The 57,671-nt window shown below is 37.3% G+C and carries 62 protein-coding genes (2 of these 62 cut by a window edge); all 62 read right to left on the bottom strand.

What is annotated here, in order from left to right; all coding sequences use genetic code 11:
- Window positions 1-204, bottom strand: the 5' portion of a protein-coding gene (locus ACERJO_RS04700; RefSeq protein WP_247104010.1) for a YlxQ family RNA-binding protein. It extends 96 nt beyond the left edge of the window; only the first 204 of its 300 coding nucleotides appear in the window; the start codon lies at window positions 202-204; the stop codon falls past the left edge of the window.
- Window positions 204-476: an RNase P modulator RnpM gene (rnpM, locus tag ACERJO_RS04705; RefSeq protein WP_247104009.1), complete on the bottom strand. Its 273-nt coding sequence runs from the start codon at window positions 474-476 to the stop codon at window positions 204-206. Before rnpM ends, ACERJO_RS04700 begins: the two co-directional genes overlap by 1 nt.
- 18 nt (window positions 477-494) lie before the next feature.
- A complete protein-coding gene (nusA, locus tag ACERJO_RS04710) occupies window positions 495-1,607 on the bottom strand; it encodes a transcription termination factor NusA (protein WP_247104007.1) in 1,113 nt (370 codons plus the stop codon).
- Window positions 1,608-1,639: 32 nt separating this feature from the next.
- Window positions 1,640-2,110: a ribosome maturation factor RimP gene (gene rimP, locus ACERJO_RS04715; RefSeq protein WP_247104006.1), complete on the bottom strand. Its 471-nt coding sequence runs from the start codon at window positions 2,108-2,110 to the stop codon at window positions 1,640-1,642.
- Between the two features lie 240 nt (window positions 2,111-2,350).
- Complete coding sequence (locus tag ACERJO_RS04720; protein ID WP_373646717.1) at window positions 2,351-6,649, bottom strand: PolC-type DNA polymerase III; 4,299 nt, start codon at window positions 6,647-6,649, stop codon at window positions 2,351-2,353.
- Between the two features lie 109 nt (window positions 6,650-6,758).
- Window positions 6,759-8,465, bottom strand: coding sequence for a proline--tRNA ligase (locus ACERJO_RS04725; protein WP_247104004.1), 1,707 nt, complete (start codon window positions 8,463-8,465; stop codon window positions 6,759-6,761).
- Window positions 8,466-8,502: 37 nt separating this feature from the next.
- Window positions 8,503-9,759 carry an RIP metalloprotease RseP gene (gene rseP / locus ACERJO_RS04730; RefSeq protein ID WP_373646848.1) on the bottom strand — a complete coding sequence of 419 codons (1,257 nt, stop codon included), beginning with the start codon at window positions 9,757-9,759 and terminating at the stop codon, window positions 8,503-8,505.
- A 28-nt stretch (window positions 9,760-9,787) separates the two neighbouring features.
- Window positions 9,788-10,936 carry a 1-deoxy-D-xylulose-5-phosphate reductoisomerase gene (locus ACERJO_RS04735; protein ID WP_373646849.1) on the bottom strand — a complete coding sequence of 383 codons (1,149 nt, stop codon included), beginning with the start codon at window positions 10,934-10,936 and terminating at the stop codon, window positions 9,788-9,790.
- A 54-nt stretch (window positions 10,937-10,990) separates the two neighbouring features.
- Window positions 10,991-11,788 carry a phosphatidate cytidylyltransferase gene (locus ACERJO_RS04740; protein WP_247104003.1) on the bottom strand — a complete coding sequence of 266 codons (798 nt, stop codon included), beginning with the start codon at window positions 11,786-11,788 and terminating at the stop codon, window positions 10,991-10,993.
- Window positions 11,789-11,802: 14 nt separating this feature from the next.
- The gene (locus ACERJO_RS04745; protein WP_260505860.1) at window positions 11,803-12,567 is read right to left on the bottom strand and encodes an undecaprenyl pyrophosphate synthase; all 765 of its coding nucleotides are present in this window, start codon (window positions 12,565-12,567) and stop codon (window positions 11,803-11,805) included.
- A gap of 138 nt (window positions 12,568-12,705) precedes the next feature.
- Window positions 12,706-13,263, bottom strand: coding sequence for a ribosome recycling factor (gene frr, locus ACERJO_RS04750; RefSeq protein WP_247104002.1), 558 nt, complete (start codon window positions 13,261-13,263; stop codon window positions 12,706-12,708).
- A complete protein-coding gene (gene pyrH / locus ACERJO_RS04755; RefSeq protein WP_247104001.1) occupies window positions 13,263-13,982 on the bottom strand; it encodes a UMP kinase in 720 nt (239 codons plus the stop codon). Before pyrH ends, frr begins: the two co-directional genes overlap by 1 nt.
- Window positions 13,983-14,056: 74 nt before the next feature.
- Window positions 14,057-14,938, bottom strand: coding sequence for a translation elongation factor Ts (tsf, locus tag ACERJO_RS04760; protein WP_373646722.1), 882 nt, complete (start codon window positions 14,936-14,938; stop codon window positions 14,057-14,059).
- A gap of 150 nt (window positions 14,939-15,088) precedes the next feature.
- Window positions 15,089-15,814: a 30S ribosomal protein S2 gene (rpsB, locus tag ACERJO_RS04765; protein ID WP_247103998.1), complete on the bottom strand. Its 726-nt coding sequence runs from the start codon at window positions 15,812-15,814 to the stop codon at window positions 15,089-15,091.
- Between the two features lie 154 nt (window positions 15,815-15,968).
- Entirely contained in the window at window positions 15,969-16,454 is a 486-nt protein-coding gene (locus tag ACERJO_RS04770; RefSeq protein ID WP_373646725.1) for a DUF6115 domain-containing protein, read from the bottom strand.
- An 11-nt stretch (window positions 16,455-16,465) separates the two neighbouring features.
- Window positions 16,466-16,774 (bottom strand): hypothetical protein, encoded by a 309-nt coding sequence (locus ACERJO_RS04775; protein WP_247103994.1) that lies wholly within the window; start codon window positions 16,772-16,774, stop codon window positions 16,466-16,468.
- Window positions 16,775-16,809: 35 nt separating this feature from the next.
- Complete coding sequence (locus ACERJO_RS04780) at window positions 16,810-18,192, bottom strand: flagellar assembly protein A (RefSeq protein WP_260505859.1); 1,383 nt, start codon at window positions 18,190-18,192, stop codon at window positions 16,810-16,812.
- An 18-nt stretch (window positions 18,193-18,210) separates the two neighbouring features.
- Window positions 18,211-18,969, bottom strand: coding sequence for a FliA/WhiG family RNA polymerase sigma factor (locus ACERJO_RS04785; protein ID WP_373646727.1), 759 nt, complete (start codon window positions 18,967-18,969; stop codon window positions 18,211-18,213).
- A gap of 17 nt (window positions 18,970-18,986) precedes the next feature.
- Window positions 18,987-19,475 (bottom strand): chemotaxis protein CheD, encoded by a 489-nt coding sequence (locus tag ACERJO_RS04790; protein ID WP_247103991.1) that lies wholly within the window; start codon window positions 19,473-19,475, stop codon window positions 18,987-18,989.
- Window positions 19,468-20,106: a chemotaxis protein CheC gene (locus tag ACERJO_RS04795; RefSeq protein ID WP_247103990.1), complete on the bottom strand. Its 639-nt coding sequence runs from the start codon at window positions 20,104-20,106 to the stop codon at window positions 19,468-19,470. The genes ACERJO_RS04790 and ACERJO_RS04795 overlap by 8 nt, the downstream gene beginning before the upstream one ends.
- Window positions 20,107-20,115: 9 nt before the next feature.
- Window positions 20,116-21,186: a protein-glutamate methylesterase/protein-glutamine glutaminase gene (locus ACERJO_RS04800; protein WP_373646730.1), complete on the bottom strand. Its 1,071-nt coding sequence runs from the start codon at window positions 21,184-21,186 to the stop codon at window positions 20,116-20,118.
- 29 nt (window positions 21,187-21,215) lie between these two features.
- A complete protein-coding gene (locus tag ACERJO_RS04805; protein ID WP_373646731.1) occupies window positions 21,216-22,070 on the bottom strand; it encodes a MinD/ParA family protein in 855 nt (284 codons plus the stop codon).
- Window positions 22,063-23,199 carry a flagellar biosynthesis GTPase FlhF gene (gene flhF / locus ACERJO_RS04810; RefSeq protein ID WP_247103987.1) on the bottom strand — a complete coding sequence of 379 codons (1,137 nt, stop codon included), beginning with the start codon at window positions 23,197-23,199 and terminating at the stop codon, window positions 22,063-22,065. The genes ACERJO_RS04805 and flhF overlap by 8 nt, the downstream gene beginning before the upstream one ends.
- Window positions 23,196-25,232 carry a flagellar biosynthesis protein FlhA gene (gene flhA / locus ACERJO_RS04815; protein ID WP_373646732.1) on the bottom strand — a complete coding sequence of 679 codons (2,037 nt, stop codon included), beginning with the start codon at window positions 25,230-25,232 and terminating at the stop codon, window positions 23,196-23,198. Before flhA ends, flhF begins: the two co-directional genes overlap by 4 nt.
- Before the next feature lie 26 nt (window positions 25,233-25,258).
- Window positions 25,259-26,353 (bottom strand): flagellar biosynthesis protein FlhB, encoded by a 1,095-nt coding sequence (flhB, locus tag ACERJO_RS04820; protein WP_247103983.1) that lies wholly within the window; start codon window positions 26,351-26,353, stop codon window positions 25,259-25,261.
- Between the two features lies 1 nt (window position 26,354).
- On the bottom strand, window positions 26,355-27,131 hold the full coding sequence (fliR, locus tag ACERJO_RS04825) for a flagellar biosynthetic protein FliR (protein WP_373646733.1): 777 nt from the start codon (window positions 27,129-27,131) through the stop codon (window positions 26,355-26,357).
- Entirely contained in the window at window positions 27,131-27,400 is a 270-nt protein-coding gene (gene fliQ / locus ACERJO_RS04830) for a flagellar biosynthesis protein FliQ (protein WP_035340614.1), read from the bottom strand. Before fliQ ends, fliR begins: the two co-directional genes overlap by 1 nt.
- Before the next feature lie 15 nt (window positions 27,401-27,415).
- The gene (gene fliP, locus ACERJO_RS04835) at window positions 27,416-28,120 is read right to left on the bottom strand and encodes a flagellar type III secretion system pore protein FliP (RefSeq protein WP_373646734.1); all 705 of its coding nucleotides are present in this window, start codon (window positions 28,118-28,120) and stop codon (window positions 27,416-27,418) included.
- Complete coding sequence (locus tag ACERJO_RS04840; protein WP_373646850.1) at window positions 28,117-28,791, bottom strand: flagellar biosynthetic protein FliO; 675 nt, start codon at window positions 28,789-28,791, stop codon at window positions 28,117-28,119. Before ACERJO_RS04840 ends, fliP begins: the two co-directional genes overlap by 4 nt.
- Before the next feature lie 30 nt (window positions 28,792-28,821).
- Window positions 28,822-29,184, bottom strand: coding sequence for a response regulator (locus ACERJO_RS04845; RefSeq protein WP_035340608.1), 363 nt, complete (start codon window positions 29,182-29,184; stop codon window positions 28,822-28,824).
- A gap of 15 nt (window positions 29,185-29,199) precedes the next feature.
- On the bottom strand, window positions 29,200-30,420 hold the full coding sequence (gene fliY, locus ACERJO_RS04850; protein ID WP_247103978.1) for a flagellar motor switch phosphatase FliY: 1,221 nt from the start codon (window positions 30,418-30,420) through the stop codon (window positions 29,200-29,202).
- Window positions 30,410-31,402, bottom strand: a complete 993-nt coding sequence (gene fliM / locus ACERJO_RS04855) for a flagellar motor switch protein FliM (protein WP_247103976.1) — start codon at window positions 31,400-31,402, stop codon at window positions 30,410-30,412. Before fliM ends, fliY begins: the two co-directional genes overlap by 11 nt.
- Before the next feature lie 47 nt (window positions 31,403-31,449).
- The gene (fliL, locus tag ACERJO_RS04860) at window positions 31,450-31,881 is read right to left on the bottom strand and encodes a flagellar basal body-associated protein FliL (RefSeq protein ID WP_247103974.1); all 432 of its coding nucleotides are present in this window, start codon (window positions 31,879-31,881) and stop codon (window positions 31,450-31,452) included.
- A complete protein-coding gene (locus tag ACERJO_RS04865) occupies window positions 31,882-32,094 on the bottom strand; it encodes a flagellar FlbD family protein (protein ID WP_247103973.1) in 213 nt (70 codons plus the stop codon). It abuts the gene before it with no gap.
- Window positions 32,095-32,169: 75 nt separating this feature from the next.
- Window positions 32,170-32,961 carry a flagellar basal body rod protein FlgG gene (gene flgG, locus ACERJO_RS04870; protein ID WP_247103972.1) on the bottom strand — a complete coding sequence of 264 codons (792 nt, stop codon included), beginning with the start codon at window positions 32,959-32,961 and terminating at the stop codon, window positions 32,170-32,172.
- A 70-nt stretch (window positions 32,962-33,031) separates the two neighbouring features.
- A complete protein-coding gene (locus tag ACERJO_RS04875; RefSeq protein WP_373646736.1) occupies window positions 33,032-33,415 on the bottom strand; it encodes a TIGR02530 family flagellar biosynthesis protein in 384 nt (127 codons plus the stop codon).
- A 14-nt stretch (window positions 33,416-33,429) separates the two neighbouring features.
- Window positions 33,430-33,891, bottom strand: coding sequence for a flagellar hook assembly protein FlgD (gene flgD / locus ACERJO_RS04880; protein WP_247103970.1), 462 nt, complete (start codon window positions 33,889-33,891; stop codon window positions 33,430-33,432).
- A 12-nt stretch (window positions 33,892-33,903) separates the two neighbouring features.
- Window positions 33,904-35,205 (bottom strand): flagellar hook-length control protein FliK, encoded by a 1,302-nt coding sequence (locus tag ACERJO_RS04885; protein WP_373646737.1) that lies wholly within the window; start codon window positions 35,203-35,205, stop codon window positions 33,904-33,906.
- A 34-nt stretch (window positions 35,206-35,239) separates the two neighbouring features.
- Entirely contained in the window at window positions 35,240-35,812 is a 573-nt protein-coding gene (locus ACERJO_RS04890; RefSeq protein ID WP_247103968.1) for a MotE family protein, read from the bottom strand.
- A 14-nt stretch (window positions 35,813-35,826) separates the two neighbouring features.
- On the bottom strand, window positions 35,827-36,264 hold the full coding sequence (fliJ, locus tag ACERJO_RS04895; RefSeq protein ID WP_373646738.1) for a flagellar export protein FliJ: 438 nt from the start codon (window positions 36,262-36,264) through the stop codon (window positions 35,827-35,829).
- Window positions 36,261-37,583 (bottom strand): flagellar protein export ATPase FliI, encoded by a 1,323-nt coding sequence (gene fliI, locus ACERJO_RS04900; RefSeq protein ID WP_373646740.1) that lies wholly within the window; start codon window positions 37,581-37,583, stop codon window positions 36,261-36,263. The genes fliJ and fliI overlap by 4 nt, the downstream gene beginning before the upstream one ends.
- A complete protein-coding gene (gene fliH / locus ACERJO_RS04905) occupies window positions 37,580-38,395 on the bottom strand; it encodes a flagellar assembly protein FliH (RefSeq protein ID WP_373646741.1) in 816 nt (271 codons plus the stop codon). The genes fliI and fliH overlap by 4 nt, the downstream gene beginning before the upstream one ends.
- Window positions 38,388-39,401 (bottom strand): flagellar motor switch protein FliG, encoded by a 1,014-nt coding sequence (gene fliG, locus ACERJO_RS04910; protein ID WP_035340578.1) that lies wholly within the window; start codon window positions 39,399-39,401, stop codon window positions 38,388-38,390. The genes fliH and fliG overlap by 8 nt, the downstream gene beginning before the upstream one ends.
- Before the next feature lie 11 nt (window positions 39,402-39,412).
- The gene (gene fliF, locus ACERJO_RS04915; RefSeq protein ID WP_247103963.1) at window positions 39,413-41,002 is read right to left on the bottom strand and encodes a flagellar basal-body MS-ring/collar protein FliF; all 1,590 of its coding nucleotides are present in this window, start codon (window positions 41,000-41,002) and stop codon (window positions 39,413-39,415) included.
- A gap of 52 nt (window positions 41,003-41,054) precedes the next feature.
- Window positions 41,055-41,354: a flagellar hook-basal body complex protein FliE gene (fliE, locus tag ACERJO_RS04920; protein ID WP_247103962.1), complete on the bottom strand. Its 300-nt coding sequence runs from the start codon at window positions 41,352-41,354 to the stop codon at window positions 41,055-41,057.
- Between the two features lie 13 nt (window positions 41,355-41,367).
- On the bottom strand, window positions 41,368-41,826 hold the full coding sequence (gene flgC, locus ACERJO_RS04925) for a flagellar basal body rod protein FlgC (RefSeq protein ID WP_247103961.1): 459 nt from the start codon (window positions 41,824-41,826) through the stop codon (window positions 41,368-41,370).
- Between the two features lie 2 nt (window positions 41,827-41,828).
- Entirely contained in the window at window positions 41,829-42,230 is a 402-nt protein-coding gene (flgB, locus tag ACERJO_RS04930) for a flagellar basal body rod protein FlgB (protein WP_247103960.1), read from the bottom strand.
- Window positions 42,231-42,659: 429 nt separating this feature from the next.
- Window positions 42,660-43,439 (bottom strand): GTP-sensing pleiotropic transcriptional regulator CodY, encoded by a 780-nt coding sequence (codY, locus tag ACERJO_RS04935; RefSeq protein WP_247103958.1) that lies wholly within the window; start codon window positions 43,437-43,439, stop codon window positions 42,660-42,662.
- A gap of 79 nt (window positions 43,440-43,518) precedes the next feature.
- Window positions 43,519-44,907, bottom strand: coding sequence for an ATP-dependent protease ATPase subunit HslU (gene hslU, locus ACERJO_RS04940; protein WP_247103956.1), 1,389 nt, complete (start codon window positions 44,905-44,907; stop codon window positions 43,519-43,521).
- A gap of 19 nt (window positions 44,908-44,926) precedes the next feature.
- Window positions 44,927-45,469 carry an ATP-dependent protease subunit HslV gene (hslV, locus tag ACERJO_RS04945; RefSeq protein WP_247103955.1) on the bottom strand — a complete coding sequence of 181 codons (543 nt, stop codon included), beginning with the start codon at window positions 45,467-45,469 and terminating at the stop codon, window positions 44,927-44,929.
- A 24-nt stretch (window positions 45,470-45,493) separates the two neighbouring features.
- Window positions 45,494-46,393, bottom strand: coding sequence for a tyrosine recombinase XerC (gene xerC, locus ACERJO_RS04950; protein ID WP_373646852.1), 900 nt, complete (start codon window positions 46,391-46,393; stop codon window positions 45,494-45,496).
- Between the two features lie 163 nt (window positions 46,394-46,556).
- Window positions 46,557-47,864 carry an FADH(2)-oxidizing methylenetetrahydrofolate--tRNA-(uracil(54)-C(5))-methyltransferase TrmFO gene (trmFO, locus tag ACERJO_RS04955; RefSeq protein ID WP_373646743.1) on the bottom strand — a complete coding sequence of 436 codons (1,308 nt, stop codon included), beginning with the start codon at window positions 47,862-47,864 and terminating at the stop codon, window positions 46,557-46,559.
- 114 nt (window positions 47,865-47,978) lie between these two features.
- A complete protein-coding gene (gene topA / locus ACERJO_RS04960) occupies window positions 47,979-50,051 on the bottom strand; it encodes a type I DNA topoisomerase (protein ID WP_247103952.1) in 2,073 nt (690 codons plus the stop codon).
- Window positions 50,052-50,187: 136 nt separating this feature from the next.
- Window positions 50,188-51,072 (bottom strand): DNA-processing protein DprA, encoded by an 885-nt coding sequence (gene dprA, locus ACERJO_RS04965; protein WP_373646745.1) that lies wholly within the window; start codon window positions 51,070-51,072, stop codon window positions 50,188-50,190.
- A 202-nt stretch (window positions 51,073-51,274) separates the two neighbouring features.
- Window positions 51,275-52,189, bottom strand: coding sequence for a succinate--CoA ligase subunit alpha (gene sucD / locus ACERJO_RS04970; RefSeq protein WP_247103949.1), 915 nt, complete (start codon window positions 52,187-52,189; stop codon window positions 51,275-51,277).
- Between the two features lie 18 nt (window positions 52,190-52,207).
- Complete coding sequence (sucC, locus tag ACERJO_RS04975; RefSeq protein ID WP_247103948.1) at window positions 52,208-53,368, bottom strand: ADP-forming succinate--CoA ligase subunit beta; 1,161 nt, start codon at window positions 53,366-53,368, stop codon at window positions 52,208-52,210.
- A gap of 214 nt (window positions 53,369-53,582) precedes the next feature.
- Window positions 53,583-53,741 carry a hypothetical protein gene (locus ACERJO_RS04980; protein WP_373646747.1) on the bottom strand — a complete coding sequence of 53 codons (159 nt, stop codon included), beginning with the start codon at window positions 53,739-53,741 and terminating at the stop codon, window positions 53,583-53,585.
- Between the two features lie 55 nt (window positions 53,742-53,796).
- The gene (locus ACERJO_RS04985) at window positions 53,797-54,084 is read right to left on the bottom strand and encodes an EscU/YscU/HrcU family type III secretion system export apparatus switch protein (protein ID WP_373646749.1); all 288 of its coding nucleotides are present in this window, start codon (window positions 54,082-54,084) and stop codon (window positions 53,797-53,799) included.
- On the bottom strand, window positions 54,081-55,739 hold the full coding sequence (locus tag ACERJO_RS04990; protein WP_373646751.1) for a hypothetical protein: 1,659 nt from the start codon (window positions 55,737-55,739) through the stop codon (window positions 54,081-54,083). Before ACERJO_RS04990 ends, ACERJO_RS04985 begins: the two co-directional genes overlap by 4 nt.
- A gap of 60 nt (window positions 55,740-55,799) precedes the next feature.
- Window positions 55,800-56,567, bottom strand: a complete 768-nt coding sequence (locus ACERJO_RS04995) for a ribonuclease HII (protein ID WP_373646752.1) — start codon at window positions 56,565-56,567, stop codon at window positions 55,800-55,802.
- A gap of 188 nt (window positions 56,568-56,755) precedes the next feature.
- A complete protein-coding gene (gene ylqF / locus ACERJO_RS05000; protein ID WP_247103942.1) occupies window positions 56,756-57,604 on the bottom strand; it encodes a ribosome biogenesis GTPase YlqF in 849 nt (282 codons plus the stop codon).
- Window positions 57,605-57,612: 8 nt separating this feature from the next.
- A protein-coding gene (gene lepB / locus ACERJO_RS05005) for a signal peptidase I (protein WP_247103940.1) crosses the window boundary here: on the bottom strand, window positions 57,613-57,671 show its 3' end. It continues 502 nt past the right edge of the window; the window shows 59 of its 561 coding nt (coding positions 503-561); its start codon lies beyond the right edge, outside the window — the gene reads right to left on this strand; its stop codon occupies window positions 57,613-57,615.

Genomic DNA, 57,671 nt, shown 5'->3' on the forward strand with positions numbered 1-57,671 from the left:
AACTCGATTTGATACGAGTCGGATGGGGATATTGTAATATTCACATTTATTTATGATTCGTTTTTTTGTCAGGTCTGAACCATCTTGTGCAACTAATACTAGCTTCGCAGTCGACCTTCTAACCTCACTTAGAACAAGTTCTTCACCGGTTACAAGTTTTCGGGCTCTTGCAGCTAAGCCTAAAAGCGAAAGCCATTTAGCCATTATTTCCTTCCTTTCTTACTTGCAAGCTGAAGTTGATCATAGACATCAGAATCAACATGAACTTGTAAGTGCCTTGATAGGACATCTTTCTTCTTAGCTAGCTCAAAACATTCATCACTGTTTGTGATGTACGCCCCACGACCATTTTTTTTGCCAGAAGGGTCAATGGAGACTTCTCCTTCTGGTGAACGAACAATTCGAATCAGTTCTTGCTTCGGTTTCATTTCATTTGTTACAATGCATTTCCGAAGAGGAATCTTGCGTTTCTTCATCTTCCACCATCTCCTCTATTAAAAGGGTTGGTCTGTACTATATACGTCTTCATCATTTTTGACAGTGATAAAGCCTTCTTCATCAAACAAACCTAATTCCTTTGCATCAGATTCACTTTTAATATCTACTTTCCAACCAGTAAGCTTTGCTGCTAAGCGAGCATTTTGCCCTCGCTTCCCAATTGCTAATGAAAGTTGATAATCAGGAACAATAACCTGTGTCATTTTCTCTTCTTCGTTTACTTTTACCTTTAAAACCTTTGACGGGCTAAGTGCATTCGCAACATACTCAACAGGATCCTCAGACCAACGAACAATATCAATCTTCTCACCTTTTAATTCATTAACGATCGTTTGAACACGTTGTCCTCTTGGCCCTACGCATGAGCCTACTGGGTCTACCTCTGGATTATCAGCATGCACTGCGATCTTTGACCGATCACCCGCTTCACGAGAAACCGATTTAATTTCAACTGTTCCATCATAGATTTCTGGAACTTCTAGTTCAAATAATCGCTTTAAAAGCCCTGGATGTGTACGTGATATAAGAATTTGCGGTCCCTTTGTTGTCTTCTCGACCTTCGTAATATAAGCTTTTATACGATCATTATGACGATACGACTCATTTGGCATCTGTTCATTTAAAGGAAGAAGCGCTTCGACTTTTCCTAAGTCGACATAAATAAAGCGGTGATCCTGTCTTTGAACGATCCCCGTCATAATGTCTTCTTCACGATCGATGAAATCAGCATATATAATTCCTCGCTCAGCTTCCCGAACACGTTGTGTAACAACTTGTTTAGCCGTTTGTGCAGCAATTCGACCGAAATCCTTTGGCGTTACTTCAATCTCCACAACATCATCGACTTCATAGTTTGGATTGACTTTTTGAGCCTCATCTAAAGAGATTTCTAACCTAGCATCAAATACTTCTTCCACGACGGTTTTGCGCGCAAAAACACGAATGCTACCATTTTCTCGATTTACATCGACACGTACATTTTGTACCTGATTAAAGTTTCGTTTATACCCTGAAATAAGAGCAGCCTCAATAGCTTCAATAATAACATCTTTTTTAATACCTTTTTCTTTTTCTAACGTAACTAGTGCATCCATAAATTCACTATTCATGGAGTTTATTTCCCCCTTCCAAAATTAAGAGCTTAAAATACAATCGCCAATCTTGCATTGGCTACTTTATCAATCGGAATTTCAACCGCGCTAGTTCGTGTTTTAACCTTCACTTCAAGCTCTAGCGTGCTATTATCAAATGAAGTTAAAAGACCTTCGAATTCTTTAGCACCTTTAATAGGTTCATATGTCTTCACATAAATATTCTTACCAATTGCCTTCGTAAAATCCTTTTCCTTTTTTAAAGGACGTTCGGCCCCTGGTGAAGAAACCTCTAAGAAGTATGCTTGCTCAATTGGATCAAGCTCATCTAGCTTTTCACTTAAATGTTCACTCACTTTACTACAGTCTTCTAGATCAACTCCACTGTCAGAATCAATGAACACACGTAAAAACCAATTTGGTCCTTCTTTTTTAAATTCAACATCAACTAATTCCAATTGTAGGCTATCAAGAATTGGTGATACCAATTCTGAAGCCATTTCAGTTGTCTTTTTACTCATTAGTACCTCCTTGCTAAACAGCAACCAAAAGGTTCACTCCTCACTTATTATAAGTGATTTCACAAAACCTCATTAAAATTTAGCAATTTATCATGTTCAATTTCATCCCATGGAACAAAGGAAAGAGTGGGTTTCCCCCACTCTTTCTCGTGAATGTATTCTAAGTATTACCATAAATACAATACCATACTCTATACGTCAATGCAATCCTTTCAACAAACGTATCGTTAGAAGAATCATTTAAAACAATGACAATTGATTAGAATCTGGCATATCACCCAAGCAACCGTGTTCATCCAGGTGTTCTAATACGGTCTTCGTTAACTTTGCACGTTGCTGCAAATCTTCTTTAGATAGGAACTCTCCATTTTCTCGTGCCTTTTCAATATTTAAGGCAGCATTTGTCCCTACGCCTGTCATCGCATTAAATGGTGGCAATAATGTCGTTCCTTCTACTTGAAACTCCGTTGCACTAGAACGATAGAGGTCAACCTTCTGGAATGAGAATCCTCGCTCACACATCTCAAGAGCTAGCTCAAGAACGGTTAGTACAGCCTTTTCCTTTGGTGCAGCATCTAATCCTTTTAAGTTGATTTCTTCAATCTTTGCTTTAATTGCATTTGAACCTTTAATCATCGTATCTAAATCAAAATCATCCGCTCTAACGGTGAAATAAGATGCATAGTAAAGAATAGGATGATGTACTTTGAAATATGCGATCCTTACTGCCATTAATACATAAGCAGCAGCGTGTGCCTTCGGGAACATGTATTTAATCTTTTGGCACGAACCGATATACCAATCTGGAACATCATGCTTTTTCATTTCTTCAATCCACTCGGGTTGAAGGCCTTTCCCTTTACGAACAAATTCCATAATTTTAAACGCAAGTGATGGTTCTAACCCTTTGTAAATTAAATAGACCATAATATCATCCCGGCAACCAATGACGTCTTTCAACTCACATATACCCTCATAAATTAATTCATTCGCATTATTTAACCAGACATCTGTTCCATGTGAGAGTCCAGAAATTTGGACTAATTCCGAGAATGTACTTGGTTTTGTTTCTTCGAGCATTTGTCGAACAAAGCGTGTCCCAAACTCCGGTATTCCTAAAGTACCCGTTTTACACATAATTTGATCTTCAGTCACTCCTAGTACATCAGGGCCACTAAAGATTTTCATGACCTCCGGATCATCGGTAGGAATGGTTTTCGGGTCAATTCCACTTAAATCTTGTAACATTCGAATAACAGTCGGGTCATCATGACCAAGTATATCAAGCTTCAAAAGATTATCGTGAATAGAGTGAAAATCAAAATGTGTCGTTTTCCATTCTGCATTTTTATCATCTGCTGGAAATTGAATCGGGCAAAAATCATGTATATCCATATAATCTGGTACAACAATAATACCACCTGGGTGTTGCCCTGTTGTTCGCTTTACACCAGTACAGCCTGAGACAAGACGATCAATTTCTGCTCCGCGCATCATTAAATTATAGTCACTTTGATAACCTTTCACATAACCATATGCTGTCTTCTCAGCAACGGTCCCAATTGTCCCTGCACGGTATACGTACTCCTCACCGAATAGTTCCTTTGTATAATGGTGAGCTCTCGGTTGGTAGGCACCAGAAAAGTTCAAATCAATATCAGGAACTTTATCACCTTTAAAACCTAAGAACGTTTCAAATGGAATATCTTGTCCATCTTTTATATAAGCCGTTCCACACTCAGGACAATCTTTATCTGGTAAATCAAACCCTGAACCAACTGAACCATCGTCAAAGAAATGTGAGTGATGACACTTAGGACAAACATAATGCGGCGGTAATGGATTCACTTCTGTTATTTCTGTCATTGTTGCAACAAATGATGAACCAACTGAACCTCGAGAACCAACTAAATAGCCATCATTTAACGACTTTTTAACTAATTTTTGTGAGATTAAATAAATGACCGCAAACCCATGGCCAATGATACTTTTCAATTCTTTTTCAAGTCGGCTTTCTACAATTTCAGGCAATGTGTCCCCGTAAATACTACGAGCACGATTGTAACTCATATCACGCATTTCCTGATCGGCTCCCTCAATTTTTGGAGTATAAAGGTCATCAGGAATCGGATGAATCTCCTCGATCATGTTTGCAATATGTTGTGATGCCTCTATGACAGCTTTTTTCGCCCCATCTTCTCCAAGAAACCGAAACTCCTCTAGCATCTCATTGGTCGTTTTAAAGTGGACTTTAGGTAGCTGTTGTTTGTTTAATGGATTTGCCCCACCTTGAGAAGCAATCAAGATCTTCCTATGAATATAATCTTTTTCTTCAAGGTAATGAGCATTTCCAGTAGCAACAACAGGCTTATTTAGTTTCTCGCCAAGTTTCACAATGTTTGTCACAATTTCTTGCAAAGCAGAATCATTTTTGACTAGCTCCTTTTCAATTAAATGTGCATAATTGCTTAATGGCTGAATTTCTAAATAATCATAGAAGGTAGCAATTTCTTCTACCTCTTGCGGTGATTTTTGCATCATTCCTTCAAATACTTCACCTTTATCACACGCGGAACCGATAAGCAAGCCAGTTCGCAGCTTATTTAACTGAGATCTAGGAATTCTTGGCGTGCGAAAGAAGTAATCGACATGTGACATCGATACAAGCTTATATAGATTTTTAAGCCCTTCTTGAGTTTGTGCAAGGATAATACAATGGAAAGGTCTTTGACGTTGAACATTACCTTGTCCCATATGATCATTTAACTGGTGATGAGAATGAATCTGACGCTCATTTGCGTCTTTTACCATTTTCCATAATAGATACCCCGTCGCCTCAGCATCATAAATCGCTCGGTGATGACTAACTAATTCAATGTCAAATTTCTTACATAGCGTATTCAACCGGTGATTTTTTAATTCTGGGTACAAAAATCGTCCTAATTCTAACGTATCAATTACAGGGTTTGGTACTTCTCCTAACCCCATCTTTCGGTAGCCAACATTAAGAAAGCCCATATCAAAGCTGGCATTATGTGCGACTAAAATGGCATTCCCCACAAATGCTTTAAACTTTTCAAGTACCTCTTCCACTTCTGGTTGGCCTTTAACCATATCATCTGTAATTCCTGTTAAATCAATAATCGTATTAGACAATGGTTCATGAGGGTCTGCAAATGACTCAAACCGATCAATAATTTCCCCATCTTTTATCTTAACTGCAGCTAATTCAATGATCGTGTTATAAACAGCTGATAAGCCAGTTGTCTCAACATCAAATACGACATATTCATCATCCATCAGGTTTCGCTCTGCTTCGTTATAAGCAATTGGCACTCCATCATCAACTAAGTTTGCTTCAATCCCAAATAGTACTTTAACACCATGTTTCTTCCCTGCTGAATAAGCTTCTGGAAAGGCTTGTACAACACCATGATCGGTGACTGCAATTGCTTGATGTCCCCATTTAGCAGCTTGTTCAACATAACGACCTGCTGAAACGATTCCATCCATTTGGCTCATAGTTGTGTGCAGATGAAGCTCCACACGCTTCTCATCTTCTTTCGCTGTATCTTGCTTCTCTTTAGGGACAACCTGATTAACATCATTACCAATCATAACTAAATCACGAACAAATGTATCATTCTGAACACCACCTCTTACTTTTACCCACATTCCTTTTTTTATCGCTTGTAATAAAGGAACATCCTCCTTATCTCGAGAAAACATTTTCACTAAGATAGAATCAGAGTAATCGGTGATTTTAAATGTTAACAACGTTCTACCGCTTCGCAATTCCCTCGTCTCAGCATTAAATACATAACCTTGTACAGTTATCCGTCGTTCTTCATCCCGGATAGTTTCTAACAAAACAGGGTCATCTTTAATTGAATAGCCAATCATGAGGTTTTTATCGCTAACTTTCTTCTCTACTTGTTCTTCTTGTTTTTTCTTTTCTAAAATAGCCTCCACCACTTTAGAGTGATCTTCCTTCTTGCGATTTTCGACAAATTGCTCATACTCCTGCTTTGATTCGTGAACATTTGTCTCAAGCTGGACAATTGGTAAGCTTAACATTTCCAAGACATCTTGCAATGGTTCCGTTACTTTGCGCTTAAGAGCAACAGCTTCTGTTTCATTTCTAACCGAAATCATAAGTCGCCGACCATCATAACGTGGAACTTGCTTAGCTAGTAAATGTCTAATCCCCTCTGAAATCATTTGTACCTGTGTCACAATGAAAGGCCAATATTCGATCCACTCATCTTCAGACATTTCCTTCTGCTCGTAAATAAACGTAAACTCTACAGCTGCAATATGCTCAAATGCTTGTTTTAATTGAACTGAAAATAGTTCATAGACAGAAGAAGGTACGATCGTTTTTAACTCAATATAAAAATGCCATGTGCGATTCTTTTTATCTATTTGAAGTTTACGTATAAGCCCATTCTCGAAGTGTTGTTGAATGAACTGTTCAGGAAGTTGTATTTGCTGTAATAGTAATAATAACCTTTCTTTACGAATCTGCTCCTCAGGCATCGTTCATCCTCCCCATTTCAACATACGTTCATTTTCATATAAAAACCCTGCTATAAGATTACTTTATAGCAGGGTTTTTGTCGACAATTTATGCTAAAGTCTAAAACGATCATTTCTCTATTAATTGCTTTATTGTTGACTCTAGTTCGTCAATTTTGACCTCTAACATTTCGCCTGTCGCTCTTACTTTCACTTCTACTATTTGCTCAGCTGCTCTTTTTCCAATTGCAATTCGAATTGGTAATCCAAATAAATCAGAATCTTTAAATTTGACTCCAGCTCGCTCAGGGCGATCATCATAGAGCACATCATAGTTCATTTCTCTTAACTGGCTATATAGCTGTTCACCTAGTTGACTTTGTGTATCATCTTTCATGTTGATCGAAATTAAATGGAGATCAAATGGCGATACTTCCTTTGGCCACACAATTCCATTTTCATCATGGTTTTGCTCAACAATAGCAGCAACAGTTCGTGAAACACCAATGCCATAGCAACCCATAATCATCGGTTCTGCTTTACCTTGCTCATTCAAAAAACTAGCACCTAGCGCTTCACTATATTTCGTTCCTAGCTTAAATACATGGCCGACTTCGATTCCTCTTGCAAAACGTATCGTACCTTTCCCATCTGGTGAAGGATCACCTTCTTGAATGAAACGGATATCCGCATACTTAAGCTCAGAAACATCTCGCTCGACATTCACATTTATATAATGATAGTCTTTATCATTCGCCCCACAAATACCATTTACAATCGTTTGAACAGAATGATCGGCAATGATTGTAATATCTTTAACTTGCAGAGGTCCGATAAATCCAGGTTCACACCCTAAATATTCATTTGTTTGAGCAATCGTTGCCAATTCAATGGATTGAGCTCCAGGATACAAATGACTTATTTTAATTTCGTTCACTTCATGATCTCCACGTACTAGTATAAGCACAGGTTCTTCATCAATCATAAACAACAATGATTTAATCGTTTGCGTAGCATCTACATTTAAAAACGCCGTAACCTCTTCAATCGTTTTTACATTAGGAGTTTCCTTCTTCTCAACATCTAATACTCGCTGTTCATTATGGTTTGCTGACACAGCTTTCACTGGAGCAATTTCAATATTAGCAGCAAAATCTGATGCATCTGAATAAGCTATTGTATCTTCACCAATTTCACTTAGCACCATAAATTCATGTGTATCAGTACCACCGATAGCCCCTGAGTCTGCTTCAACCGCTCTAAAATCAAGCCCGCATTTTGAAAAAATGCGCTTATAAGCTTCGTACATAGCTTTATAGCTTTCATCTAAGCCTTCTTTACTTGTATCAAACGAATAAGCATCCTTCATGATAAACTCACGTGAACGTAAAACTCCAAAACGAGGTCGTCTTTCATCACGATATTTCGTCTGAATTTGATAAACATTTACTGGGAGTTTCTTGTATGATTTTATATCGTCACGCACAAGAGACGTAATGACTTCTTCATGAGTAGCACCAAGAACAAAATCACGTTCATGTCGATCTTGCAGTCTCATAAGCTCAGGACCGTATGCCCCTAAGCGACCTGATTCTTCCCAAAGCTCAGCCGGCTGAATAGCTGGCATTAATACTTCCTGTGCACCAGTTGCGTCCATTTCTTTACGAATAATCTCTTCTACTTTTTTTAATACTCTTTTGCCTAAAGGTAAGTAAGAGTAAATTCCTGAAGCTGTTTGCCTAATAAGCCCGGCTCTTAGCATCAATTGATGGCTTTTAATTTCCGCATCAGCTGGGATATCACGAAGTGTAGGTGATAAATAAGTACGTTGTCGCATCCTTCAAATTCCTTTCTATTTAGATACTTGTTCGTTCCTACATAAATAACGTCGTTATATCATTCCATGTTACGACAATAACTAATAACATTAATAAGACAAAGCCAATAAAATGAACAAAGCCTTCCTTCTGTGGGTCAATTGGCTTTCCACGCAAAGCCTCTAATCCAATAAACGTCAATCGACCACCGTCCATTGCTGGTAAAGGCAATAAATTAATAATACCTAAATTTACACTCAATGCAGCTGCCCATTGCATTAACACAAATATTCCTAACGCTGCCGCTTCACCTGTGTAATTATAAATACCGACAGGGCCTGAAACATAGTCTAACTTGAATTCTCCAGTAAACAACATTCCTAACACTTCAAAAATCATTGAAGCAAACATGTATGTTTGAGTGAAACCAAATTGAACAGCTCCGACGATCGAGAATTCTGTCGGACCACGAATACCAACAAACCCTTCATTTTCTCCAAACTGTCCTTCCCTAGCTTCTGGAACAACAGGAATGGATAATGTTTCACCTTCACGCTCTACTTCAAAAATAAGCTCCTCATTTGGGTGTTCTTGAATGATCGATGTCATTTCTTCCCACGTCGATAATGAATGATTATTAATAGACAAGACTACATCATCTTTTTGTAGCCCTGCTGAAATGGCTACCCCATCACTAGTCACATCGCCAATTCTTGCTTCATCAACAGGCATACCTTGCAATAAAGCATAAGCAATTAAAATAACAACCGCTAAGGCAAAATTCATCATTGGCCCTGCAAATATAGCCATCGCTCGTTGACCTACTGATTTAGATCCAAACTGACGATTCCACGGAGCAATTTGAGTTGCTTGTTCATCTTGAATATAGTGTGCTTTCTCATCAATTTCATATTGAACAAGTTCTTCCTCTTGGTTATAAGCTTCTACAACTAGATGCTTTTCCAGATCTATCTTTTCAACTTGCACAACTTGTGCTTCAGGATGCTTTGATTTGTTATTAATGATTATTTGAGAAACTTTTCCTTTTTGATTAAAAACTAAACCAATCTCGTATCCTGGTTTAATTTGAATCATCTCGGGGTCTTCACCAGCCATTCGAACAAACCCACCGAGCGGCAAGAGTCTAATTGTATAAACCGTTTCGTTCTTTTTAAAAGAGTAAATTTTCGGTCCAAATCCAATAGCAAATTCACGGCAAAGTATTCCTGCACGTTTAGCAAAATAAAGGTGTCCCCATTCATGAATGGATACGAGAAGGCCAAAAATAACAATGACCGCTAAAACCGTTTGAATAGATTGCATCTAATGACGACCACCTTTCTTATTTAATCAATGTATTAATGAATTGACGTGTTTCTAAATCTACTGCTACTATTTCTTCTAGTGATGGTTGTTGAATCGCTTCATGTTCAGTCATAGCTTGTTCTATGACTGATTCAATCCCAAGAAACGACAAACGTTTTTGAAGAAAATGAGAAACCGCTACTTCATTTGCCGCATTTAATACCGTCGGCATCGTCCCGCCAATTCGTCCTGCTTCATATGCGAATTCCACACAACGATAGCGTTCGACATCCATCGCTTGAAAATGTAATTGTCCGATTTCTGATAGCTTTAGTCGTTCATTAGTGAAATTTTGAAATCTATTTGGATAAGTCAGCGCATACTGAATCGGTACTTTCATATCAGGAGTTCCTAATTGCGCAATGACACTTCCATCAATGTATTCAACCATTGAATGAATAATACTTTCTTTATGTAGTAATACATCAATCTTCTCGTATGGTATATCAAATAACCAATGTGCCTCAATAATCTCTAACCCTTTGTTCATCATCGTGGCAGAGTCAATTGTAATCTTAGCTCCCATTGACCAATTAGGATGCTGCAAAGCCTCTTGAACGGTTACACCTTTTAAATCAGAACGAGAACGATCTCTAAAGCTTCCACCTGAAGCGGTTAATATTAACTTATCAATTTCACTTCTTTGTTCACCTTGTAAAGCTTGAAAAATAGCTGAATGCTCACTATCAACCGGCAGTAAAGAAACATTGGCACGTTTTGCTTCATTCGTAACAATATGACCTGCTGTCACAAGAGTTTCTTTATTCGCAATCGCTATTGTTTTCCCTTCACGAATCGCCGCTAACGTAGGCGCTAATCCTACACTGCCAATGACAGCATTTACGACAATACTCACTTTCGAAATAGTTGCAACTTCAATTAGTCCTTCATTCCCCCAAACGATTTTTGTATCACTCGGAACTTGATGAACTAACTTGTCATATTCAGTCTTTGACATGACCGAAACAACTGACGGTTTAAATTCATGTATTTGTTCAATTGCTAGATCAATATTTCGTCCAACTGACATCGCTACAAGTGAGAATTGTTTAGGAAACTGTCTAATTACATCAAGAGTTTGTGTCCCTATCGAACCTGTCGCACCTAATAAGCTAATATGCTTCAATCTTTTCACCTACATTATTCCAAGGATTCTTCTTGCTAAACAAACGATATGATTTTAAATTAGCTGAAGCAAATGTAAAATCGGCATCACATAAATCAAACTATCAAATCGATCTAAGATCCCACCATGACCAGGTAATACATTCCCAGAATCCTTTACTGCATAATGACGCTTTAAAGCTGATTCTACTAGATCTCCTAATTGCCCCAATACTGATGCGACAATAATCACAACTAAAGCGAGATAAAAACTGGAAAATAGCGGATATATAAAATGAAACGTAGAACCTATTAATATCGCACCAATAATTCCACCAATCGACCCTTCGATCGTTTTCTTCGGACTAATATCTGGCCATAATTTATGCTTACCTAGTGAGCGACCAACAAAATACGCTGAAGAGTCGGTTGTCCAAATAATGAACAAAATAAAGAAAACAAGCATCATACCCAAATCTGGTATTTCCCTTGTTACAATTAAGTAGTGAAATCCAAAGCCAACATAGACTGATGACACGATTACAAATCCAACTTCATCAAATGTAAACGTATTTTTTGTAAGAACCGTAAACATTAGTAAAGCCAAAATCACAAAGATAAACACTTCTACTTTCGTAAATGAAAATGGAATAACTTGATCATACCATACTGTTGGTACAAGTAATAGCCACATTGAAAGTAAGCTTATAATACCCATTAGCGAGATTGGTCTGATCTTTTTCATCTTTAAAAGCTCAATCATTGCAATCGATGCGACAATCGTTATAAAAAGTGAAAACAACCAACCACCAATGATGACAAAGCTAACAAATAATGCACCACCAATGACTCCTGTAATAATTCGCTGCTTCAAAACCTCGCCCCTCTCTATACACCGCCGTATCTTCTCGCACGTTTTTGATAGACGAAGATCGCTTCAACCAAATGCTGCTCACTAAAATCCGGCCACAATACTTCCGTAAACCAAAACTCACTATAAGCAACCTGCCAAAGCATAAAATTACTTAATCGAATTTCTCCACTCGTACGAATGAGTAAATCTGGATCACGTAATTCAGCTGTCATTAAATGCTCTGTTAATAAATTTTCATTCACTTCGTCTGACTTAATAATTCCTTGCTCTACTTGTTCACTAATTTTTTTTACCGCAAGTGCTATCTCAAATCGACTTCCGTAATTTAAAGCAAAGTTTAGTATGAGTCCGGTATTACCAGAGGTTTGATCAACGGCCTTGTTAACGGCCTTCTTTGTATGTTCTGGTAATTCATTAATACTTCCCATTAAACGCACTTTCACATTTTCTTTCATTAATTGTGGTAACTCAGTCGCTAAGAAGCGTTCGGGAAGTTTCATTAAGAAATCAACTTCTGTTTTTGGACGCTTCCAATTTTCCGTTGAGAATGCGTAAAGTGTTAAGACTTCAACACCTAACTCATTTGCTTTTCGTACAATTTTATTAATGACCTTCATGCCTTCACGGTGTCCAGCAATTCTCGGTAAACCTCTATTTTTTGCCCAACGACCGTTTCCATCCATTATGATAGCAATGTGTTTCGGTATATTCGTTGATAAATGCATTTCATCTTCATCATTCGAACGTTTTGTTCTCCAATTTGTTAGTCTATCAAGCATGTTAAGCGCCCTCCATCTACTTACAGCAGGTTCAACATCTTACATAACTGTACACTTACTCGTTATATGGTAGGATGAAAGTGGAAAAACCCCCTATAAAAAAGAGGGTCTTTAATCTCTATTTTACATGGATCGATCTTACACTTCCATGATTTCTTTTTCTTTATGGTCGGAAACATCATCAACCTTAGCTGTATACGTATCTGTTAATTTTTGCATTTCATCTGTATAACGACGAAGATCATCTTCGGTTAACTCGCCATCCTTTTGTCCTTTTTTCAGTGTATCATTTGCATCACGACGTACGTTACGAATAGCAACCTTTGCCTCTTCAGCTGATTTTTTAACCATTTTCACTAATTCTTTACGACGCTCCTCTGTTAATGGTGGAATCGTTATGCGAATAATAGATCCATCATTAGCAGGTGTTAAACCTAACTCAGATTTCAAAATTGCACGCTCAATTTCACCAATTGAAGACTTATCAAATGGTTGAATGGTCAATAATCGCGCTTCTGGTACCGAAATCGTTGCAAGCTGATTTAACGGAGTTTCAGCTCCATAGTACTCAACTGTTATTCGATCTAGGAGAGCAGGATTTGCTCGACCGGCTCTAAGCTTAGCCAAATCTCTATTTAACGAATCAATCGCCTTTTCCATCCTTGATTTCGCGTCATTAATAATTTCCTTTGACATTATTCATTCCCCCTGACAATTGTTCCAATTTCTTCACCTGTAACGGCTTTTTTAATATTACCTTCTTCCATAATCGAAAAGACAATTAATGGTATGTCATTGTCCATACAAAGAGATGATGCTGTTGAGTCCATAACAGCTAAACCTTCTTTTAACACATCCATAAAGGAGAGCGTTGTATATTTTTTTGCGGAAGCATCAACTGATGGATCTGCGCTGTAAACACCATCGACTTTATTTTTTGCCATAAGGATCACTTCAGCCTCTATTTCTGCTGCACGTAATGCAGCAGTTGTATCAGTAGAAAAATAAGGGTTACCTGTCCCTGCAGCAAAAATAACAACACGTTTCTTTTCAAGATGACGAATCGCCTTTCGACGTATATACGGTTCAGCTACTTGACGCATTTCAATCGAGGTTTGAACTCTCGTTTCAACCCCAATATCTTCAAGCCCATCTTGTAATGCTAATGAATTCATGACAGTTGCAAGCATCCCCATATAGTCAGCAGTCGCACGATCCATTCCTTTTGCACTACCTGCCATACCTCGCCAAATGTTTCCACCACCAACTACAACAGCTACTTCAACATTTAATTCGACAATTTCTTTAATTTGCTTGGCAATAGATTGTATAACCAATGGATCAATTCCATACCCTTGATCACCAGCTAGGGCTTCCCCGCTTAATTTTAAAACTACTCGATTATATGATTTCATAGTGACCTCCGCTCGAACCTGAAGTTTTACCATCTTCTTGTGAAAAAGGGACACACCTTCGTGTCCCTTCATCTTTATTTTTTCACTTGAGACATAACTTCTTCAGCGAAGTTGTCTTCACGCTTCTCAATTCCTTCTCCAACTTCATAGCGAATGAAACCTTTTACTTCAGCACCTTTTGCTTTTACATATTTGCCTACCTTTTGATCTCCATCCTTAACAAATGCTTGATCATTTAAACATACTTGTTCAAAGAACTTTCCGAGTCGGCCTTCAACCATTTTTTCAACAATATTTTCTGGCTTACCTTCATTAAGTGCTTGTTGCTTTAATACTTCGCGTTCACGCTCTACTTCATCCTGAGCAACTTGATCACGCGATACATACTTCGGGTTAATAGCAGCGATATGCATAGCAATATCTTTAGCTAATTCACTATCAGATGTGCCTTCTAGAATTGTTAGTACACCAATACGCCCACCCATATGCAAATACTCGCCAAAAGTATCACCATCAGCTTTGGATACTACTACAAAACGACGTAATGAAATTTTTTCACCGATTTTAGCAATAGATGAATTAATGAACTCTTCGACTGTTTGTCCAGGAGCAAACTCTTGCCCAAGTGCTTCTTCAACAGTAGTAGGCTCATTTTTCAATACAAAATCAGCTAGGTCACCAACTAATTTTTGGAAGTTTTCATTTTTAGCAACGAAATCTGTTTCAGAGTTAATTTCAGCAATAACCGCTTTATTGCCTTCAGATTTAACAATTGTTAACCCTTCTGCTGCAACACGGTCCGCTTTTTTAGCAGCTTTTGCAATTCCTTTTTCGCGCAGGAAATCAACTGCCTTTTCCATGTCGCCACCTGTTTCTGTTAGTGCTTTTTTACAATCCATCATTCCAGCACCTGTTTTTTCACGTAGTTCTTTTACCATACTCGCCGTTACTGCCATAAATAACGCCTCCTTTTAATTGTCTTTATGTATCATGTGAAAATATTGTGTAATAAAAAAGGACTTATCGTCTAAGAATTGAAAAAATCTTAACTTCTAAAAAAGTGGTAAAGGGTAATCCCCCTTTACCACCCCATTTGAGTACAATAATTAAGCTGTTGTCGTTTCTTCTTCTTCCTCAACCTCTTCAGCTTCAGCAGAAGTTGCTTCAATGACTGCATCTGCCATCTTACCAGTTAATAATTTAACTGCGCGAATGGCATCATCGTTACCTGGAATAACATAGTCAATCTCATCCGGATCACAATTCGTATCAACAATTGCAACAATTGGAATGTTTAACTTATGTGCTTCGGCAATTGCAATACGTTCCTTACGAGGGTCAATAACAAATAAAGCATCAGGGACGTCTTGCATATCTTTAATACCGCCTAAAAACTTTTCAAGACGATCCATTTCCTTTTTAAGAAGAATAACTTCTTTCTTAGGAAGAACATCAAATGTTCCATCCTCTTGCATTTTCTCAAGTTTCTTAAGACGTGCAATACGTTTTTGAATAGTCTCGAAGTTTGTAAGAGTACCACCTAACCAACGTTGGTTAATATAATACATGCCGCAACGTTCTGCTTCATCTTTGACAGAGTCTTGAGCTTGTTTTTTCGTACCAACAAACAATACCTTTCCACCGTCAGCAGCTAAATCACGAACAAATTGATACGCTTCTTCAACCTTCTTAACTGTTTTTTGTAAATCAATAATGTAAATACCGTTTCTTTCTGTGAAGATGTAGCGATCCATTTTAGGGTTCCATCGTCGAGTTTGATGACCGAAGTGAACACCAGCTTCTAATAATTGCTTCATGGAGATTACTGCCACATCCAACACCTCCTTCATTTATGGTTTTTTTCCTCCGCTATGATCATTTTTATGAAAGACTGGATTCAGCACCTTTTCATAAATCAAATAGCGTGTGTGATTAACACCGAGAATTACTATACCACATTGCCACTAGCGGCGCAAGTATGGATTGTCATGATTGATGAAATTTCAGTATAAGCTCAACTTCACCTTTTCCCATTTTTAATTTTTTGGCAATTTGCTCGGAAGTGAGACCGGACTGTGCTAACTCTAATACTTTTACTGTATAGGATTTTTCGTATGTTTCTTGTTCGTTTATTTCTATAGGAGGAATATATGGGAGAGAATCTTCCTGTTCCTGTTCCTGTTCCTCTTTCGCTTCTAGCTGTATTGAATCATTTGAAGCTTTAGCTGATTGTTCCTCCACTAAACTCCTTGTCGTTTGATGCTTATTTCTTTGTACCTTCTCAAGCAATCGTTCATTCTCTTCTTTCATTTCTGTTGTATACGCTAATAATATGTCTTCCATTTCTGATTGTAGCTGATTCATACTATCTGGCTGGCTCTGTACATGTCGTATCCGCTGCAATAAAATCATAATCCATAAAAACGTAAAACCATGCAGTAATAAACTAATGACTACTAATAATTCAAGCATACAATTCCCTTCTATCCTGAAAAATCAATAAAGTTTCCTTTATAAGGATGCTTTTGTTTTGTAGGCTCTTCTTGTTTTTTTTGTTTTCTTTCTTGATTACTCTGTTCTTGTTGCTCAGATTCTCGATCCTTGTGAAACCTTGACTGCTCAGATTCGTCTGATTGCTTCACTTGCTGACGTAACTTTCTAGCTTCTTCTTTCTCTTGCTGGGCAATCACGTCTTGTGATGTTTGACCTCGTTGCTGAAGTTGCTCTTGAATTTTACCTGATTTTTGTGATTGAGGAAAAGACCCTTGTACTTCAACCGGACGTATACTCATGACTATCCCCTCCAATCCAAGTAAACGCTTACTTGTTATTTCGTTATGATTTTAATCTCGCTATCTTCCATTTTCACAGTCGGTCTAGAGTAATTAGATCTCAGTGTTCGTTTGTATTTACCAAAGTGAACAGAAACATTACCATACATCTTCTTTTCGGCAATCACATGGCCAGTTCCTTCATTGGCAATCATATCATCTAATTCAGAATATCTTTCTTGAATTTTTAGTTTTTTTTCATTATTTTCTTGATATGAGTGCAATACTTTTAATTTTGTTTGTTTATCTCTCCCTTCTAAAGTCCCGTTTTTCTTCTCTTTTGTTAAAAATGTTCTTAACAGCTGAGTGAGCTTTTTTAATGCATCATTAATTTCATTCATTTCTTTTTCAAGAGCTTTATGCTCATCAATGGTATCTTTTGTAAGACCGATAAATAAGTCTGTTTGAGTATGCATATCATTTCCAATTTCTTTAGCTTTAATCGTTTCGATTGCGGAAATAGCCCCTCCTACTATAAGGCCTCTTCCTCGATTGCAAATTACCATTTTCCCTGATGTTACTTGGCTATGTAAAATGGTTTGTGTTACTTCAACTATTCCGCCAGCTTTAACAGTTCCCTCATTTATAAAAGCTGTTTTAATATCTTTTTCAGCCTCAAGATAGCTTTTATGCTGGCCTACCACCCCTGAACCAATAAAGATAGAACCACCAGAAATAAGGGTTGCAGCTTCAACTGTACCAGTGACTCTAATATCACCTACTGCATTTACTGAATAACCAGCCGGAACATTTCCATTAATGATGACATTACCTACAAAATCAACATTTCCTGTTTTCATGGAAAGGTCACCTTTAATTTCATATGTAGGATGTACATGGATCGTATATTTATCGACACTAATTTGACCATTAATTAAGGAATAAAGTTCCAGCTCATTATCACTAATTTTCGTATTTTTTCCTTTCGCAAGCTTGAAATCATGACCTGGCTTAGCGGGTACTTGTTCGTTATTTATATTTATACCATCTTCTCCTGGCGTTGCTTGAATTTTCTCTCCTACTTTTTCACCAATCACAACTGTTGGAATGTCCACAACATCTCGCATATCAATATTTTCATAGCTTTCTATATCTTTTGCTTTTTCATTAAATGAAATTGGTTTTAAATAAGCATTATGACCATCTTTCGGAGCTTTCCCTTTTGCTACTACAAGCTCTTGACTAATAATCGGTGTATTAACAAAAAGGTTTAATACTGAATCATCAATTCCATAGACAACGTCATGGTCATATAACAAGCGCTTTAAATCTTCTGCTGTGATTTTATCGTCTTCATTTCTTTTTTCTACTTGTCGAATAGTTGCATTCATTTTATCCTTAGAAACGATCACTTCATAGAATTCTGCTACATCTACCATCCCCGCTTTTCACCCTCTTTAACGTTTTTTTTTCATTACTTGTTGTAACCGAAATAAAGCCTTAGAATGAATTTGTGAAATTCTAGAAGTCGAAAGATTAAGAATTTGTCCGATTTCAGTAAACGTCATTTCATCAAAATAAAAGAGACTAATAACCAGTTGCTCTTTTTCAGTTAAACGCTTAACGACTTCTGCTAGTTCTTGTTTTGTTGCTTCTTCAACCATTTTATCTTCAGGTTTCTTTGTTTGTCTATCTTCTAATGTTGTCGCATACGTTTCGTTTCTATCTTGATCTTGTGGTCGTTCATCCATTGATAATAACGAAGCCGTATAATATTCCGTCATCACTTGCTCAACTTCTGCTTTATCGATATTTAACTCTTTCGCCACTTCTTCACTTGTAATGAACCTTCCATACAATTGTTCGAGTTTTTCAATAGTCGATTCAACCTTTTTAATTTTATCTCGAATCGAGCGTGGTAACCAATCCTCTTTTCTTAATCCATCAATGATTGCACCTCTTATACGAAAGGAAGCATATGTATCAAATTTCAAGTCACGCTCAGGGTTAAATTTCTCAAGTGCATCATATAAACCAAACATTCCATGGCTAATTAAATCTTCTCTTTGGACATTTTTTGGCAAACCGATTGAGATGCGTTGTACATGATAATGGACGAGTGGCATGTAATGTTGGATCAAGTCGTTACAAGCTTCTCTCGACCGTTCTTCTATCCACTTATCCCATATTTTTTGATCTGCTGCTACTTGTGCCATCTCATCACCTCTGTTTGTTAGATCTCCTTCGTCCCTTGGTTGACCGTTCGAATATTCAACAGATTAGAAACTGGATTGAATTCAATCGTGCGACCACTTTTCCCACCAACATCTTCAGAAACAATTGGTATATTCAATGCTTCCAACAATGCTCTAACAGCCTCAATATTTCTTGGCCCAATTCTCATCATCTCATTCCCAGTTGAGAACGAAAACATTTGTGCACCGCCAGCCATTTTAGCTTTTAAAAATGCTGGTTTAGCACCCTTTTTCTTTAAATCCTGTATCAAAGCTGGTATTGCGGTATCAGCATATTTAGCAACATTTGGCGGAGATTGTTTACATAATTTTGAATTAGGTAACATAATATGTGCCATACCTGCAACATTTTTTTGATCATCAAATATGATTAACCCGACACAAGAGCCGAGTCCTGAAGTACGAATCGTATTTGGAGGAGTGACAATATTTAAATCAGCCATGCCAACCTTAATAACGTCACTCATCTATTTCCACTCCTAACGCTTTGAAGATCGTTTGAAATGAACCGGGATCCGGTAATAAAAAGAAATGACCTGAAACCTTTTCAGATTCTTCATCCACCTCAACAATTTCCGTATCAATCACAATAGCAAAATCACCGACCTCAGATATTGGGATTAAGCCATAGCTTAAAATAGCCCCTGCCATATCAATACTTACACCGGGAACTGACGGCTGCAAATCTAATTGAGTAAAATCTGAAAAAGAAGAGAGATAAGATCCTGCTAAAATATTTCCAACTTCCAAAAAGGCTGACATACCCATTTCATCAAAAGGAGGAGATACAAGTTGGAAATGATCATTTCCAATTAATCGGCAAATCATTTTTTCAATATCCGTAATATCCGCTATAAAATACATACTACCTGGAGCTTCCCCTTCTATACGTAAGAAGATTGCAGCTACCTCTGTATCAGCACCACCGACTTGATCTGGTATTTCTTGTAATGAAACAACCCGAACATCTGGTACACTCATATCAATCGTTTTATTTAATAAGAGTGACAAGCTTGTCGCAGCATTACCAGCACCGATATTACCAATTTCTTTTAATACATCTAAATGAAATGGCTGTAATTTTTTAAGATCATCCATTTTATTCCCCTACCCTTGGCAATATTGTGTAATGTAATGACTAATGCTTTCAACCCTAACAACTTCATCAGCTAATCTATTGGCCACAATTGATTTAGGCATTCCATAAACGACACAAGTTTCTTCTGCTTCGGCAATGGAATAACAGTTATATCGCTTTTTTAATTCTTTTAATCCAATCGTACCGTCTGTTCCCATTCCAGTCATCACTACCGCAATCACATCAATTTGATTGATTTGTGCCAAAGATTCAAACATCGTATCTACCGAAGGACGATGCCCCTTCCTTGGTTCATCTAAAGTTGTTTGAATCGTTAAAGCCTTAGATTGAACGACCAGCTTCAAATGCAAGCCTCCAGGAGCAATATAAACATGTCCATTCTCCAACACATCTCCTGATTTAGCTTCCTTGACAGTAAGCTCTGACAAGCGATCAAGCCTATCAGCTAATGACTTAGTGAACCCAGCTGGCATATGCTGAACAACTAAAACCGGAGCCTGTATGGATGAAGGAAGTTGACTAATGACTGTTTTTAATGCTTTCGGTCCCCCAGTTGAAGTACCAATTGCTATTATTTTTTGCGTAGAAGATTTTGTCGCCACAGCTTGTCTATCTTTTTTAATCGGGATTGGTTGAACTTTACTAGGACGATGGTCGTTCTGTAGAGCCTCGACATTCGCTTTTGAAGCATGGTAAACCTTTTCTTTTATTTCATCAGCCACTTTCCCAATATCAAGTGAAATCGCACCCGATGGCTTTGTAATAAAGTCAACAGCCCCTACTTCCATTGCTTGTAAGGTTGCGTCGGCTCCTATTTTTGTTTTACTACTAATCATTACAATAGGCATTGGCTTTTTTTTCATAATCCATTTCAACGCATCTAATCCGCTCATGATTGGCATTTCAACATCAAGTGTCATCACATCAGGTTCAAATTCTTCAATTTTTTTAATCGCATCCCCACCATGTCTACCTGTTGCAATAACTTCCATACGCGTGTCAGAGTTAATAATATCGGAGATGACTTTTCTCATAAAAGCAGAATCATCTACTACTAATACACGAATTAATTTATTCATGTTATCCCCAACTTTCCACGTTGTTATTTTTACTTATTCATGAATACCTTCATTTTTTTTATGAATTGTCCAAACTTTGAAGGTGTAGACTCTTTTATCCCAATATAAGAAGATGCCATTTGAGCAATTGACTGACTTGCCTTTGTTTGTGGGTATAATAAAACGAATGGCTTTTGTGACTTAACAGATTTTGTTACTTTATCGTCAAAAGGAACATACCCTAATGGGAGTAAATGCTTACCTAAAAATTGTAATGTAACTCGCTTGAAGTTTTGCTCGGTATCCTTTGCTTCCTTTTCAGATTCAGCACGATTAATGAGCAAATACATCGGAATTTGTTCATCACTTAAATGTATATACTTTACCATTGCATAAGCATCTGTAATCGATGTTGGTTCAGGGGTTGTCACCACGAAAATTTCATTTGCTGCCAAAATAAATTGCATACTAGCCTTTGTTGCTCCCGCTCCCATATCCAAAAATACAAAATCAAAATGCTGACCTATTAACTCTAACTGGTTAAAAAAGCGATGAATTTTTGAATCAGTTAATTCTACAAAAGATGAGAAGCCAGACCCCCCAGCGATGTAAGCTAATCCATCCTCACTATTTTCAATGATATCCCAAATAGATAGCTCATTTTCTAGCACATCCATGATCGTATAGGTTGAGGATACTCCCATTAATATATCCAAATTAGCCATCCCTATATCTAAATCGAAAATAGCTACCTTCTTACCTAAACGTGTCAAGGATAGGGCAAAGTTCAAACAAACATTTGATTTGCCAACCCCTCCTTTTCCACTTACAACTGCGATAACTTTCGCTTCTTTTGTAGCTTCAGAGGCAACCATTTTTCTTAAATTTTCAGCCTGATCATTCATCTTTAGCCCTCCCTTTGATGGAAGAAGCAATTAATTCAATCGAAGCTGTCATAATATCATCCGGCACATTTTGACCTGTTGTCACATAAGTAAGAGGCATATTATATTCAAATGGAATATTTACCATAGCACCGTGTGTACTCGTTTCATCTTTTTTTGTCAAAATAATAGAAGAAATGGAGATAAGGTTAAACTGCTCAATGATCGCCTTCATATCTTCATACTTAGAAGTAAGAGAAAGAACTAAGTGTGTTTCAGTATCCTGGTCAAAATTCATGACTTTCGATAGCTCTTCGACGTAAAGAGAATTCCTGAAATTCCTTCCAGCAGAATCGACTAATATTAAGTCATAATGTGAATACATATCAATCCCTTTTTTAAAATCATCAATTGAATAAGCAACTTTTACAGGAACATTTAAAATTTTCGCATATGTTTTTAATTGTTCTACCGCTGAAATCCGAAACGTATCAGTCGTAATTAAAGCCACCTTTTTTTTCTCTTGAAGTGTCGCAATGGCTGCTAACTTAGCAATAGTGGTCGTTTTCCCTACACCTGTCGGCCCAACAATGTTAACAATTTTTTTATTAAAAGGTTGGCCAAATGAAAGATTAGTAAAAAGTGTTTTTAAAATAGAAGAATAGTCGACATTCAATTGAAAATCCTCTTCTTCGTTATCATACCAATCTTTCATTATTTTCTTTATAATGATCCCCCTTGCAGACTTCAATACTCCCTGATCTGCTAAATGATTTTCGATCTCTTGGAACGGACGCGGATACTCTAGATCATTTTTAGATTTAGGTTTCATTTCACTTATTAACGTTTTTAACTGTTCAATCTCATTTTTCATGGAAAGTTGTTGATTATCGGTACTTACTGTTGGCTGCTTTGCTTGTTTTGGTTGCTGCTTTAAACGTGCTGCTGAAGTTAACGCCTTTGATTTAGGCTGACTCCCAAGTGGATCAATCGCGGCAATTACTTCGAGCTTTTTCTTCGTAAACATCCCAAGAAAACCACCCGTATCCACTTTCTTTGAATGAAGTATGACTGCATCCTCGCCTAATTCTGAACGAATAGAGTGCATGGCCTCAGCCATATTTGTAGCAATAAATTTCTTTACTTTCATTCAACATTCACCACCCCTACACTTTGCACCTCTATATCCGTTTCTAATTCATTATAAGAAAGCACCGGCACTTGAGGTAAGTAACGTTCAATTAGCTGTCTCACATACATTCTTACTGCTGGGGAACAAAGAATAACAGGTGTTTGCCCCATTTGCGCTAACCGATCTGTTTCTGCAGCTGCCGACTCCAAAATTCGTTGAGACTCATTTGGATCCAAAGCCAAAAAGTTTCCATGCTCAGTTTGTTGAATCGAATCGGCAATCTTCTTTTCGATCGTGCCACTTAATGTCACAACATATAAAGGCTCTCCTGGTGTTGTCATTTGCTTAGAGATTTGCCTTGATAACGACTGTCTAACATACTCCGTTAATAGATCCATATCTTTTGTCATCGATCCATAATCGGCCATCGTCTCGAAAATGGTAGGTAAATTTCGAATAGAGACATTTTCCCTTAGCAAATTCGTTAACACCTTTTGAATTTCACCAGTTGATAACGTGCTTGGCGTTACTTCTTCCACAAGAGCTGGGTAGGTTTCTTTCAAATGATCAACTAATTGCTTCGTTTCTTCTCTACCTAATAATTCATGTGCATGCCTTTTCACTACCTCTGTTAGATGAGTCGATACAACAGAAGGTGGGTCTACAACCGTATATCCTGAAAGTTCTGCTTGTTCTTTCATATCTTCACCAATCCAAAGCGCAGGCATTCCAAATGCAGGCTCTACTGTCTCTATTCCAACAATCGATTCATCCTCTACTCCAGGACTCATTGCCATATAATGATCTAACAGCAATTCACCCTTTGCTATTTCATTACCTTTTATTTTAATTGTATATTCATTAGGTTGTAATTGAATATTATCTCTTATTCTGATGACCGGGACGATCATTCCTAATTCTAATGCCATTTGCCGTCTAATCATGACGACACGATCAAGTAAATCCCCACCTTGGTTAGCATCTGCTAATGGTATTAATCCATAGCCAAATTCAAATTCTATCGGGTCAATTTGTAGTAAATTGACTACACTTTCAGGAGACTTCATATCATCTTCTGTCTCTTCTTCATTTATGACATCTTCTTCCTCAGTCATCTTCAGCTCATTTTTAGAAAGCATATGCCCACCGATAATAAGTAAAATCGCTATTGGAAATGTAACGATTGGATAAATCGGTGTGACGATCCCTAGCATTAGAATCGTTCCACCTGCAACATAGAGCATCTTAGGATATGCAAAAATTTGCTTCGTCACATCATGCCCTAAACTGCCTTCAGAAGCCGCTCTTGTTACGACAATTCCTGTTGCTGTCGAAATTAACAACGCTGGGATTTGACTTACTAACCCATCCCCAACAGTAAGTAATGTAAATGTCGTTACTGATTCATCAAAGGTCATTCCTTGTTGCATCATACCGATGATAAACCCAAAAATTAAATTAATAATAACGATGACGATACCAGCAATAGCATCCCCTTTAACAAATTTACTAGCACCATCCATTGAACCGTAAAAATCAGCTTCTTGTTCTATTTTTTCTCGTCTTTCCTTCGCTTCAGCATCTGATATCATTCCAGCATTTAAATCAGCATCAATACTCATTTGCTTACCAGGCATCGCATCTAACGTAAAACGCGCACCTACCTCTGATACTCGTTCTGCCCCTTTCGTAATAACAAGAAACTGAATGACGACTAAAATTAAGAAAACGACAAAACCAACAAGAGCATTTCCACTAACAACAAAACTACCAAAAGTATCTATGACATTACCTGCTTTTGCCTCACTTAAAATAGAACGAGTAGTAGAAACATTTAAACCAAGGCGAAACAAGGTAACGAGTAACAGTAAAGTTGGAAAAATGGAAAATTGCAAAGGCTCTCGAGTATTCATTGCTACTAAAATAATAATAAGAGCAAGAGAAATATTAATAATAATTAGAAAATCTAACATGATTGTTGGTAAAGGTATAATTAACATCGCGATGATTAAAATAACACCAAGTAAAACCGATAAATCTCTTACTCCCACAAAACTTCTCCCCTTACGTCAACAAACTAATTGACTTGTTTGTTTTTCAATCGATAAACATATGCTAAAACCTCTGCGACTGATTTAAATAATGCCTCAGGCACTTGGTCACCAATTTCTGCTTGATGATACAAAGCCCTTGCCAATGGTTTATTTTCAACAGTAATTACATCATATTCTGATGCAATTCCTTTAATTTTCTGTGCGATAATATCGACACCTTTTGCAATAACAATGGGTGCCTCAGAGACCGATTCATCGTAACGAAGAGCGACTGCGAAATGGGTTGGATTCGTTATAACAACATCTGCCTTTGGTACTTCTTGCATCATTCGTTGCATCGCCATTTCCATTTGTTTTTGTTTTCGTTTCGATTTAATCCTCGGGTCCCCTTCCATATTTTTATGTTCATCTTTAACATCTTTTTTTGACATTTTAATTTGTTTTTCATGGTCATATTTTTGATAAATATAATCTGGTACTGCTAGTATCAATAGCAAAATGGCTACAGAAATACCTAACAACGCAGTCAGCTGTGCAATTAAACCAAAGCCTTCCATAACACTTTTTTGTGATAACAGCATAACGTCCTCTAAACTAAACCAAATAATCGTAAAAACGGTTATTCCCGCAAAAGATATTTTTAATAATGACTTTACGAGTTCAACAATAGCTCTTACTGAAAAAATTCGCTTTGCTCCTTGAATAGGGTTCAATTTCGAAATCTTCATCTTTAATGCTTCAGGAGCAAACAAAGGACCTACTTGAATATAACTAGCAAAAACACCAGCAATCATCGCAATTAACATAATAGGTGAGAATGTTAAAGCTGCTTGAAATAGCAGTTCAATAAACACCGTTTCAATAAATGGCTCGTTTACGGTTTCCAATAAATAGGTTTGAAACGTATGTTTCAGCAGATTGGTAAGTGTTTCTCCGAAATAACTTCCAAAAAACCAAAAACATAAAAATACAAATAAGAGTATGATTGCAGTATTAACATCATTACTTTTGGCTACTTGCCCCTTCTTACGAGTGTCCTGTCGTTTTTTAGGAGTTGCTTTTTCCGTTTTTTCATCTGCAAAATATTGCAAATGAAGTTTAAATGGATATGGTTTCAATTTAGGCCCCTCCTAATAGTTGCAGCAACGTTCTCATCGTTATAATCATCTGTTCAAACAATTGCTGTACGATGATAAAGAATACGCTGATGTACACGGTCAATAACAATAGCCCTACTGTGATTTTCAACGGTAAACCAACGACAAAAACATTCATTTGTGGCACAGCACGAGAGATCATTCCTAAACCAACATCAACAAGGAAGAGAGATCCCACAATAGGAAATGCCATTTGAAAGGCAATAATAAACATTGAATTGAAAGTTGTCACAACATATTGAATGATATTCTCTTGACTAAAAGGTAGAAAGAGCTGATCAATCGGAACAAATTGATAACTGAAAAAAATACCATCTAACAATAAATGATGACCATTCATAAGAAGCATAAATAAAATAGCAAATGCATATAAAAAACTCCCAGTAAGGGGGGTCTGTGCACCAGTTTGTGGATCAACGACATTTGCAATCATAAAGCCCATACTATAATCGATAAACCCACCAGCTATATGAATGGCATACATAATAATAGACGCAATCAATCCAACCATTAAGCCAACAAGTGCTTCCTTCATCACTAATAGAAAATAGGTTCCATCCATCACGACAACTGGATTTTCCAACGTAAAAACCATCACCCAGGCTAGAAAACAAGCTAGTCCGATTTTAAACGTATTGGGTAATGAATGATGAGCATAGATTGGTAAAATCGCAAAAAATGCCAGAATACGAACAAGAATTAATAGAAATGCAGGTAAAACATTTACAAATTCAACCATTATCCTATAAACCGATGAAGATTACTAAAAATTTGATAGGCAAAATTCGTAACAGTAGAAAGCATCCATGGCCCAAACACAATAAGAGCAACAAATACTCCAACAATTTTAGGAATGAACGCTAGCGTTTGTTCCTGAATCTGTGTCGTTGCTTGAAAGATGCTCACAAAAAGTCCTAAACCTAATGCAACTAAAAGTAAAGGACCCGCAACAAATAGGACAACCCAAACCGCATTTTCCGCCATACTTATAATAAATTCTGAACTCACAACCAACACCACCCGCTAACTAAAACTTAAAAGCAAAGACTGAACAATTAAATACCAGCCGTCTACTAACACAAACAACAATATTTTAAATGGTAATGCAATCATAATTGGAGGAAGCATCATCATTCCCATCGACATTAAAACACTTGCAACAATCATATCAATGACAAGAAATGGTACAAAAATGAGAAAACCAATTTGAAAGGCCGTTTTCAGCTCACTTATCGCAAAAGCCGGAACAAGCGCAGTTAATGGAATATCATCTAAAGACTCTGGTTGTTCTAGCCCAGCATATCCCATAAATAATGCAAGATCTTTTTCCCTTGTATGTGACGCCATAAATTCCTTTAATGGCACTACAGCAAGTTCAAATGCTTCATCTTGATCAATTTCTTCATTGATTAGTGGTGTTAACGCTACTTCATTAATTTCTGCAAAAATAGGAGCCATAATAAAAAACGTTAAGAATAATGCCAATCCAATAATGACTTGGTTCGGAGGCATTGTTTGTGTCGCTAACCCTTGTCTGACAAACGATAGTACAATCACAATCCTTGTGAAACTAGTCATTAAAATTAAAATAGCAGGCGCCAATGACAAAACCGTTAATATTAATAGAAGTTGAATCGTAGTTACAACTCCTGTAGGCTCTTCCGTAATAAAATCTAAATCCAATCCAGGCAATGGGTTAATGACTGAAATGATGAAAGAATCCATCATTTATGACCACGCTCCCTTACCTCATCACGAACCTTCTTTTGAGTTTCAGTAACTTCTCCTAACTGTTTAGTTAACAGTTGTTTAAATGCATCATGATTTGTTGGATGTGCGTCTGACCTACCTTTACCTTTTCTAAACCAACTCATCATTTTGTCAATAGGCTGATCAAAAGATTCCATTGTTTGTTGCTGCTGTGACATCATTTTCTTTACCTCTTCTGGATCAGTAATTTCTTTCAATAATTGAATGGACTCACCCACTCCAACTACTAAGATTCGATCGTTCACACGAACAATTTGAACAGATCGATTCCCACCTAATGGAACACCACCCATCGACTGCAATATCTGAGTTGAGCGAAAAGATTGCGAACGTTTCCCGACAAAACGCAATAGTACATATAGTAAGATAATGACGAATGCTAATGCTAAGATGGTTTGGGCGAACATAGCAAAAGTATTCGTTTCAGGGAAAATACTTTCGTCAACCTGACCTTCTTCAGACTCTTCCGTTGACGTGGACGGCTCAACAAATTCTTCGCATTCCCCATTAATAAATTGAGTCACACTACATTCATCAGAAGAAACCTGATTTTCAGCAAATGCAGAAATTGGCATTATTCCCCAAATTACTAATATGATAATACCCACCCATCTAGCCTTAAACAACATCTTCACAACTTACCCCCATTTGCCTTCCGTTTAAGCAAGTGTTTTTTCAATTGCTTCTAGCACTCGATCAGCTTGAAACGGTTTTACGATAAAATCTTTTGCACCAGATTGTATAGCATCAATAACCATGGATTGTTGCCCCATTGCCGAGCACATGATTACCTTTGCTTGACCATCATGTGCAATAATTTCTTTTAATGCTGCAATTCCATCTTTTTCAGGCATCGTAATATCCAATGTCACTAAATCAGGTGAAAATTCTTTATATTTTTCAACCGCTTGATTACCATCAGCAGCTTCACCTACAACCTCATAACCATTTTTCGATAGGATGTCCTTAATCATCATCCTCATAAAAGCTGCATCATCAACAATCAATACTTTTTTCGCCACTATCTTTCACCTACTCTATTTTTTTAAATGATTAATTCGCGCTTCTTGACTTACAATATCAAGAACCCTAACACCAAAGTTTTCATCAATGACTACAACTTCACCTTTTGCTATTAGTTTTTGATTAACTAAAATATCGACTGGTTCACCAGCTAATTTATCAAGTTCAATGATCGAGCCTTGTGAAAATTCTAAAATTTCCTTAATCGAGCGCTTTGTTCGCCCTAATTCAACAGTTACCTGTAAAGGGATATCAAGCAACATATTCAAATTATTGGATTCTTCATATGACAACTGGTGATTTTCAAATTGAGAAAATGCAGCGGGCTGTACATCAACATCTCGCTGATTAAATTGACCTCCTAGATGTTGCTGTCCACGATTCGCATAACTAGGTTGAGGTGCTGATGTTGAATTAGAATATGAGTTATTTTCAGGATAAGACTGATTACTTGAATGAGTCTCACCTTGGGCAACCTCTTGTTGTTGAACAGGTTCTCCGGCTTGCTTTGATATCGGCTCCTCTTCAGGAATACTCGGATTCATTAATTCATTCACAAGCTCTTTAGCAAAAGAAATGGTAACCAATTGCATAATCGTTGAGTCTATTAAATTTCCGACCGTTAACCTAAAAGAAATCTTAACTAAAATATCGTCATCAGGAACATGCTTCGTTCCTTCATCATTCTTCACATCCATTAAATCAATTCCAGGAGGAGAAATATCAACCCGTTTATTGAAAATCGTCGACATAGATGTAGAAGCTGATCCCATCATTTGATTCATTGCTTCTTGTACAGCACTTGTATGCATTTCATTTAGCTCTTCATCAGGGTTTGTTCCATCTCCACCGAGCATTAAATCAGCAATAATGGCAGCATCCGAAGTTTTCATAACGAGCAAGTTCATTCCTTCAAAGCCCTCTGTATAATTTACGTGAATGGCTACATGCGGTTTTGGGAATTCACCCTCCAATTCATCTCTTCTAATTATTGATAAGGTCGGTGTTGTAATATCGACCTTCTGACTTAACAACGTTGACAGTGCAGTGGAAGCACTCCCAAATGAAATATTTCCTATTTCACCAAGTGCATCTTGTTCAACATCGGACAAATAATCTGAAATACCTAAATCACTATCTGAATCAGGCTGTGAACTATCCTCATCTTCACTACTTGAAACACCTTTTAATAATTCGTTTATTTCATCTTGGGATAGCATATCATCATTCATCATCCTCAACCTCCTCAATCAATTCCGTTACTTGCACAGATACACGATTCTTTAAGATACCTGGTTGTGCATAATATTTTCTCTCTCCACCTACAAGGACACCTAATGGCTCTTCGATAGATTGATTCAATTCTATAACATCACCTTTAGTTAAACTTAAAAATTCTTGAATCGTAATTTCTGAATCTCCAAGCTCAGCTTGAATGAGTAACGGAGCTTTCTTTACACTTTGTTCAATCTTTTCTAGTTCGCCTTCGTCTCGCTCTTTTTTCTTCTCTTGCATCCAATAGTGCATCGAAAGCTTTGGTAAGATACTTTCTAGTACAACATGTGGCAAACAAATATTAATCATCCCAGATGTCTCTGCAATCGTTGTCTGTAACGAAATGACCACAACAGTTTCATTTGGAGATACCATCTGTAAGAATTGCGGATTAACTTCTATTTCTTCCATCACAGGGTCTAATTCAATAATAGAACTCCAAGCTTCTTGAAAACTATCGAGTGTTCTTTGAAACAATTGTGACATAATCTTCGTTTCGATTTCTGTTAATGAATCAACTTTGTTAATACTTGACCCTTTTCCTCCAAGTAAACGATCTAACATCGCATATGCGATATTCGGGTTGATCTCCATGATTAAACGTCCATCTAGTGGATAAGGTTCAAAGACATTTAATATTGTCATAGAAGGAATGGAACGTACAAACTCTTCGTATGGTAATTGATCAACTGACGTCACAGATATTTGTACATATGAACGCAGTTGTGCTGAGAAATAAGTTGTTAATAAACGAGCAAAGTTCTCGTGAATTCTCGACAAACTTCTAATTTGATCCTTAGAAAATCTTAAAGCTCTTTTAAAATCATACACTTTAACTTTCTTTTCAGTTTCTTCTTTTTTCAATTCATCAGCATCCATTTCCCCTGTGGAAATTGCTGATAGCAAGGCATCGATTTCGCCTTGAGATAAAACGTCAGCCAAGTGCCTCACCTCTCCATCCAATTAAGCAGTAAAGCAATTTGAGGTTATTATTGTATGACCCAACTTGTCGTGTAGACTTGAACCACTTCACCTTCTTGCATTAATGCATTAATTTCATCTCGTATACTATTTTCAAAATCGACGATTCCTTCATTACCAGCTAGCTCTGAAGAACGTTTGTTGGATAATGAACGTAATAATATGTTGTTAATTTGAAAATCACGCTTTTGTATTTCTGATAGTGCTGATCTGCTATCCACTTGTATACGAAAAGTGGCTCGAATAAAATCGTTTGATTGTAAATTTGTCGTAATTTCATCCGTATCAAAAGATAAATTAATAATCTGATCAATCGTTGGTTCTTGCCCCTCTTCAGGACTATCTAAAAATTGATTAAATAAGACAAATACAATAACCCCAAGTAATGTCAGCGCAGCTAAAATGATTAACATAATATTGACTAACTTATTCTTAAACAATCATGCGCCCCCCACATCTTTATATGTTGCTAAAAGACCTAGATCTTTAAATTGTTTATTAATTAAAACTTTTACATCTTCTATTTCATCTTTAACAACAATTTTTTTCCCATTCACAAGTGTAATGGTTGTGTCTGGAAATGCCTCCATTTGTTCAATTAGAAGGACATTAAGGTAAAAAGATTTCCCATTAATTCTTATAAGCTCAATCATAATTGATTAAATGGACTAGGAGTTTGCGTCCTAGTCCAACCCTCCTTAGTATTTCCTATGTGGTTCATTCATTCGTTAACGTTTTAAATTCACTAACTCTTGTAGGATTTCATCTGAAGTTGTAATAATTCGAGTATTAGCCTGAAAAGCACGTTGAGCAACAATCATTTCAGTGAACTCTTCAGATAAATCTACATTTGACATTTCTAATGTTCCAGCAACTACCACTCCAGTACCTTCATTACCTGGAGTCGTTATATTGACACCACCTGAGTTAGGGGTAACTTGGTAAAGGTTATCTCCTTCCTTTTGTAAACCTTCTGGGTTAGCAAAATATGCTAATGATATAGTACCTGCTTCTTGTAAATCTCCATCTGCATCAACATAGTTTACGACACCTGTTTGACCAATACTGAAGCTACGTGCGTCCTCCGGTACTAAAATTGTGTCACCATCATCATCGAGTAAGTAAAGCCCCCCAGAAGTTACAATTGCACCCTCTTCATCAAAATAAAAATTTCCAGCACGTGTATAAAAAATGGCATCTCCATCGGTCACCCGGAAAAAGCCATCCCCGGAAATCCCTAAGTCTAATTCACGATTCGTATTTTGTAAGCTACCGCCAGTATGAATTGTATCAATAGAAGAGAGCATTGAACCTAATCCTACTTGCATAGGGTTCGTCCCCCCCATACCAGCTCCAGGCGCGGATGCTCCTGCGATCTGTTGATTAATCATATCTTTAAATGTCGCACGGCCTTTTTTAAAGCCAAATGTATTGACATTGGCAATATTATTCCCAATTACATCTAATTTCGTTTGCATATTGTTCATACCCGAAATACCTGAATACATCGATCTTAACATTTACGTATCCTCCTTTTTATAAACTGCATCTATCGATCAGCAGTCAAAGACTTCCCTTTACGGGTCCAGTCTAGTCAATTAAAATCGTACCATTAATATTTGAGAAAATTTGTGATTTCGCTTCATTTCGATTGAGTGCCGTAATAATTGTATGAGTTTGTGCATTAATCAATAGAGTTGCATCTTCTGTAATAACAACAGACTCTTTAATACCTTTTTTCCTTGCCTCAACCACCTTGTTTTCGATTTCTATCCATTTGTTATCATCAATTGAAATTCCTCTTGATTCCATTCGATTTTTTGCATGTTTTGTAAATACTAATTTTGTAGCATTGTTTAGTTCCGTTTGAAAAACTTCTTTAAAGTTTTTCTTTTTTGCATGACTATCATTAGTATTAACATTAGGTGATTTCGGAAGATTTGGTAACGGATGCCATTGAACCCTTGGATCCATACATTCACTTCCTTTTATTCTTCTATTGTTGTTTCACTAATTTGAACAACCTGATCATTGCTAATCCATCGATCATTTTCAAGTAAAATACGAATTTTACCATCGTTTTCTAGACGAACTGATTTCACTTTATGATTTTCGTATACGGTTTCCGTTCGATATTCATCCAATTCAACTTCACGTTTCCATTGAACGGTTTTACCAATTAACTCACTATGCTGTACTAAGCTTTGACTCTGCTGTAAATGAACAGAATATTGCATCGCTTGATTCATATTAGTCATTTGCTCTAAGGAAGAAAATTGAGCCATTTGCGCAATAAATTCTCGGTCATCCATTGGATTAGACGGATCTTGATTTTGTAATTGAGTAATTAACAATTTTAAAAAGTCATCTTTTCCTAAAATACTTTGATTCGTATTTTGCGGTTGCTGCTGTCTTTCTTGTAAATATAAGCTTTCGTTTATCGTTGGCATATTATCACACACCTAAACCTGTTCATTTATTGAGTAAAGACTATCTTGAAACTCCTCATGAAACTCTCGCTTTTCTTCTTGTCCGTCATCGTTCGCATCTTGACGTTGCTGTTGTGAAGATGAACCTTCTTTGTCCTTTTCTTTTTCCAATTGAGACTGTTGATTCGTGATCTCAATACGTTCAACTGGAAGCTGCTGCTGGATAAAGGCTTGTCTTAATTGAGAAAGCTGGCTTTCAATTAGTTCCTTTGCTGCTGATTGACTAACCATTATTTTGGCAGACAATACCCCGTTGATTTGCGTTAATTGTACATCCAAACGACCTAAATGCTCGGGATGCAGCTTCACGGAAAGGGTTTGAACGCCTTCTTTAGAATGAGTCATAGTGGCATGTCTCATTAAGTTTTGAAACTGTCTCATGAATTGTTGCTGTTGAATTTCACGAGGCATTTGTTCACCAACATGAATTGTTGCTTGATCAGTTCTTGTTGTATAAGATCCTATTTCAGATAATAATGGATTTAATCTCAGATCTTTCGGTAAAGAAAGCATAGTTGATTCAACTTTCCGCTCACTAACTTGGTTTCCCTTATTTCTTTCTTCAGTCATTGATTCTACTAATCTCTTAACAATCTGTCCGATCGCTAATGAACTTGAATCTACTTGCTGACTGTTTTGATTTAGAGATCGCTCATTAAAGAACCGATTACGACTATTCCCGTTGCCGCTATCATGATTTTGAATGAGCATTCTAAGAAACTGCTTTAAGGTCCTATCCTGATCAATACGCAATTGATTTGCATTTTGTTCCTCGCGTGTCTTTAGCGAATTTATTTCATCATTTGGATTAGTCATCTGACTTTGAATTAACCCTAAAACTAACTGTCCCATAACGGTTGAATTTAAAGTAGTATTCTCTATGCTGTTTTGTTCGTCTTGGTTTTTGTATTCTTGCCACATCGCGATCAAACTTATCATCATTTGCTCGTCAACAGTCGATTCTTCTTTAAACCAATCATCTGCAGTTAAATCTCCTTGAAGGTTACTAGAGAGCTTATCCCAAATTTCGCTTACGTCCGGTTGAGAAAGCCAATTTTTAAATTCCAGAAATTCAGGTACCTCCAATTCTTCCAAAAGCAGTTCTATATCGTCGTGATTTAAGAAGTCTTGTACCATCTCCTCGTCACCTTCTAGCAATCCACCTAGCACTTGAGAAAAATCCGTTTCTTCTTTAATCGAATTAGTATTGCTCCCCATCGTTTGAACGACAAGGTTTGGTTTCTGGTATGCCAGTGCCATCATTAATTGATTCAACTTTTCATTTCACCTCCTTTCAAAAGAACCCGGTTTACTCGTTCAGTTTTCTTCTTAAATATTCAACAGCCTGACTATCATCCATTTCCTCTAAAATAGCTGCACGATGTTCAATTGATACGTATCTTAAATGCAAAACAGCTTCATCCGGATCAATTTGACTCAAGACGTTCGCAACTTTCTCTTCAGACATTAATTCGTACAATTGCCCGATTTCTTCAAGTGATTCTTGAATACTAATTTCTTCTTGACCTTGAAATAAAAGTTCCTCTTGAAGATCTGCAATTTCATCGTGAAGTTCTAAAATCTCTAATTCTTTTCGTTGTAATTCTGATTCTAACCTTGTAACTTCATCTTCGCTTTCAGCCAAATTAGCCTCAACTTGTTCAAGCTGTTCTGTAGTGTTGTTTTCTAACTCTTCATCTTCATCCTGAACCCAATTAGATACAATAGGTATAGTTGAACCTATTTTTTGAGCTTGACCAATAACGTCATATCCTATTAAAGAAAAAACAAAACCAAACAACACTAATCCAAATATAATTGGAATGAAAATAACTAAAAAGAATAATTGAAACTTATTATAAGAGCGTTCCTTATCACTCATTTTCTCACCTAATTTCAACGATTCGCATATGCTTGAATCGATAACTCATTCATTTCTAATAGTTCTATTCGTTTCGATTCTTCTTTGTATTGCTCATGTTCTCGTTGCTTAATTTTTTCATATTTTTTCATTTCAACAGTTGCATTCATTAATTGATCTTGCCTATTCACCATTTTTAAGCGAGCCTGCTGAGTTTGTTGTTGCAAAATCAATATTTCTTTTTCAAGTTGTGACAATGTCGTTTCTTGAAATTGTATGGCCTTAATCGACGTTCCTTGCTGCAATTGATTTCGAGCCATCTCCTCCAAACCTTCCTTCTTTTTCAAAAGATGATAAAGCTGAGTAGCTACCTTTTCAAAATGATCGGTTGCGTCTTTATATGCAGCTTCAAATTCATTTTTTTGTGATTGTTTAAGCTCTAGAACTTTTTGTAATGTGTATTGAAAACTCATGATCGACCACCATTTCCTAGCAATTTAATAAGCGTTTGTATTGATTGATCAATGGTTGAATTTTCATCTGTTGCTTGTTTAAGAAATGATACAATTTGAGGGTACATTAAAATAGCTTTATCAATTTCAGGTGAACTACCTTTTTTATATGCCCCTATATTAATAAGATCTTCATTGTCTTCATATACAGAAACGAAATAGCGCAAACGTTCAGCTGCTTTTCTATGCTCTTCCGTTACGATGTCAGACATCACTCTACTAATACTTTTTAGAACATTGATTGCTGGAAACTGCCCTTTTTGAGCTAATTTTCGATCTAATACTAAATGTCCATCTAAAATTCCACGGACCGCATCAGAAATTGGCTCATTTAAGTCATCACCATCAACTAACACTGTATAAAACGCAGTAATAGAACCTTTTTCATCTGTTCCTGAGCGCTCTAATAAACGAGGCAATAGAGCAAACACTGACGGAGTATATCCCTTTGAAGTAGGAGGTTCCCCTATTGCTAAGCCGATCTCTCGCTGTGCCATTGCGACACGCGTTACAGAGTCCATCATTAAGTTAACATCCATACCTTGTTGGCGAAAATATTCAGCGATGGCCGTAGCTGTCATCGCCCCTTTTATCCTCATTAACGCAGGCTGATCTGATGTTGCTACAACTACAATAGAGCGCTTCAGCCCTTCTTCACCCAAATCTCGTTCGATGAAGTCCTTTACTTCACGTCCACGTTCTCCAATTAAAGCAATGATATTTACATCTGCTTCAGAGTTTCTCGCTAACATCGATAATAGTGTACTCTTACCTACTCCACTCCCTGCAAAAATACCTATTCTTTGCCCTTTTCCAACTGTAAATAAAGAGTCAATGGATCTTACTCCTAAGGACATTAGCTCCTTAATTCGTGGTCTTTTAATTGGATTTGGAGGGTCATTATCTGTTTGAAAATTGGATAACCCTTTTGGTAACGACTCCTTCGTTAACAATTCACCACAACCATCTACAATCGAACCTATTAGCTGAGTGCCTATTTTAATTTCTAGTGGTCTTCCTGTCGCTTCTACTAAACTACCAGGAGCTATTTCGGATGTTCCGTTTAATGGCATTAGCAAAACAAATTCATCTCTGAAGCCAACGACCTCTGCTCTTACTCTTGTCATTGAATTTCTTCCTGTTGTTATATAGCAGAGGTCTCCAATAGAAGCTTGCGGACCTTTCGATTCAATCATTAGACCAATGACTCGCGTTACTTTTCCGTACCATTTAAATGGAGAAAGCTGCGGAATTAATTCTGGTAAAGATTGAACATTCAACGTGAATCCTCCTTGAGCTTTGCTAATAACTGCGATTTTAACTCCTTTAACTGACGATCCATACTTGCATCAATACGTCCATGCTTTGTTTCAATGACGCACCCATGTTTCATCAATCCAGCATCAGGGTATATAAAAAGATGATCACAATGGCTTAATAATTGCACTAGTTCTTCCTGCTGACTGACTGTAAGCTCATACCAATCAGGATGCACATAAATTTTCACATCTTCATGCTCACGAACTTCATTTATTACCTGTTTTAACATGCTTGTCCAATTTTGTTGATCATCTATTAATTGATTCCCGATAATCCGCTTAGCTAAAGCCGTTGCTAACTCAATGATTAAAGGTTCGGCTTCCTCAATTCGGTGATTAAATTGCTGCTCTGATTGAGTGACAATATTTTTCGCCTGATCAATTAATTCATTATAGGATTGAAGGCCATCGTTTTGACCTTTACTAAAGCCTTCTTCATATCCATTTTGTTTCGCTTGCTCAAAGAGCTGGTCTTTCTCTTGTTCAGCATGTTCAAGCTGCTCTTTAATCTGTTGTCGAATATCGTCAGCTTCTTGGTGAGCTTGATGAAGGATTGCTTCAGCTTCTGCTTTTTGTTGCTCTATGTCCTTTTTTAAGCGATTTAGAGTATTTTTTTCATCTTCTTCTGTATTACCTTGCTCGTTCTCTAAGTTGTTATCATTCTCTTGACTATGGCTTATTTCATCATCCCGTTGAAATCTTTTTATAATAGAAATCGTTTTTTTTGACGCCTGATTGGCATTAGAATGAGTTGATTTGATGATTTTAGACAATAATATCGTCTCCTCCACCACGTGCAATTACGATTTCTCCAGCTTCTTCTAGCGTTCTAATCACAGATACTATTCTCGTTTGAGCTTCTTCTACATCTTTTAAACGAACTGGACCCATAAATTCCATCTCATCTTTAAATGCTTCAGCCATTCTTTGAGACATATTACTGAAGATAATTTCCTTAACTTCCTCACTTGCTACCTTCAGAGATAGCTGTAGATCTTCATTTTCAACATCACGAATGACTCGCTGAATACTACGATTATCTAATGTAACAATGTCTTCAAACACAAACATTCTCTTCTTAATTTCCTCTGCTAATTCTGGGTCTTGTATTTCTAATGCATCTAGAATCGTTCGTTCTGTACTTCGATCAACACTATTCAACACTTCGACAACTGATTCAATACCACCAGCCTCGGTATAATCTTGAGTCACCGTTGAAGACAACTTTTGTTCAAGAATAGCTTCCACTTCATTAATAATTTCCGGAGACGTACTGTCCATAACAGCAATTCTTTTCGCGACATCAGCTTGTACCTCTTGAGGCAATGCTGATAAGATTTGCCCCGACTGCTCTGATTCTAAGTAAGATAAGATAAGCGCAATCGTTTGTGGATGCTCATTTTGAATGAAGTTCAAAATTTGAGATGGATCTGCCTTACGAGCAAAATCAAAAGGTCTTACTTGTAAATTGGAAGTTAAACGATTAATAATTCCCATCGCATTTTCTTCACCTAATGCCTTTTCTAATATACTTTTTGCATAGCCTATTCCACCTTGTGCTATATAATCCTGTGCCAACACTAAAGAATGAAATTGTTCGAGTATTTCTTCTTTTAATTCACTATCCACTTTACGAACATTAGCTATTTCCAGTGTTAATTTCTCAATTTCTTCTTCTGAAAGGTGTTTATACACTTGTGCTGAAACATCTGGACCAAGAGAAATCAGAAGTATGGCAGCTTTTTGCCTTCCTGTAATTCCTTTTTTTGATACAGCCATTTACTTCCCTCCTAATCTTCTGATAACCAAGTTCGTAGTAATTTAGAAAAGTCTTCAGGTTTTTCTTTAGCCAGCTTTTCTAGTTGTCTTCTTTTTGCTGCTCCTTCAGATGTATCTTCATCAGGTAATTCAGGTAAATCAAATGGTGCATTCGCGGCTAATGATCCGTCCACTGACTCATCTTCAAGCTTTCTTCTTCTATTTCTCATTAAAATAAACAGTAAAATTAATATTAAAGCAACTAACACTCCACCAACAACGTAGACCCATGTTGGAATTGTCATCATTGGTTCTTGATCCATTACCACTCTTCCATCGAAAGGGTGAGAGCTTACGACTATTTTCCCTTCAATTTCATCCTCTGTTAATTCATCTGCGTAAACACTTGAAATGCTCGTGCGAACGATTGTTCCTAATATTTGTTGGATATCGTTAAGCTGATCTTGTGGTAATGTTTCTAATCCTTCTGGTGGTTCAACCATCACTTGAATACCAAGATCACGAATTTTATAAGGACTTTCTACAATATCACGATTAATACGGTTAACTTCATTGTTAATTCGTTCCTCAGTTCGTTCCCAATCGACTGGACCTTGTCCTAATGCACCAGGGTAGTTAGGAATGCCATCACCGGTGCCTTCAATTCCACCTTCTTCAAACCCTTCACCACTATAGGCCTCTTCAATTCGTTCAATACTGACAGCAATCCCTTCGATATTGTCAATATCTACAGGCTCAACTAATTCCTCTGTACGATTCTCTTGAGTAAAATCAATATCTGTTGTAACAGAAACAACGACACTATCTTGTCCAACCATAGTTCCTAACATTTGATGCAAATTACGTGTTAAATCACGTTCAATTTCATTTTGTATAGTTCGCTGTTGTTCAAAGGCAGTTAAAGTTGTTTGTGTTTCATTATCTTGATCCTCATAATAGTAATCATTAAACATTTGATCAGAAATGACGATATTATCTATAGGCAAGTTTGGTACACTTCTCGATACAAGGTGGTATAATGCTCTTACTTGACTAGAATCAAGTTGATGCCCTGGAGCTAAGTCTAATACAACCGCAGCTGTTGATGAATCCTGAGCAGCATTTAACCAAACACTTTCTTCTGGGAGTGTAATCATGACATTAGCATTGTTCACACCGTTCATATTTCGAATAAGCCTTGATAGCTCAGTTTGCATGGATGCACGTTCCATGACGTTAAATTCATTATCTGTCATCCCAAAACCCATTTGGTCTTGGATAAAAGAGTAATCAATTGTTCCACTGCTCGGTAAGCCTTCTGCAGCCAACTCTACTTTTAATGTATCAACGAGATCCTTTGGAACTAAAATCGAAGTACCACTATCTGACACTGTAGAAGGAATTCCTCTAGCATCAAGTGTTTCTTTTATTTGACCCGTTTCTGCTAAAGTTAAATTGCTATACAATGGTTCATAGTTTGTCCTAGTCGAAAAAAACGCGACTAATGCTAACGCTAAGATAATTGAAACAATCGCAGATATAATGACAACTTGTTGCTTTTTTGAACGTTCTTTCCACAATTCATTTATTTTCTCTTTATAATTCATTAGTTTCTCGTTCATGTGTCCTCCTGAATCAAAACAAGTAACAACGCCCCACTATTGGGCACAAGTATTACACTTGCATTCTCATAATCTCTTGATATGCTTCAATTACCTTATTTCTTACTTCTATCGTCGCTTGCAATGAAACACTAGCCTTTTGACCAGTAATCATTACATCATGTAAATCGTTAATCTCACCTTTTGCTAATAGCTCTGTTTTATGCTGTGATTCCTTTTGAAGTTGATTGACATCCGAGATCGCTTCATTTAACGCTTTTTTAAATGACTCCTGCGCTTCACCAGGTGTATATGTATTACGATTAATACCTGAAAGCTCTCTTGTTTCAAATGGTGTTAATCTCACATCCATTGTTACTCACTCCTTATCGACCTATCTCAAGCGCTTTTAAAAGCATGTTCTTTGTTCCGTTTAATGCCGTTACATTTGCTTCATACGATCTTGTTGTCGACATTAAATCAACCATTTCACGTAGTGGATCGACATTAGGCATTTGTACATATCCTTCCTCATTCGCATCTGGGTGATCTGGATTATACACTTGCTTAAAAGGTGTCTGATCATCAATGATTCGGTCTACTTTTACTCCATGACCAACAGTCGACTCTGTCTTTCCCATCGCTCTTTTCAATTGATTAGAAAAAGATGAAGGTTCATTTGGTGATGTAACAACCATTTTCCGACGATAAGGTTCCCATTGACCATCTACCATATTTGCTCTTGTCGAATCGGCATTAGCTATATTAGCTGAAACGACATCCATACGTAATCGCTTCGCCGTTAGAGCTGATGCACTAGTATTAAACCCATGAAATATGGTCATTGTTAACGGCCTCCTCTAATGACAGACTCAAGGCTTTGGAAACTTCCATTCAATCGATCAATTAAAGCATTGTAATAGATTTGATTTTTAGCTAATTCAGACATTTCACGGTCGACATCTACATTATTGCCATTATGATTAAATTCGGTTTGTCTATTTTCCGTCACGATTGGACCGGTGTTTCGCGCCGATTTAAATTCATAATGTTGTTCATGTGTTCTGTTTGCTCTCAATCCAGTTTGATTTACAGCTTCATTTAACAAATGCTTAAATTCCACTTGCTTCGCTTTATAATTGGCCGTGTCGACATTAGCAATATTTTGAGAGATAGCATTTTGTCGAACTTGCGCACCATTTAACCCTGTTTCGAGCGCTCTAAAGGAAGAACTTCCGAAGAGATTCATGCAGGCACACCCCTTTTGTCAAATTATGCGTTCGTTTTTATACATTTTTCTACACGTTCTATGAAAATTGTAATAAATATAGAACGAAAAGTCTAACCCATATTTCACAAAAAGCTTTTTTACTACGAAAGAATCATATATATATAGTTCATTGGTCTTAATTGTACATGATTTACGTATTTTAATCGACAATTTTTTAAAAATATGTCGATTTTCCATTCGAAGGACCCATTGTAGAACGTTAGAATGGATCATAAGTTGATTTACATTTAAACTCTATTCTAAGCTCTATGGTGAAATAGAAATAATTACCTATCATTTTTTTGTTATTTTAAACTTACTTTTTCCCCTGTTTTTTGTATATTTAATACAAATATTCTCAGCATAATAAAAAACCAACAGATTTATTACAACCTGTTGGTTTTCTATTTACTTACTATTTACTCTCTCTAATTCAATGAGAAATTTATCATTTAATACTTTAATGTACGTTCCTTTCATTCCTAAAGAACGCGATTCAATCACTCCAGCACTTTCGAGCTTTCTTAATGCGTTAACAATAACTGATCTCGTAATTCCTACACGATCAGCAATCTTACTTGCGACAAGCAAGCCTTCTCGCCCATCTAACTCGTGAAAGATATGGTCAACAGCTTCAAGCTCACTATAGGATAAGGAACTAATGGCCATTTGAACAACTGCTTTGCTACGAGCTTCTTCTTCAATTTCCTGTGTTTTCTCGTGAAGGATTTCCATCCCAACTACGGTTGCACCATATTCCGCTAATACTAAATCATCATCATTAAACGTGTCATTTAACCTTGAGAGGATTAATGTACCTAGTCGTTGACCTCCTCCTTGTATGGGTACAATTGTCGTTAGTCCATTTTTAAACAAATCTTTATTTTCAACCGGAAAAGCTGTAAATTCGCTGTCAATTCCGATATTAGCAGACGTATGATCAATTTTAAATAAACCTTCTGTATACTCTTCAGGAAAACGCCTTTCTTCTAACATTTTCTTCATTCGTTCATTTTCAATTTCTTGTTTTATCGCATACCCTAGCAGTTTTCCTCTTCGACTAACGACAAATATGTTAGCAGCGATCGTTTCACATAACGTCTCGGCCATGTCATTAAAGTTAACATGCTGACCAACTGTCTTTTGTAGCATCTCATTAATTTTTCGTGTTCTTGATAATAGATTCATTTTATTGCCTCCTCTTATCTACGTGACCAATATGCTTTCTTTTCATATTCAGTCTCTATCCATTTAAATACTTTCTTAGTTATAAAATAAATCGACTTAAATCACGATTCTTTGCAATAGTTGCAAGTTTCTCTTCCACGTACTCTGGAGTAATAGCAATTTCCTCTAAATTGATATCTGGCGCCTCAAAGGAAAGATCCTCTAACAAACGCTCAAGTAATGTATGTAGCCTTCTGGCACCAATATTTTCAGTATCCTGATTGACTTCCGTCGCAATTGTCGCAATCTTATGAACAGCATCGTCTGAAAAGACTACTCTTATACCTTCCGTTTCTAGAAGTGCACTATATTGTTTTAATAAGGCGTTATTAGGCTCGATTAAGATGCGGACAAAATCATCGACTGTTAAATTAGACAATTCGACACGAATAGGGAATCTACCTTGAAGTTCAGGTATTAAGTCAGATGGCTTTGCAATATGAAAAGCACCTGCACCAATAAAAAGAATATGATCCGTTTTAATCGCTCCATATTTTGTCATAATCGTTGAGCCCTCTACGATCGGTAAAATGTCTCGTTGAACCCCTTCTCGCGAAACATCAGCTGACTGCTGCCCCTTACTTGCAACTTTATCAATTTCATCAATAAAAATAATCCCTAACTGCTCAGCTTTTGTAATCGCTTCTTGATTTACCTCATCGGGATCAATTAGCTTTTGGGCTTCTTCGTCAACAAGAACTTTCCGAGCATCCGAAATGGGAAGACGACGCTTCTTACGCTTTTTAGGTAGCATTCCTCCAAGCATCTCCTGCATATTCATTCCCATCTGCTCCATACCAGCCCCTTGAAACATATCCATAAAATTCTGTGATTGTTCATCGACTTCAATTGTAACCATATGATCTTCTAATTCACCTAATGCAAGCTTGTGAGCCATTTTGCGTTTTGTCTCATTTAGTGAATCTACTTCTTGAGGCTCACTTTCATTTTCTTCATTCTGCTGTCCGAAAATCATTTCAAAAGGGTTTTTATAAGAAGATGATTTTTTCCCTGTTGGTACGAGTAATTCGACAATTCGATCATTGGCCATTTTTTCTGCTTGTGAACGGACCTTTTCAACCTTTTCCTTCTTTACAATTCGAACACTCGTCTCGACCAAGTCTCGTACCATGGATTCAACGTCACGGCCTACATAACCTACCTCTGTGAATTTCGTTGCTTCCACTTTCACAAATGGAGCACCTACTAACTTTGCAAGTCTTCTTGCAATTTCGGTTTTACCAACACCTGTCGGGCCAATCATTAATATATTTTTAGGTGTAACTTCGTCTTTTAATTTCTCATCAAGTAAACTACGGCGATAACGGTTTCTTAAAGCGATAGCAACCGATTTCTTCGCTTGTTCTTGACCAACAATAAATTCATTTAACCGATCTACAATTTGTCGTGGAGTTAAATTAGCTTCCAATTTGTTCACTCCTATCGTTTTAATGTAATTCTTCTACCGTAATATGTAAGTTTGTATACACACAAATTTCTCCAGCAGTCTCCAATGATGCCCTTGCGATATCAGAGGCAGTTAGTTCGGGAGCATGATTTTTTAATGCACGACCAGCGGATAAAGCATAATTTCCACCAGAACCGATCGCAATGATCCCATCATCAGGCTCAATGACCTCACCTGTCCCTGAAACGAGCAATAGGCTTTCTTTATTCATAACGATTAGCATAGCTTCAAGTCTACGAAGCACCTTATCATTTCGCCATTCTTTCGCTAACTCAACAGCTGCTCTTTGAAGATTTCCATGATATTCTTCAAGCTTCCCTTCAAATTTTTCAAATAGTGTGAAAGCGTCAGCAACTGAACCGGCAAAACCGGCAATAACCTTCCCTTGAAATAATTTTCTGACTTTTTTTGCTGTATGTTTCATCACAACAGCATTTCCAAACGTTACTTGTCCGTCACCAGCCATTGCACATTTTCCATTATGATGAATAGCAAAAATCGTTGTAGCATGAAAGTCGCTCATTTCTTCTCCTCCTTCTTTATTCGTTTATGCCCTTGGATGATGCTGTTTATACACGTCGCGTAACCGTTCCTTCGTTACATGGGTATAAATTTGGGTTGTCGATAAATGCTCATGACCTAATAATTCCTGTACTACCCTTAAATCAGCTCCATTATTTAATAGGTGTGTAGCAAAGGAATGGCGGATATCATGGGGGCGTAACTTTTTCTGTAATGCAGTTTGATCCATTCTCTTTTGTATAATCGTTCGAATACTTCGTTCAGATAATCGCCCACCACGGTAGTTCAAAAAAAGAGACTGATTCGAATCTTTCGCCTTTTCCGCTAATTGCACCCTACCATTGTGAATATATGTATAGATAGAGTCTAAAGCGTAAGAGCCTATAGGGACATAGCGTTCTTTTTGACCTTTCCCCATGAGGTAAACCGTTCCAATTGAAAAGTCAACATGTTCTATGAGCAACTGACTACACTCACTTACACGCATTCCCGTCGCATATAATAATTCTAAAAGTGCTCGGTCACGTTGGTCAATTGGCCGATGACCTGAAAGCCCTTCAAATAAATGATTCATTTCTTCCTCGTACAAGAAATTTGGTAATTTATGTTCGGATTTAGGTAAATGGATAAACGTAAAAACATTATCCTTTACCCTTTCCTCTCGTTGATGAAACGAGTAAAAGCTTCTTAAGGTTGAAATTTTTCTTGATACCGTTTTTCTTGCATATTTTTTTTCAAACAACTCTGTTAAATACTTTTTTACATGATCCGAAAGAACATCTGTATAGCAGACTACACCTAACTGCTCAATAAAATGAGCAAAATGGAGTAAATCACCTTCATAACTTCGCACCGTATGGATTGAACAATTTTTTTCCATTTGAAGGTACTGAATAAATAATTGTATCCAATTCGACTTTTGCAGCATAGGACACTCCTTCACCTTCATCATTAACTACATTTCCATTTAACACAACAAATATCGAAAGTCATTTTAATCTAGTCGATATTACTCATTGGTTAAAATCACCACTTCAAGTAAAAAGCTACTAAATTTTATCATGATTTAGTAGCCCTGACAATCTTATTTACACTTTTTTCACAAAATTCTGAATTGTATCTAATGCTCTTTCAGCTAAATGTTCATATCTTTCTTTCTTATTTTTAATTCGCTTTTCCAATGGTGGTAACAAGCCGAAATTAGCATTAATCGGTTGGAAATTCTTTGGGTTAGCCGTTGTAATATATTGTGCCATACTTCCAATCACTGTCCATTCAGGAAAGGTAACTAACTCTTCCCCTTTTATTAACTTAGCTGCATTAATGCCTGCAATAAGCCCAGCTGCAGCAGATTCCACGTATCCTTCAACACCTGTAATTTGTCCAGCAAAAAACAGTTCTTCTTTATGTTTATATTGATACGTTGGCTTTAATAAATTTGGCGAGTTAATAAACGTATTTCGATGCATCACTCCGTAACGAACAATTTCTGCTTCCTCTAATCCAGGGATGAGGCGAATCACTTCTTTTTGTGGTCCCCACTTTAAATGTGTTTGAAATCCAACAATGTTATATAACGTTCCAGATGTGTTATCTTGTCTTAGCTGGACAACTGCAAATGGTCGTTTCCCTGTTTTCGGGTCCTCTAGTCCTACTGGTTTCATCGGTCCAAATAGCATCGTTTTCCGACCACGCTTTGCCATCACTTCAATTGGCATACAGCCTTCAAAGAATATTTCTTTTTCAAATTCCTTAAGCGGAACCGTTTCGGCTAGAATTAATGCTTCATAAAAGCGATCAAATTCTTCCTCAGTCATTGGACAATTTAAGTAAGCTGCTTCGCCTTTATCATACCTTGATTTTAAATATACCTTATCCATATTAATCGATTCTGTTTCGATTATAGGAGCCGCTGCATCATAAAAATATAAATACTCTTCGCCAGTTAAGTTGCGAAGTTGCTTTGATAATGATTCTGAAGTTAGCGGGCCAGTTGCAACAATCGTTGGACCTTCTGGAAGCTCCGTTATTTCTTCGTTAAACACGGTAACGAATGGATGGTTTTTAACATTTGACGTGACCAAACTAGCAAATTCGTGCCGATCAACTGCCAAAGCACCACCAGCAGGAACTGAAGCACGATCAGCAGATTGTATTATGACAGAATCAAGAGCTCTCATTTCCTCCTTAAGAACACCTACTGCATTTGTTAAAGCATTCCCTCTTAATGAATTACTACATACTAATTCAGCAAATTTATCTGTATGGTGAGCTGGTGTTTGTTTAACTGGTCGCATTTCATACAAATGAACCTGAATTCCTCTCTTTGCTAGCTGCCATGTCGCTTCACTTCCTGCAAGACCTGCCCCAATAACATTTACGTACGGTTGTGACATCTTCGTTCCTCCAATATGACTAAACAATCTAATGCTGTCATTATAACATGTTCAAGGGGCCAAGCAACAAGAATACCAATCTTGTCTTAGCCCCTTTCTCATGCTTTATTTAAACTAATTCGTTTCTTCACGGTAATCACACGACGAGCATTCTACATGGACACCTTTTTTTGATTTCTTCTCAACAAGCATACTGCTACATTTCGGACAGGGCCTCGCGATTGGCTTATCCCATGAAATGAATTCGCATTCTGGGTATCGGTCACATCCATAGAAAATTCGGCGTTTTTTACTTCGACGCTCAACGATATTACCTTCCTTACAGGTCGGACATTTTACACCAATGTCTTTGACAATCGCTTTCGTGTTACGACAATCCGGAAAATTCGAACATGCCATGAATTTTCCATAACGACCCATTTTATAAACCATTTCATGCCCGCACTTTTCACAATCTTCTCCGGCTGGCTCATCACGAATTTCAACTTCCTTCATTTCCTCTTCCGCAACAGATAAACGTTTTTCAAAGGAACGGTAGAAGTCATCAATAATGTTCACCCATTCATTGGCACCTTCTTCAATGGAATCTAAGTTACCTTCCATTTTAGCAGTAAACTCCACATCCAATATCTCTGGGAAAAATTCAACAATTAACTCCAATACAATTTCTCCGAGTTCTGTTGGAACAAAGCGTTTATCTTCTAAAGCAACGTATCCACGCCTTTGTATAGTATCTAGTGTAGGTGCGTATGTAGAAGGACGACCAATTCCGAGTTCTTCCATCGTTTTAACAAGCCTTGCTTCGGTGTAACGAGGTGGCGGTTGAGTAAAGTGTTGACTAGGTTCTATTTCATCCTTCTCAACCGTTTGTCCTTCCTCTAAATTTGGCAAAAATCGATCCTCTTCTTTTTTTCCATCGTCATTTCCTTCAATATACACTTTCATGAAGCCTGGGAATTTGATTTTTGAACCCGTAGCTCGAAATAACACACCATTTTGCTCAATATCAACTGACATCGTATCCATCACAGCAGGTGCCATCTCACTAGCGACCATACGCTCCCAAATAAGCTTATACAATCGATATTGATCTCTAGATAAGTAGCTTTTGATTGTTTTCGGGTCTTTATCTACTGATGTAGGTCGTATTGCTTCGTGAGCATCTTGAGCTTTCTTATCTGATTTAACTTCACGCTTACCTTGACGTGTATATTCTTCACCATAGGCTGTTATAATGTAAGTTCGCGCTTCTTGTTGAGCCGTTTCAGAAATACGAGTTGAATCAGTTCTCATGTACGTTATCAAACCGACTGTGCCTTCTTTACCAATTTCAACACCTTCATATAACTGTTGCGCAATCATCATCGTTTTCTTCGCTCTAAAATTTAACTTCCGAGCCGCTTCTTGCTGTAAGGAAGACGTTGTAAATGGGTTGACTGGATTGCGTTTTCTTTCCTTCCGCTTCACAGATGTCACATTATAGCTATCGGAATTAAGCTTAGATAAAATATTCTGTACATCCTCTTCGCTTCCTAGCTCTTTCTTCTTTCCGTCTAAACCATAAAACTTAGCATCAAATGATTCCTTCCCAAGGAAAAATTGAGCTTGAATATTCCAATACTCTTCTGGATTAAAGCTTTGGATTTCTTTCTCTCGCTCGATGATCATCTTGACAGCAACAGACTGAACTCTTCCTGCACTTAATCCTTTCTTCACTTTCTTCCATAATAATGGACTAATATTATAGCCAACCAACCGATCAAGAATCCTTCTCGCTTGCTGAGCATCTACTAAATCCATATTAATTTGACGTGGTGTCTTGAATGCTTCCTTTATCGCATTTTTTGTAATTTCATTAAAGACAACGCGACATTCAGAATGCTCATCCATGTTCAGACTATGAGCAAGATGCCAAGCAATTGCTTCCCCTTCTCGATCGGGGTCAGCTGCTAAATAAATTCGTTTTACTTTTTTTGCAGCTGTTTTTAATTCCTTTAATACTGGTCCTTTTCCTCTGATGGTAATATATCTCGGTTCGTAATTCTGTTCAACATTAACTCCCATTTGACTTTTTGGTAAGTCTCTAACATGTCCCATTGATGCTTTGACAATATATTTTTTTCCTAAATATTTCCCAATGGTCTTTGCTTTTGCGGGAGATTCTACGATTACTAAATAATCGGCCATATAAGACTCCCTCTCTAAGAATAATTAAAATCTTCCCTATTATGGAACAGGTTTTCTTCATTTGTCAAACTAATTACTAAAAAAAGTGAAATTTTTCTTTCTTATGATGTAGAAATAGAACGATAATTTGACAAAATTATTCATGGAAACGGGGTAATTCTTCAAGTAAATCATGACTATTTAAGATCAACTTTGCTCCTTCTTGGATAAGTCGATTTGTACCCTTAGATGTGTCCGAAAAAATAGAACCTGGTACAGCAAAAACATCCCTACCTTGTTCTAACGCCTGATCTGCCGTAATCAACGAGCCACTTTTTTCTTTTGCTTCGACAACTATAATTCCTTGGGATAGTCCACTAATAATACGATTCCTAGCAGGAAAATGCCACTTACGCGGAGAGGTGTGGGGAGGATATTCAGAAATGACACAATTATTTTTCGACATTTCTATATATAGAGCTTCATTCTTCTTAGGATAAATATGATGAAAGCCTGAGCCTAACACCGAAATGGTTTTTCCATTATTGAAAATAGCTGCTTTATGAGCCAATGTATCGATACCTTCAGCAAGACCACTAACAATCGTCCAATTGTCTCTAATCAACGGGCCTATTAAATGATAAACCTTTTTGGACCCTTCGTTACTCGGTCGTCTTGTTCCAATAACAGCTATACACTTTGAATTAGACAAATAGTCTATTTTACCTTTTACATAAAGAACAAAGGGTGGATCGTGAATGTTTTTTAGTGAAAGAGGATAATTAGAATCCAAAATCGTAATCGGGATAATTTGTTGCTTTTCATATTGCTGAATGAGGTCATTAGGAGGACAAGCATGAAGATCATGGTGAAGAGCTATCGCGCGTTGATCGGTTAATTGAAATGCCTTTTGAAGTTGCGGGATCGTATAAGTATAAATCGTCTTTAAGTCAGGATCTTTTTTTAATAGGTAATAAAGTAATTTCCACGTCATACCTCGACAGCTGTGCAGATGAATGAATCGATTACGCCAATCATCCATAACAAACTCCTTTCCATCACGCGTGTCATTAGATTAAGTAGAAAAGAGACTGAGACAACAGTGTTTCAATTCATGAGAATCCGAAAAGAATAGATGGCGTTGAAAATAAACCGCTTCTGAAATATACTTCATCCACAATGTTCTCACAACGTTCAGATACTCAGTTAAACACATGCGCTCTGTCTCGGCCTCTTTCTTCTCTTTACTTGGCTACTTTATGAGTCGTACATTTCTCTAATAAATCATTCGCTTTTAATACAGAGATAAGCGTCTCACCCATTACAGATGGTGTTTCTGCAACTTTTATACCGCAGCTCTCAAGCGTTTTAATCTTTTCAGATGCAGTCCCTTTACCACCTGAAATAATCGCTCCAGCATGGCCCATACGCTTTCCTGGAGGAGCTGTTTGACCACCAATAAAGCCAACTACTGGCTTTTTCATGTTTGCCTTTACCCATTCAGCCGCTTCCTCTTCTGCTGTACCACCGATTTCACCAATCATAATAACTGCATACGTATCAGGATCTTCATTAAATTGTTCTAACACATCAATGAAGTTCGTTCCATTAACTGGATCTCCACCAATTCCTACTGCAGTCGATTGACCAATTCCATTTGTTGATAATTGATGTACGGCTTCATATGTCAGCGTACCAGAACGAGATACAACACCAACATGACCCTTCTTATGAATGTATCCTGGCATAATCCCAATCTTACATTCTTCAGGTGTGATCACTCCTGGGCAGTTAGGGCCTACTAGGCGTGTTTTCTTACCTTCAAGGTAACGCTTCACACTAACCATATCCATCACAGGAATTCCTTCTGTAATACAAATCGCTAAATCTAACTCAGCATCGGCAGCTTCCATAATCGCATCTGCTGCGAATGCCGGTGGAACATAAATGACAGTAGCGTTTGCTCCTGTTGCTTTTACTGCTTCTTCAACTGTATTAAACACAGGTATTCCTTCTACCTCTGTCCCACCTTTACCTGGCGTCACCCCACCAACGATATTTGTACCATATTCTACCGCTTGCTGTGTATGGAATAAACCAGTTGCACCTGTAATACCTTGAACAATTACCTTTGTATCTTTATTAATGAGGATACTCATTCTCCACGTCCCGCCTTTCTATTGTACTAATGACACGATTTTTTGTGCGCCGTCAGCCATTGAATCAGCTGCTGTAATATTAAGACCAGATTCGTTTAAAATCTTCTTACCTAGATCAACATTCGTTCCTTCCAAACGAACAACTAAAGGAATATCTAAACCTACTTGCTTCGTTGCCTCAATAACACCTTCTGCAATAATATCGCATTTCATAATGCCTCCAAAGATGTTAACGAAGATACCCTTAACGTTTTCATCGGATAGGATAATTTTAAACGCTTCTGTTACTTTTTCAGCTGTCGCGCCACCACCTACATCAAGGAAGTTTGCAGGATCGCCATTATAGTGTTTAATGATATCCATCGTTGCCATTGCTAATCCAGCACCGTTAACCATGCAACCGATGTTGCCATCTAAAGAGATATAACTTAAATCATATTTAGAAGCCTCGATTTCTTTTACATCCTCTTCTTCAAGATCTCGGTACTCAAGAATGTCCTTTTGACGGTATAATGCATTTGAATCAAAATTTAATTTCGCATCGAGAGCCATTACTTTACCATCACCTGTCGTAACAAGAGGGTTAATTTCAGCAATGGAACAATCCTTTTCAATAAATACTTTGTATAGACCCATCATAAATTTAACAGCTTGACCAACTAGCTCTTTTGGAATATTAATGTTAAATGCTAATCGGCGTGCTTGGAATCCTTGAAGACCAACAGCAGGATCCACAACTTCTTTAAAAATTTTCTCAGGAGTTGCTTCAGCTACTTCTTCAATTTCGGTACCGCCCTCTTCAGATGCCATCATTACCACTCGTGAAGTCGCACGATCTAAAACAAGTCCTACGTAGTACTCATTTTTAATATCGCATCCTTCTTCAACGAGTAAGCGCTTTACTTCCTTACCTTCTGGACCTGTTTGATGAGTAACAAGCGTTTTTCCTAAAATTTCGTCAGCGTATGTACGAACTTCATCAAGGTTCTTCGCTACTTTAACTCCACCCGCCTTACCACGGCCACCTGCGTGGATTTGCGCCTTCACAACTGAAACACTTGATCCTAATTCCTTCGCTGCCTCTACTGCTTCTTCAACAGAAAATGCTACTTTCCCATTCGGCACAGCAACACCATACTTACGTAGAAGCTCTTTTCCTTGATACTCGTGGATATTCATTCTCTCTCCAGCCTCCTATCAATTACATGTATGCCGTAGCATCACTTCAAGATTTGTATGAAATCCTCTACCATTTTATCATGGATTGGATTGTTATGGGAGATAAAACCCTTACAAAAAAAAAGAATTTAAAAAAATCGACGAATTCTGTCTTTTATTAACGACTTTTATCAAATGATCGAAAAAAAGCGAGCATGCGTGATGCTCGCATCATTCATTTTTTCCTTTTTATTGAGGGATCTTCCTTGTGCTGTTTTTCTTTTTGGCTCTTATTTGATTTTTTCTTAAACATTATGGCTTTCGCATCCATTTCTTGCACGCTGTGAGGATGAAGCTCGCGACCAAATTCTTGTTGTTTTTCCCTGTTTTTCATACATTCCCTCCAAATGAATCTACCTCAATACTTATCATACTCAACTTAGTGGGGATCATTCACCTTGAGTTGAACGATGCTGATCCACTTGATAAATATATGAAAAAACCTCCGCTACTACCTCATATAATTCATTTGGAATAGCTTGATGTATCTCTAATTGCGATAACAATTCAACTAATGAAGCATCCTCCTGTAAGGGAATTGAATGCTCATTTGCTCTAGCTATAATTTCCTCAGCGACATATCCTTTTCCTTTTGCCATTACTTTAGGAGCAGGCTCAAGTGCTGGGTCATACCGAAGGGCAACAGCTTGTTTACATTTAGAACCTTGTTCACTCATATGCGAACATCAACTCCTCTATAAGTTGAATAGTTTTGATCACTTGTTTGTTGTTTTTGCTCTACCTCATTTAACTTTTTCCAATTAACAGAAAGGAGCTGATACTCTTTTTGCTGTAATGCATTTCTTAACGTTGGTGTTAATAGGCTGATCAATGAATGAGGTTGATCATGCTCATTATGAATCGTTACCGATACAATTCGATTTTGAATCATGACATCAACGACTGTCTCTTGCAAATGTTCTAACGTTAAATAAAATAAGATGCGGCAATAATCAGGGTTTAATTGTCCATCTTCACTCTTTTGGCCTTCCCATTGCATCGTCATATTTGTATGGAATGCTCCTAGCTGTAAAGGAATTGAAAAAACATACTGATGAAATGCCCCTAATTGCTCATGTGATAGAAGTTGCTGAGCTGTCAATTTATTCACAATTGTTGATGCTACTGTTTGAAGGTCCGTCATCCCATTTTGTTGCTGCATCGTTAGTAGCATAGCCTTAAGATTTTGCTGAGCACTTGTAAGGGGTGTCAGTTCATTTGCTTGAAGGTTCTTCATTAGAACTTGTTCGTAATCAAACCCTAGTAATGAGCCTAGTAATTGAAACTGAGGCATTTGCATCCGACTTCTTTCTCCCCCATACAATTGCATAAGTAGGTGTCTTTCCCCTTGAGAGAGTGTTTCAGAATGGAGACTATTTAATCTTGACTCTATCGCTTCTAGTGATCGGTGATTAGAGATTTGCCGAATAAACGAAGCGATCTCACTGTTACGCATTTGTGAAATAAATGTGATGAATTCGTTTTTTTGTCTTCCCTCTCCTCCATTTGCCTGGTTGAGTCCAAACGCATGATAGGATTGTTGAGATCTTAGTGCTTGAATAAGCTCTTCTTGGTTCAAATGAACCCCTAGACGTTGTAAAATCATGCGAGCAGATTGTTCTTCATTTATTCCTTCACTCAACGCAGTGATGAATAATTGTTGAATAGGGGAATGTGATGATTTTGACACAGTCGAAGCTTGCATAATTGATTGTAATTGCTGAAGCCATTGCTTTGAGCGAGAATCACTTGATTCGCTGAGAAGCTTAATCAACGATTGTAATTGCACGGATAAATCCTCTGTATTTCCATGAGACCAATAAGCATCGAATACCGCAGGAGTTAACGGTAAATTTCGCTGCACCATTTGTCCAATGAGTTTCATTGTTTCATCTGATGGTAACGATGAATGATTCAAAAGCTGTGAGCTTGCTTGAATCATATCTCTAGAAAAAGAAAGACCTTGCCTTTGAAACGCTGTAATGACCGTTTCAGCTTCCTTTATATGAGAAGCTCCTAAATGACGCAGTAAATCAGCGATTGATGAAGCTTGCTGTTGATTAGCTACCTGCGATTGATTAGAACGATACTCCAACACTTTCAAACGGGGTAATCCTTTGCTTTCCTTCACCTCAAACCAATAACGTTCACCAGCTATTAGCGCTGCCTCTAAAACCCCTGTCATTTTCATCCCATTAATTTGTAAGGAGGCTAAATGATTCGGAAATAGCTTTAGTACTTTCCCTTGAAAAATTTGACCTGGTGTGAATGAAATGGTTCGTACTTGCTGCTGAGGTGAATGTATTTGTTGAGTAGATTGATTTTGAATCATACGACCACTCCTTTCATATAAGGGAATAATTTGCGAGGAATCAACTTTTTCAGTGCTCTTCTATGTTGCTAATAGTTCAGTAATTGGTTTAAATGATTGACGATGCTCTTTTGTGACACCTAAAATCTCTAATGCTTCAAGATGTTCTTTCGTTCCATATCCTGCATGATTAGCAAATCCATAGCCAGGATATTGACTTTCTAACTCCTCCATATAGCGATCACGGGCAACTTTAGCAAGAACAGAACTAGCCGCAATTGATATACTTTTTTGGTCACCTTTAATAATAGACGTTTGATTAGTTACTACCGGTAATGTCATCGCATCAACAAGTAGATGGTCTGGTTCATATTGTAGCTTTTCAATTGCTTGACACATCGCTTTTTTCGTAGACTGATAGATATTCATTTGATCAATTTCTACCGCATGTACCATTGATATCGAATAAGAAACTGCTTCCTTTTTAATATGGTCAGCAAAGGCTTCTCTTTTTGCCTTCGAAAGCTTCTTAGAATCCGTTAGACCTAATAACTTAAAATCAGCAGGTAAAATAACTGCACAAGCGACTACTGGTCCCGCTAATGGTCCTCTGCCGACCTCATCGATTCCAGCAATCATATTGGATCCATTCTCGAGTAACTTTTGTTCATAAACAGTCATTTGTCTGTGCATGTTTTCAAGTTGTCTTTCTTTCTCTTGCCGTCTTTTAAAGGTTTGTAATAGTCTTTGAGCACCTTTTCGACCATCATTTTTTAATAGTAAAATACATTCTTCCATATCCTCATTGCTTTTTAACTTCATCTCTATTTCTTTAAGAGATAATCCCATGACTAATGTCTCCTTGTTATATGTATCGGATTAATGAACCCATTTCTTAATTGCGTCACGCATAGTTGTTATAAAAAGGTCGATCTTTTTTTAAAATGTAAGGTAGTGTTTAACATACGAAGCCTATGCCATCTAGCCAGTAAAAATGACACCTACATCCAACGTAATAGATGTAGGTGTATGTGAGGTTATTCTTCTACTCGCTCTAATGTAACCTGTCCTAAAGTTCCAGCACGTAGCTCTCTTAAAATAATCTCTGCAGCTTTATCGTAATCAACATAACCACCACTTATTAAACAGCCACGCTTTTGACCGATTTCATCAAACAATTCAATTGGATCTTCAGGTATTTCATCCAGCTTATAACGCTCCTTCAAACGATTTGAATAATAAACCTTCATATTTTTTAAGACAAATAGGGCAATGTCTTGAAAATCAAGGAGCTCATCTTTTATAGCACCTGTAGCTGCTAGCAAGTACCCGGTTAATTGATCCTCGAACTTAGGCCATAAAATACCTGGTGTATCTAACAATTCAAGAGTTTTCCCTACTTTAATCCACTGTTGCTGCTTCGTTACACCTGGACGATCTCCTACTTTGGCCGTTCTCTTCGACGCAAGTCTATTAATTAGCGTAGACTTCCCGACATTTGGAATACCTAAAATCATCGCCCTTATCGCTCTCGGCTTCATCCCTTTTGCTTTTAATTTTTCAATAAGCGAAGCCGCAAGCTCACGACATGCTTGTGCGATTTTTTCCGTTCCTTTTCCGTTTTGACTATTGATTACTAATACTTTCAAACCCGCGTTTTCAAAATAATGTACCCACTCTGTCGTTACAGCAGGATCTGCTAAATCAGCCTTATTCAATAAGATAAGACGTGGTTTATGTGAGGTTAGCTCATCAATCATCGGATTTCTCGAAGCTAGCGGAACACGAGCATCCACTAACTCAATGACTACATCAATTAATGATAATTTCTCTGTTACTTCTCTACGTGCTTTTGCCATATGGCCTGGAAACCATTGAATTGTCATATCATCACCTACTCCGCCATTCTTATGTTTGATAAAGGCCAGAAAACAATATTAGCCCTCCCAATTA

The sequence above is a fragment of the Halalkalibacter sp. AB-rgal2 genome, from assembly GCF_041821005.1.
Classification (GTDB): domain Bacteria; phylum Bacillota; class Bacilli; order Bacillales; family Bacillaceae_D; genus Halalkalibacter.

What these genes read in the sequence shown, in the direction of transcription:
- fliP (WP_373646734.1), bottom strand. Translation starts at nt 28,120, where the DNA reads ATGATGGATTCTTTCATCATTTCAGTCATTAACCCATTGCCTGGATTG.
- flgG (WP_247103972.1), bottom strand. Translation starts at nt 32,961, where the DNA reads ATGTTAAGATCGATGTATTCAGGTATTTCGGGTATGAACAATATGCAA.
- fliY (WP_247103978.1), bottom strand. Translation starts at nt 30,420, where the DNA reads ATGATGAATGATGATATGCTATCCCAAGATGAAATAAACGAATTATTA.
- tsf (WP_373646722.1), bottom strand. Translation starts at nt 14,938, where the DNA reads ATGGCAGTAACGGCGAGTATGGTAAAAGAACTACGTGAAAAAACAGGT.
- fliE (WP_247103962.1), bottom strand. Translation starts at nt 41,354, where the DNA reads ATGGATGTGAGATTAACACCATTTGAAACAAGAGAGCTTTCAGGTATT.
- ylqF (WP_247103942.1), bottom strand. Translation starts at nt 57,604, where the DNA reads ATGACAATTCAATGGTTTCCAGGCCATATGGCAAAAGCACGTAGAGAA.
- trmFO (WP_373646743.1), bottom strand. Translation starts at nt 47,864, where the DNA reads ATGTCACAACCGTACGTAAATGTTATTGGGGCAGGTCTTGCAGGAAGT.
- fliR (WP_373646733.1), bottom strand. Translation starts at nt 27,131, where the DNA reads ATGGTTGAATTTGTAAATGTTTTACCTGCATTTCTATTAATTCTTGTT.
- sucC (WP_247103948.1), bottom strand. Translation starts at nt 53,368, where the DNA reads ATGAATATCCACGAGTATCAAGGAAAAGAGCTTCTACGTAAGTATGGT.
- ACERJO_RS04980 (WP_373646747.1), bottom strand. Translation starts at nt 53,741, where the DNA reads ATGAAAAACAGGGAAAAACAACAAGAATTTGGTCGCGAGCTTCATCCT.
- ACERJO_RS04725 (WP_247104004.1), bottom strand. Translation starts at nt 8,465, where the DNA reads ATGCGACAACGTACTTATTTATCACCTACACTTCGTGATATCCCAGCT.
- ACERJO_RS04890 (WP_247103968.1), bottom strand. Translation starts at nt 35,812, where the DNA reads ATGAGTGATAAGGAACGCTCTTATAATAAGTTTCAATTATTCTTTTTA.
- flgB (WP_247103960.1), bottom strand. Translation starts at nt 42,230, where the DNA reads ATGAATCTCTTCGGAAGTTCTTCCTTTAGAGCGCTCGAAACAGGGTTA.
- codY (WP_247103958.1), bottom strand. Translation starts at nt 43,439, where the DNA reads ATGAATCTATTATCAAGAACACGAAAAATTAATGAGATGCTACAAAAG.
- dprA (WP_373646745.1), bottom strand. Translation starts at nt 51,072, where the DNA reads ATGGATGATTGGCGTAATCGATTCATTCATCTGCACAGCTGTCGAGGT.
- fliJ (WP_373646738.1), bottom strand. Translation starts at nt 36,264, where the DNA reads ATGAGTTTTCAATACACATTACAAAAAGTTCTAGAGCTTAAACAATCA.
- ACERJO_RS04805 (WP_373646731.1), bottom strand. Translation starts at nt 22,070, where the DNA reads ATGAATGATCAGGCTGAAAATTTAAGAAAAATGGTTGCCTCTGAAGCT.
- ACERJO_RS04990 (WP_373646751.1), bottom strand. Translation starts at nt 55,739, where the DNA reads ATGATTCAAAATCAATCTACTCAACAAATACATTCACCTCAGCAGCAA.
- topA (WP_247103952.1), bottom strand. Translation starts at nt 50,051, where the DNA reads ATGGCCGATTATTTAGTAATCGTAGAATCTCCCGCAAAAGCAAAGACC.
- frr (WP_247104002.1), bottom strand. Translation starts at nt 13,263, where the DNA reads ATGTCAAAGGAAATTATTAATGACGCGAAATCAAGGATGGAAAAGGCG.
- rnpM (WP_247104009.1), bottom strand. Translation starts at nt 476, where the DNA reads ATGAAGAAACGCAAGATTCCTCTTCGGAAATGCATTGTAACAAATGAA.
- ACERJO_RS04720 (WP_373646717.1), bottom strand. Translation starts at nt 6,649, where the DNA reads ATGCCTGAGGAGCAGATTCGTAAAGAAAGGTTATTATTACTATTACAG.
- fliF (WP_247103963.1), bottom strand. Translation starts at nt 41,002, where the DNA reads ATGAACGAGAAACTAATGAATTATAAAGAGAAAATAAATGAATTGTGG.
- ACERJO_RS04875 (WP_373646736.1), bottom strand. Translation starts at nt 33,415, where the DNA reads ATGGATCCAAGGGTTCAATGGCATCCGTTACCAAATCTTCCGAAATCA.
- ACERJO_RS04790 (WP_247103991.1), bottom strand. Translation starts at nt 19,475, where the DNA reads ATGAGTGACGTTATTAAGGTTGGCATGGCTGATTTAAATATTGTCACT.
- fliG (WP_035340578.1), bottom strand. Translation starts at nt 39,401, where the DNA reads ATGGCTGTATCAAAAAAAGGAATTACAGGAAGGCAAAAAGCTGCCATA.
- rimP (WP_247104006.1), bottom strand. Translation starts at nt 2,110, where the DNA reads ATGAGTAAAAAGACAACTGAAATGGCTTCAGAATTGGTATCACCAATT.
- ACERJO_RS04795 (WP_247103990.1), bottom strand. Translation starts at nt 20,106, where the DNA reads ATGGATGATCTTAAAAAATTACAGCCATTTCATTTAGATGTATTAAAA.
- flgC (WP_247103961.1), bottom strand. Translation starts at nt 41,826, where the DNA reads ATGACCATATTTCATGGGTTTAATACTAGTGCATCAGCTCTAACGGCG.
- flgD (WP_247103970.1), bottom strand. Translation starts at nt 33,891, where the DNA reads ATGCCAACGATAAACGAAAGCTTATATTTACAAGAAAGACAGCAGCAA.
- ACERJO_RS04775 (WP_247103994.1), bottom strand. Translation starts at nt 16,774, where the DNA reads ATGAGTATACGTCCGGTTGAAGTACAAGGGTCTTTTCCTCAATCACAA.
- flhF (WP_247103987.1), bottom strand. Translation starts at nt 23,199, where the DNA reads ATGAAAGTAAAGAAATTTATTGCTACAAATATGGCTGAGGCCATGCAC.
- ACERJO_RS04745 (WP_260505860.1), bottom strand. Translation starts at nt 12,567, where the DNA reads ATGCTTGATAGACTAACAAATTGGAGAACAAAACGTTCGAATGATGAA.
- nusA (WP_247104007.1), bottom strand. Translation starts at nt 1,607, where the DNA reads ATGAATAGTGAATTTATGGATGCACTAGTTACGTTAGAAAAAGAAAAA.
- ACERJO_RS04800 (WP_373646730.1), bottom strand. Translation starts at nt 21,186, where the DNA reads ATGAATAAATTAATTCGTGTATTAGTAGTAGATGATTCTGCTTTTATG.
- pyrH (WP_247104001.1), bottom strand. Translation starts at nt 13,982, where the DNA reads ATGAAATCATATAATCGAGTAGTTTTAAAATTAAGCGGGGAAGCCCTA.
- ACERJO_RS04780 (WP_260505859.1), bottom strand. Translation starts at nt 18,192, where the DNA reads ATGGTAGATGTAGCAGAATTCTATGAAGTGATCGTTTCTAAGGATAAA.
- ACERJO_RS04840 (WP_373646850.1), bottom strand. Translation starts at nt 28,791, where the DNA reads ATGTTGTTTAAGGCTAGATGGGTGGGTATTATCATATTAGTAATTTGG.
- ACERJO_RS04785 (WP_373646727.1), bottom strand. Translation starts at nt 18,969, where the DNA reads ATGGCACAAGTAGCAGCAGATCAAAAAATATGGGATAAGTGGATAGAA.
- ACERJO_RS04865 (WP_247103973.1), bottom strand. Translation starts at nt 32,094, where the DNA reads ATGATTGAGCTTATAAGAATTAATGGGAAATCTTTTTACCTTAATGTC.
- sucD (WP_247103949.1), bottom strand. Translation starts at nt 52,189, where the DNA reads ATGAGTATCCTCATTAATAAAGATACAAAGGTAATTGTTCAAGGTATT.
- ACERJO_RS04985 (WP_373646749.1), bottom strand. Translation starts at nt 54,084, where the DNA reads ATGAGTGAACAAGGTTCTAAATGTAAACAAGCTGTTGCCCTTCGGTAT.
- ACERJO_RS04770 (WP_373646725.1), bottom strand. Translation starts at nt 16,454, where the DNA reads ATGCTTGAATTATTAGTAGTCATTAGTTTATTACTGCATGGTTTTACG.
- ACERJO_RS04995 (WP_373646752.1), bottom strand. Translation starts at nt 56,567, where the DNA reads ATGGGATTATCTCTTAAAGAAATAGAGATGAAGTTAAAAAGCAATGAG.
- hslV (WP_247103955.1), bottom strand. Translation starts at nt 45,469, where the DNA reads ATGAGCGACTTTCATGCTACAACGATTTTTGCTATTCATCATAATGGA.